Source organism: Paraflavisolibacter caeni, assembly GCF_025628885.1.
GTDB classification, from domain to species: domain Bacteria; phylum Bacteroidota; class Bacteroidia; order Chitinophagales; family Chitinophagaceae; genus Flavisolibacter; species Flavisolibacter caeni.
Genome location: NZ_JAOTIF010000037.1, coordinates 1 through 43,406 on the forward strand (window position 1 = coordinate 1; position 43,406 = coordinate 43,406).

28 protein-coding genes are annotated in these 43,406 nt (G+C 42.8%); 1 reads left to right on the forward strand and 27 read right to left on the reverse strand.

Features of this window, described 5'->3' with window-relative positions:
- The 22 genes from OCK74_RS25740 to OCK74_RS25845 all read right to left on the reverse strand — a co-directional run.
- Positions 1-221, reverse strand: a 221-nt coding sequence (locus OCK74_RS25740; RefSeq protein WP_279299989.1) for a DUF1565 domain-containing protein, incomplete at its 3' end; no start/stop codon positions are given.
- 56 nt (positions 222-277) lie between these two features.
- A complete protein-coding gene (locus tag OCK74_RS25745) occupies positions 278-721 on the reverse strand; it encodes an L-rhamnose mutarotase (RefSeq protein WP_279299990.1) in 444 nt (147 codons plus the stop codon).
- A gap of 14 nt (positions 722-735) precedes the next feature.
- The gene (locus tag OCK74_RS25750; protein ID WP_279299991.1) at positions 736-2,298 is read right to left on the reverse strand and encodes a sodium:solute symporter family transporter; all 1,563 of its coding nucleotides are present in this window, start codon (positions 2,296-2,298) and stop codon (positions 736-738) included.
- 18 nt (positions 2,299-2,316) lie between these two features.
- Positions 2,317-3,489, reverse strand: a complete 1,173-nt coding sequence (locus tag OCK74_RS25755; RefSeq protein WP_279299992.1) for a mandelate racemase/muconate lactonizing enzyme family protein — start codon at positions 3,487-3,489, stop codon at positions 2,317-2,319.
- Positions 3,490-4,404: an aldo/keto reductase gene (locus OCK74_RS25760; protein WP_279299993.1), complete on the reverse strand. Its 915-nt coding sequence runs from the start codon at positions 4,402-4,404 to the stop codon at positions 3,490-3,492. It lies immediately after the preceding gene.
- A gap of 628 nt (positions 4,405-5,032) precedes the next feature.
- Positions 5,033-6,934 (reverse strand): glycoside hydrolase family 97 protein, encoded by a 1,902-nt coding sequence (locus OCK74_RS25765; RefSeq protein ID WP_279299994.1) that lies wholly within the window; start codon positions 6,932-6,934, stop codon positions 5,033-5,035.
- A gap of 92 nt (positions 6,935-7,026) precedes the next feature.
- A complete protein-coding gene (locus tag OCK74_RS25770) occupies positions 7,027-8,304 on the reverse strand; it encodes a DUF2264 domain-containing protein (protein ID WP_279299995.1) in 1,278 nt (425 codons plus the stop codon).
- An 11-nt stretch (positions 8,305-8,315) separates the two neighbouring features.
- Complete coding sequence (locus OCK74_RS25775) at positions 8,316-9,530, reverse strand: glycoside hydrolase family 88 protein (protein ID WP_279299996.1); 1,215 nt, start codon at positions 9,528-9,530, stop codon at positions 8,316-8,318.
- A 76-nt stretch (positions 9,531-9,606) separates the two neighbouring features.
- Positions 9,607-11,742, reverse strand: a complete 2,136-nt coding sequence (locus OCK74_RS25780) for a right-handed parallel beta-helix repeat-containing protein (protein WP_279299997.1) — start codon at positions 11,740-11,742, stop codon at positions 9,607-9,609.
- A 144-nt stretch (positions 11,743-11,886) separates the two neighbouring features.
- Positions 11,887-13,605, reverse strand: coding sequence for a RagB/SusD family nutrient uptake outer membrane protein (locus tag OCK74_RS25785; RefSeq protein ID WP_279299998.1), 1,719 nt, complete (start codon positions 13,603-13,605; stop codon positions 11,887-11,889).
- A gap of 12 nt (positions 13,606-13,617) precedes the next feature.
- The gene (locus OCK74_RS25790; protein ID WP_279299999.1) at positions 13,618-16,920 is read right to left on the reverse strand and encodes a SusC/RagA family TonB-linked outer membrane protein; all 3,303 of its coding nucleotides are present in this window, start codon (positions 16,918-16,920) and stop codon (positions 13,618-13,620) included.
- Between the two features lie 217 nt (positions 16,921-17,137).
- Complete coding sequence (locus tag OCK74_RS25795) at positions 17,138-18,346, reverse strand: FecR family protein (RefSeq protein ID WP_279300000.1); 1,209 nt, start codon at positions 18,344-18,346, stop codon at positions 17,138-17,140.
- Between the two features lie 62 nt (positions 18,347-18,408).
- Positions 18,409-19,026, reverse strand: coding sequence for an RNA polymerase sigma factor (locus OCK74_RS25800; protein ID WP_279300001.1), 618 nt, complete (start codon positions 19,024-19,026; stop codon positions 18,409-18,411).
- A 230-nt stretch (positions 19,027-19,256) separates the two neighbouring features.
- Positions 19,257-21,023, reverse strand: a complete 1,767-nt coding sequence (locus OCK74_RS25805) for a hypothetical protein (RefSeq protein WP_279300002.1) — start codon at positions 21,021-21,023, stop codon at positions 19,257-19,259.
- Between the two features lie 58 nt (positions 21,024-21,081).
- On the reverse strand, positions 21,082-22,359 hold the full coding sequence (locus OCK74_RS25810; RefSeq protein WP_279300003.1) for an MFS transporter: 1,278 nt from the start codon (positions 22,357-22,359) through the stop codon (positions 21,082-21,084).
- A gap of 200 nt (positions 22,360-22,559) precedes the next feature.
- Positions 22,560-23,720: an AraC family transcriptional regulator gene (locus OCK74_RS25815; protein WP_279300004.1), complete on the reverse strand. Its 1,161-nt coding sequence runs from the start codon at positions 23,718-23,720 to the stop codon at positions 22,560-22,562.
- Between the two features lie 122 nt (positions 23,721-23,842).
- Complete coding sequence (locus OCK74_RS25820) at positions 23,843-24,817, reverse strand: phytanoyl-CoA dioxygenase family protein (protein ID WP_279300005.1); 975 nt, start codon at positions 24,815-24,817, stop codon at positions 23,843-23,845.
- 157 nt (positions 24,818-24,974) lie between these two features.
- Positions 24,975-26,144, reverse strand: coding sequence for a XylR family transcriptional regulator (locus tag OCK74_RS25825; RefSeq protein ID WP_279300006.1), 1,170 nt, complete (start codon positions 26,142-26,144; stop codon positions 24,975-24,977).
- Positions 26,145-26,325: 181 nt separating this feature from the next.
- Positions 26,326-27,684: an alpha-L-fucosidase gene (locus OCK74_RS25830; RefSeq protein WP_279300007.1), complete on the reverse strand. Its 1,359-nt coding sequence runs from the start codon at positions 27,682-27,684 to the stop codon at positions 26,326-26,328.
- An 86-nt stretch (positions 27,685-27,770) separates the two neighbouring features.
- Positions 27,771-29,699, reverse strand: coding sequence for a heparinase II/III domain-containing protein (locus tag OCK74_RS25835; RefSeq protein WP_279300008.1), 1,929 nt, complete (start codon positions 29,697-29,699; stop codon positions 27,771-27,773).
- A gap of 10 nt (positions 29,700-29,709) precedes the next feature.
- The gene (locus OCK74_RS25840) at positions 29,710-31,548 is read right to left on the reverse strand and encodes a glycoside hydrolase family 97 protein (protein WP_279300009.1); all 1,839 of its coding nucleotides are present in this window, start codon (positions 31,546-31,548) and stop codon (positions 29,710-29,712) included.
- Positions 31,549-31,557: 9 nt separating this feature from the next.
- The gene (locus OCK74_RS25845; RefSeq protein WP_279300010.1) at positions 31,558-33,804 is read right to left on the reverse strand and encodes a DUF5703 domain-containing protein; all 2,247 of its coding nucleotides are present in this window, start codon (positions 33,802-33,804) and stop codon (positions 31,558-31,560) included.
- Between the two features lie 228 nt (positions 33,805-34,032).
- Between OCK74_RS25845 and OCK74_RS25850 the strand changes: the two genes are divergently transcribed.
- The gene (locus OCK74_RS25850) at positions 34,033-34,257 is read left to right on the forward strand and encodes a hypothetical protein (RefSeq protein ID WP_279300011.1); all 225 of its coding nucleotides are present in this window, start codon (positions 34,033-34,035) and stop codon (positions 34,255-34,257) included.
- 71 nt (positions 34,258-34,328) lie between these two features.
- Here OCK74_RS25850 and nagB read toward each other — a convergent pair whose 3' ends face one another.
- The 5 genes from nagB to OCK74_RS25875 all read right to left on the reverse strand — a co-directional run.
- Complete coding sequence (gene nagB / locus OCK74_RS25855) at positions 34,329-36,251, reverse strand: glucosamine-6-phosphate deaminase (RefSeq protein ID WP_279300012.1); 1,923 nt, start codon at positions 36,249-36,251, stop codon at positions 34,329-34,331.
- 50 nt (positions 36,252-36,301) lie between these two features.
- Positions 36,302-38,602, reverse strand: coding sequence for a glycoside hydrolase family 20 protein (locus tag OCK74_RS25860; RefSeq protein ID WP_279300013.1), 2,301 nt, complete (start codon positions 38,600-38,602; stop codon positions 36,302-36,304).
- A gap of 37 nt (positions 38,603-38,639) precedes the next feature.
- On the reverse strand, positions 38,640-40,058 hold the full coding sequence (locus OCK74_RS25865) for a Gfo/Idh/MocA family protein (RefSeq protein WP_279300014.1): 1,419 nt from the start codon (positions 40,056-40,058) through the stop codon (positions 38,640-38,642).
- A 175-nt stretch (positions 40,059-40,233) separates the two neighbouring features.
- Positions 40,234-41,589 (reverse strand): DUF3472 domain-containing protein, encoded by a 1,356-nt coding sequence (locus tag OCK74_RS25870; RefSeq protein WP_279300015.1) that lies wholly within the window; start codon positions 41,587-41,589, stop codon positions 40,234-40,236.
- A partial coding sequence (locus OCK74_RS25875) for a beta-galactosidase small subunit-related protein (protein ID WP_279300016.1) occupies positions 41,586-43,406 on the reverse strand: 1,821 nt, incomplete at its 5' end. The genes OCK74_RS25875 and OCK74_RS25870, both read right to left, overlap by 4 nt.

Consider the following 43,406-nt stretch of genomic DNA (forward strand, 5'->3'; position numbering starts at 1 on the left):
TAAATACCGGCATGAACAGTAACCAGATCGCCTGGCATTGCCAGGTTTGAAGCAGCCGTAATCGTTTTCAATGGACTGGCTAAAGAGCCATCATTACTATCACTTCCATTCACCGACACATGGTATTCTTTATAGCGCAATTGTTTATTGACGGCTACATTGTTTTGTGCAAACGTGCATAAACTGCCTATCGTTAGTAATGTACTAAATAGATATTTCATGGTTGATTATCAGTTATTGTTGAAATGGATGAAGTTGAAACAGTATCGCGGATTAATTATTGGTTAGTAAATGCATAAAATGGTTTTGCCTCTACCCAGGTTTGCCCCGGACTGGTACCTTCCACCCCCACCTGGTATTGATTCATCAGTTGATTCCATTCTGCACAGCGCTTGTCGTAAGATTCTGCTACTTTTCCCATTTGGCCCAGGTCAGCTCCGGCAGGTACCACAATCGTCATAACGAGCAAATGATCATAGCGGTATAAGGTAATCTTTTTGTAGCCGGCTTTTTTAAATCCAGCTTCAACTTCGGGCCAAACGTGTTGATGATGTTCGAGGTACTCGTTTAATTTCTGCCCGTTCTTCAATATATTGACTACAAACACTTTTTCCGTAAGCTGTACATCAGCTTTCCCTGCAGATCTATTGTGGCTGCAGGAAGCAAATAAAAAACTGATCGCTGTAAAAGCGATCAGTGGATTATACCATGATAATTTCATATTGCTGTAATGTTTTAACTGAACACTAAATAAATACCGGCCATTACAAGCGCTAGCAAGCCCCAGCCCAACCAGACTTGTTTTGAGGAATGGCCAAACTTTCTGTTGGTCTCTATTAATGAGGGTAAAGACCTTTCATAATTTGGTTTGGTTAATAGTGATACGACCACCATGACCGCAGCCAACCCAAGAAAAAGATAAACCGACAATAAGAGAAAATGCGGCCAGAATTCTTTTGAAGGGTAATTGAGTACATGGCAAATGCCCACAGCCAGGCAAAGGAGTCCCCCACCATATAACACCACTTCGGCGGCAATGCTATTGGCGCGCTTCCAGGTGACGCCTGCCAGGAACACCACAGAAAGTGGAGGCGCCAGAATTGAAACCAGGCCCTGGCTTAGTTCAAAAAAGCCTTTCCCTGACTTAGAATATATAAATGCTATACCAATAGCCAGCACTGCTGCAAGCAAAGTGAGCCATTTACCCATTCTGCGTTTGGCGTTCTCATCCATTGGCATCAGCCGGGCTACTACATCCAGTGTAAATACCGTACTGAATGAATTGAGACCTGATGATACAGTGTCGATCAATGCTGCGATCAGGGCTGCAATACAAAGACCCAGCAAGCCATGCGGCATCAATTGTTTCACCAGGGTGATATAAGCATTATCGGGCTGCGCAATGTCTTTATACAACACAAAACACATGATGCCTGGAAAAATAAATATGAGCGGCATGATTATTTTTAATGCGGCAATAAACATCGCGCCGTACTGGCCTTCTTTCAGGCTCTTTGCTGCCAGTACTTTCTGCACTATGGTCTGATCTGTACACCAATAAAAAATGGCGACAACCGGGTAACCTGCTATAATAGCGATCCAGGAATATTCAGGGTCAGAAGCCGGGCGAAATAATTTCCAATAATGAGCAGGCAAAGCGTTTGCTAAATTGCTCACGCCCCCAATTTTCTGTAACGCCAGGTAGGTTAGAATAACAGAAGATAAAATAATAATCAATGACTGGAATATCCCGGTACGCACAACCGCTTTCAAACCACCGATAGCCGTAAAACTGGAAGCTATGACCCCTATTAAAACCACCGAACTCATTAAAGGCCAATCAAATATCTGCGAAATGATCAAACCGCCAGCATATAAGGCACATCCCAACCAGACCACAAGGATGGACAACAAGCTGTATATCACCAGAAAGTTATAGGAAGGCCTGCCAAAGCGCAACAACAGGAACTGCGGCATGGTAGTGACCTTTGTTGAGAGGTAGTGTGGCAAAAAAAACATGGCCAGCAATAACAGGAAAATCCATGCAAGCCATTCGAAATTACTGCCCACAACACCTTGTGAAAATCCAATGCTGGCAAAACCGATCAACATCATGGGACCAGCATTTGCACTGAACAGGGAAAACCCGATCTGCCACCATTTCAGCGATCTTCCTCCCAAAAAAATATCAGAACCAGATTGCGATTTATTCTTACTTAAAACAAACCCGATGATAAACAAGGCAACCAGGTAAATTAACAATACAAGATAATCCAGAGTAGCAAGCGATACGTTCACAATAATCAGTTTTAATAGTTACATGGAAACGGTTGGCAGGTATTTTTTCACATTCTTATTTCCCCAGGCATGCTCACGTACCACTTTGCCGGCACGTTTGCAATAATCCCAATCCACTCTAACAGGCATACCTTCCATTTCAGGCAGTATAAAAGAGCCATTTTTCCATTCGGGGCGTACACTAAAATATTCCTCCAAGCCAAACATGATAGAATGTAAATATTCTACCTGGTGATGCTCAGGTGCTGTTGCCATCAGGTAGGAAGTATATAAAGAATATCCGCCCGAAGAAAGGTCTACCTGCGATTTCACTGCGAGTTCCTTTACTTCCATCCATTCCTTTACACTGCCTAAATGTGTAGGAACAGGCTGCAAATGCTGCACGCCGATGTTCAACAGCGTAGGAAACATCCTGGACGTACGCTCAGATTCGCCAAAAGATATTTTTACAGTAGTATGACTACATAACTTCTCAATCTGTTCATATGCAGCTGAATGAACCGGCTCTTCGAACCAAGCCAGATCTGCCGATGCAGTAAGGTCTATAAAGCGCAATGCCTGGTCGCAGGTCCATATCTGGTTGGCATCCACGGCAAGCTTTACGTTGTTACCCAGCAGGCTTCGTACAAATTTCACCCGCTCCACATCTTCATTCATTTTATTACCGAAGTCCTTACCCACTTTCATCTTGTAGCAATCTACTCCTGCATTCAAAAAGCAGGACACCTCAGCCTCTAATTCATTAAAAGTATAATTGGTACCGCCTCCGCTGCCATACATTTTTACTACATTCCTTGTAGCGCCAACATAGCGGTGGAGAGGCATTTTTGCTCTCCTGGCGGCCAGATCATGCAAGGCCATATCTATCTGCCCCAGTAATCCTGAAGCAGGCCCTCTGAATCCTTCATTGCGTATGGACCAATACATGCGATGGTACAATTCGGAATAAGGAATATTGGGACTATGCAGCAATATGGGAAGCAGGCAAGCCTCCAATATATTGGTATATGTACTGTAAACAGGCGACTCGCCTACGTTACCATCTTCATCTTCAATTCTGATCAATGCCAGTCCAAAAGTAGAGAATGGCCCCATGGTGGCATCCTGAAATGGGATTACAGCTTTTACCGGCTCTAATACCCTGATCTCTACGCTGGTTATATTAAAGACTTCATTGTCAATTCTATTCATTTAATTCGTTTTACCGTTTGTGTATTTCATAATTTCTCCCACCATAAATCCTGGAAGCGGCCCGTTCTGAAATGCTTCAATTGTCGCAGCCAATTGCGTTTTGTCGGAAGCACCGATAACAATTTGAAAAGCATAGGGCAAGGATAACAGGAATCTATGCGCCAGTGCCGGCAAAGTCATTGACTGCGCATCTGCCAGCGCTTTTACAGAGACTGCCGCATCAATATAATGCTTGCCCAACCATGCCGGCGGATTGCTTACAAAAGCATCGTAACAACTTCCTAACAACCCCATGTTCAGAGGGCTGGCAGCATAATATTGGATATGGTTAGCCAGGCAAAAAGGAAGGTATTCATTTAAAGCAACTGTACTTACGGCATTCAACTTATTGAACTCCATCAGTACATCGAATATTTCAGGTTTTAGATAAGGAGCCATCCACGAAGGGGGATTTCCTCCCAAACCAATTTTTTTGGCGTAACCCTTTTCTTTAAATGATAGCATGGTTTCAATAACCTGCCCGGCATTTTCTTCCGCCATATGCAACGGATCATGTAGAAACAAAACATCCAGGGAAGAAACTCCCAGGGTTTCCAGACTTTGCTCTACACTTCTCTGCATGCCTTCAACACTGTAGTCATAACGACCTTCATCAGCAGCAAACCCTTTTAACCGCCCCACTTTTGTGCTGATCACCGGCTGGGGGCCAGACCATTGGCGAAGCGCCTTGCCAACATATTCCTCGGCATTGCCATAGGCCGGAGCGGTATCAATTGCTCCGATACCATTTTCAAGCGCAGCAATAATAGTACTGATGGATTCGTCCGGGTCGACCTTATGCCAAACCCCTCCTAGCCCAACAGTACCTAAAATGCATCTGTCCAAAAAGGCTGGTGTACTACTTTGTTTCACCATAAATCAGGTTATTCTTTCGTAGATAAAAGTATTTCACTTTATGTTCCCTGACTTATGGCATATTGATTATTTCTTGTGTTATTTTGACATTTTCATGGAAGAAATTATTAATTCCATCAAATCGGCCTGATCCATATGGCTTGTCCGCCAGTAGCCGGCAAATGAGCATCTAAGGCCAGGAACCAAATGATGAGCAAAAACGAATGGTGGTATTGCAAAGGCTACCTGCCTGATCATATTTTAAAATTAGTTTAAGGTTCGTAATTGGTAAAACGCCCCCATAGAGGGGGGCGTACGTATATATAATAAAAAGGGTAATGAGTATCCGGCTTTAATTATAGCCTTTATTCCGGATCAACTCTGCTCTTTTGTTAACCTGAATTTCAGCGTTCGGAATAAGCAGCTTGTTGATGTGATTATCGGTAATTGAAGGGCGTGTGATCCAGGTAATTCCTGGGCATACATTTTTTCTCCAGGCCTATAAAAATGCAAGTGCAATATTACTTAAATACTAAAGCAGCGCCACGTCAGATTACGAAAAAAAACATTCATTTTGCGAACGCCCAGAAGAACTGGAACTTATGAGATCAACTTAACTCTTATTCACTATTTTTCTATATTATATACATCAAATCGGCCTGATCCAGATAGCCTGTCCCCCGGAAGGAAGCAGTTTCGCATCCAATTTTGATAAGGAATTCACATTCATTTTTTTCATGGAAACACGCGTACGGACCGGAGATGCCGGATCATCATAATAAATAGTAGCCTGGTATTTTTTGCCCGGCGTTAAAAATGAACAATTAATTTTTGTATCCCGTGCGTCATTGTTGGTAATCGTGCCTACAAACCACTCTTTCCCGCTACGGCGGGCTATAGTGATGTATTTGCCGATCTCCCCATCCAACACCTTGGTATCGTCCCAAACCGTGGGCACATGATCAAAAAATTCAAGTTCGGGTTCGTCCTGCACATCTTCCGGTTTATCATACCAATACATAAATTGCAGCGGGCTGTAATACACCACAGATAAGGCCATTTGATGCATGGATGTGGTTTTCAATACCCGCGCATTTTGCGTTTCTGCCAGCCTCTTTTTTAATGAAGGGCGGTGGTAATAACAAACCGTATAATCGGCTGCGCCACACAAGAACCTTGTAAAAGGCAGCGCTGCATTATTATTGGCTTCCGGCATTTCTTCATTGCCCCTCACCCCTTCCTGTGTGAGTAAGTTGGGATAGGTGCGGCTAAAACCCGTAGGCCTGTACTCATCGTGAATATCCACCATTAAATTGTACCGGGCACATTTCTTTACGGCATCATGCAGCCAAGTTGTCCATTGTTGGGAGCCTACGTGCACAAAACCGAATTTCAAGCCAGCCACGCCCCATTTCTGGTAAAGCGGCAGCAATTGGTCTAACTGCTTAGCTAAAGCTCTTTGATTCACATAAAGGAACACACCTATGCCCCTTTGCTTTGCATACCTGATCACTTCCTGAAGATCCAGGTCATTCTTCGGGTTGCGTCTTGGATCTACGTTAACCGCACTGGCGTCTGAAGCAGTGACGTATTCATATCCATACCAGCCTGCGTCAAAATGAATATACTGCAAGTGCCTTTTCACTGCAACATCCACCAGTTCCTTTGAGCCAGCGGTAGATAAAGTAACCTCCCTCATTATTTTACCGGGCTTTATCCATCCTGTATTTTCAATTGCACAAGGCGGGTTCAGGTTCAATATGATATCATTGTTTTGCAGTAACTGTGTTGCTTTTTCGGCTACCATGATCACCCTCCATGGGGTAGCAAAAGGTGTAGTCAAATCAACGCGGTCGTACATAGCGGTGGCTATTGTATTTGCCTTTGACGGATGCAGCATAAATTTCGTCCTGCAATAATCAACAACCTGGGCTTCGGCCAAAACTGCAAATAAGCCGCTTTTCAATTGAAGCGTTAAAGGGCGCTCGGCTTCGCCTGGCCAGTTCTGCAAAGGCAATAAGGAATAAACGCCCTGGGCATGATCAGTAAACCAGGCTTTGGTTTCAGCGGGCAGTGTAAATTCAGTCAGTTCTTTTCCTATGCTCACATCCATACCGCCATCAGGATATTCCGTGAAAAAATAACGGAACCCAATGCCTTCATTGTAAGCCCGCACTTCCAGGTTCATCTGTTGTCTTTCCTGGTTATTGCGCCACAACACAAAAGTGGCCCCATTATACTTGTCATTGATGAGCGCCCGTTCACCATATACAGGTTTCCAACTGCTATCATGCCGTGATCTTTCTACTCTTTTTAATACGAAGGAGTTCTGCCATCCTTCTACACCCAGGTCAGATTTAAGTATTACAGGCTGGCCGGTATAGGATAGCTGGTAAGACAAGCCTCCTTTTTCATTGAATTGAAGCTGGAAAACAGTTTTTCCATCTGGTGATGAAACTGACAGGCTATCCTGGGCTCCGGCTTTTAAAGCCAGGAAACTGACCATAATCAAAAATGACATTTGCCGGAAGAAAAAAAGTTTTGAAATCATTAGTAACACATCAATTTTTATAATTAAAGATTTATTTCAAGCACTCATGGGTTTTCATTGTTCGCGCCTGCAGTGCCTGGCAGGAAAGACGATCAATAACCAACTTTATAATCTTTCTTAAAGGGTTGACCGCTCCATGCCTTTTTTGAAGTCCATTCAGCAGGCTGATCTGTCCAGAACCGGTCAGTAGCAGGCAGTCCCAATGACAGGAATCCCAGTGTGGCCATATACAGGCTGCCGGTGGAAGTGTAATAATCTGCCACAGAAGGCTGGGAACCGCAAAAACCCAATATCAGCCATCCACGAGCATCAAAGTTATTGCAGTGAAGAAATAGTTTCTGCAGCATGGCTGTCAACGCGCAACGCACCTGGCCAGGTGTAATCTGGTCGGGATATTGCCCCAGCAAGGCTGTTTGTGCCAGGAGCTGGAAGGCGCCTGAGCGGTAAGTAATGGAACGGCCAAATGGTGGAAAACTCCCATCAACGCCTATGATCCGTTCCTGGAATTCTGCATGCCGTACCATCCTTTTCAGCACCTGCTGGTATGCACTGTCCGTTACTTTGTTATGCTGCTTCAATACAGCGTACAGGTCAACCAGCATCGGTTGTATCACAAAGCTGTTGTAATAGTCCATACTGAATTGCGGACCATCACTGTACCAACCATCGCCAACATACCATTCGGGCATTTTTTTCAGTGCGAAGTCAATGCGGGCAGGATCTGCCTGTTCGCCAACACTGAGTAAAAAGGCTTCACTCAATGCAGCAAACAGCAGCCAGTTATTGTAGGTACCACTGCGGTTACGCAGGCTCTTGAATTCTTCTATTACTCTTTTTTTAGTAACGCTATCCAGGGGCTCCCACAATGCTTTTGGAGCTCTTAAAAACCCCTGCGCCATAAATGCAGCATCCACCAGGGGTTGTTGCTCGGTTCTGAAATTAAGGTAATCAGGACTGCCTGGATCAACCGCATTGCTAATGCCTTTGAGCAAGGCCGTACGTAATTGTTTACGTTGCCTACCCTCCTGGCTGTCATCATCCGGCAGGGCCAGCCAGGGAGCTATACCTGCCATAGTTCTCCCTACCGCTTCAAGATGAGTAACCTTTTCGGCATTAAAACTATAGCCCGGCACTTTTCCTTGTTCCACCGGCATATTTTGTTTCAAAGTGCCAGCAGCCAGGTTGAAGACAACGGGTGAAGCCATTTTATACAACATATTGCTCCAAAAAGCCCTGTCCAGCTGGCCACTGGCAGTTAGCGCTTTTTTGGCTTCTGTTGATTGATGTTTTGTTTTTTGCGCGTAAGTGCTAAATCCCAGGCATGCGGTCAATAGCAATAAGGCAATCCATTTTTTTACGGTATACATCATAATTAGCCGAATTAGCTATTATATGGAAACTTTTTATCCAAAATCCACTGTTGGTAGCGTATTAAGGCTTCGAGGAAATAATAGTCGGCATAAGTAAGTGTCGTGTCGATTTCAGAATGGAAGGGCAGGTTGCCCACATTATGCATCAAGAGGTAGCCGCCATTAGCTCCGGACTTTGCCAAATAGGTTTTCGAAGAGAGGGAACGGATGATCTTTTCTGCTGTTTTTAAGTAATAGTTGCTTTCTTCCTTGCCGACATATTGTGCCAGTTCCAATAACGCAGATGCATTAATGGCTGCGGATGAAGCATCACGGTATGCATTGGGAATGCCAGGGGCGTTGAAATCCCAGTAGGGCACCAGGTCTGCAGGCATATTGGGATGATTGAAGATGAAACCTGCAATCTTTTTTGCCTGTTCCAGGTAGCGAACATCTTTTGTAAAACGATACATCATGGTAAAGCCATACAACCCCCATGACTGGCCTCTGCTCCAGGCCGACTCGTCAGCGGTCCCCTGCCAGGTGAGTTTACGAATGAGTTGGCTGGTAGCAGGATCATAGTCCAATACATGATAAGAACTGCCGTCTGGCCTGAAATGCCTGGCCAGGGTAGAGTTCGCATGGGTAAGGGCGATTTCTTTCAGTTTGTTGTCACCACCATGCTGCGCAACCCAATAGAGCAGCTCCAGGTTCATCATATTGTCAATGATGACTGGGCATTTTAATTTATCGTTGCTGTCCCATGATTGAATGGATTGAATTGCAGGGCGGTAGCGGGTAGCTAATGACATAGCTGACGTATCAATGGTGGGTTTATAAAGGGGATTACCAGTGATGCGGTAAGCATTGCCAAAACTGCAATACATCATAAAGCCGAGGTCATGGTTGCCGGTGTAGTGCTTCTCCTTTTCCAGGATGGCCAGTCTTTGTTCGGCCTCTTTGCGAATGGCTTCGTCTTTTGTGTATTCATAAATCAGCCAGAGTGAGCCCGGGAAAAAACCACTGCACCACCATTTGGTATCACTGTTTACCCACTCCAGCTTGCGCGGATCGTAATGACGGGGCATACTGTCAGCAGGCGTCTTCGCGGCCAACAGCTTGTACTGTTTGACAGCCAGTTTCATATCCCTGGCAATCAGTTTGTCCATGCGCTGTGCCCCAGCCAGCAAGCTGGCAGTAAGGGCAATCGCACAAAAAATGAAACGAATGTTTTTTGCTGTGTTCATAAAATTTTTGATATTGATCGAAAAATTAAGTTAGCATTAAACGGAGCAATTGATATTGTTGCACCCGATCTATATTTTATTGAATTCCAATTTCATGAAAAGGTATTTTTTTAAACTCAGGCATCAGCTTAAAAATTTCAGCACCCGGCAGGAGTTCAAAATTCATTTTTTCCATATCCGCAAAACCCGGGTTGCCAAACAGGGTGAGGTTCTTGCCTACATCCGACCATTCGGCTTTGCCGTCGCTGATCATTTTTGTATTTATAAACACATTGCCCTCGATGTAATTGCGCTTGGGTAGTCCTGCTTTGTCATCGAAATAGTTGGTCAGTGATGGATAAGCCGAGGCATAAGGCGGCTGCTGATAGTTGACGGCCTGCAGTCGTTTTTCAAAGAGGTCGTTTCGATTCACAAATGATTTTGCCCAACCCTGCAAACGATTGTCCAGGTGAATTGCCTGTTGGCAATCGATGAACAGATTGTTTCTATACACGTTGTCGTTTCCACCCCCAATGAGCGAAGCCCGTGAGCCGGATTTGTAAAATACATTGCCATAGACTTCCATTCCGCAGGCTCCATCGTCGTGGTAAACGGCCACCAGGTAACCATGATCGTTGCCGAGGTGGTGAAAGAAGTTGTGACGCACCTTATTGCCAAATTCACTCGGGTCCCTGCCATAATAAACAGCGCCCATATCATCACCATCTGTCACCGCATGATGGATGTTATTTTTTTCAATCAGGTGGTCATTGCCATGCAATAAGATGGCACTGCCGGGACAATTATAAATTTCGCAATTGCGAATAATATTACCTACTCCATCGATGTTAATGCCAGCCTTGTAAGAACGTTCAATCCGGTTGAAATTATAGATCCGGCAATTGACAACCTGGTTGTTTCCTTTCTCCAATGTTAGCCTGTTGCCTCCACCCAAAATGATTCCGCCCGATCCTGCATTATAAATTTGACAGTTGCTGATCACATGTCCTGTACCAGCTTCCCTGTCGAATGTTGTATTGCTGTAAAGATGGCCGTACAAACTCCCGATCATCCGTGATGCTGGCTGGCCTGTAACTGTATGCTGCAAACCATTGGAAGTATGTATTCCTTTACCAATAGAAACAGCCACCATGCCAAGATTACTAAAGGTGCAGTGCTCCAGCTTATTTTCCTTGCCGCGTTCTATATAAACGCCCATGCCTCTTGCACATTCGAAATTGATATTATTAAAATGCACATAAGAGGTATTTTCCATTACCAGTAAAGGTGCTTCTGTAATGGATAATTCAATTGATTGCAACTCGCCTGCTGGCGGTAAGAAGTAAAGCATTCCGGCGTCCCGATCTATATAATATTCACCTTGCACGTCAATTTCTTCCAATAAATTAAATGCGTACCAACGCTGAAATATTTTTCCACCTTCAAAGCCATACATGGTTTCCTGTGCAGTAGTGAATGTTTTATTGGCAGTATCCAGCCGGGCAATCTTAACAGCATCGTCAGCATATCCATATCTAAAAAAACCTGAGATCCACACATCATTCGCCTTTGTCCACCATTCAGGTCTTTGCACATTATACGTAAACTTCCCGCCCCGCCCGGAGAAATCACCATTCCTGGGAATTGAACCCTGATCCAGCACTTTGCCAATAGGCACTAAACTGTCATTGGGCCAACGAGCTGGCTTCATTGCTTCTTTGTTGCAAAAAAGCTCCATAGCTGCATTGGTATAAGGACGGCCAAAACCTTTAGGTTTGATGCTTCCATAGTTTTTGATACCTAAGGCCTTTAGATTTACCTGTAGAACTTTTGCTCTTGCCTCCGGTAACAATCTTGATAATATGGATGCATTGGATACTGCAACAGCTTTTTGAACCGGTATGGTAACCCCGCCGGTAAAATAGACTTTTTCATCTTGATAAGCACTATATGTTACAGGTGCTTTTTCAGTACCGGAATCCAGGCTGTCCAGCTGAAAGCCGTCAGCTAAGAAGTAAGAACCTTGCCTGATGAAGATCGTAAAGGCATCATCCGGATATAATTTCTTTTGTTCTCTTACAACACTTCTTGCTTTTTGAAGTGTAGCAAAAGGTTTCTCTAGGGTACCGGGATTACTATCCTTTCCGTTTATTGAAACGAAACAGGTTCTTTGATTCTGTCCCATTACATGAAAAGGAAGAAAAAATAACAGCAGAATAAAAAGGCGGTTCATCTATTTTAAAATATTGAATGAATGGGAAAGGTCAACAGTCTAATCTTTTAATAGAATCGCATAGTAAGGGTTGGATTGTAATTGGTAAAACGCCCCCGTGAAGGGGGCGTTTTCTTAGTATAGGGAACGGAAATCTGACATTAATTAGTAACCGGGATTCTGTGTAAGTTTCGCTCCGGTATTGGCTCTAATTTCAGAATTCGGAATAGGCCATTTATTAATGTGCGCATCCAATTTCCAACCTTGTTGAATGGCGTATTTATTGTATTTCATAATGTATTCATGCAATTTGCCTAAACGCATCAGTGTACTCAATCGGAATTCTTCCTGGTACAATTCACGAGCACGTTCATCAAGGATCAGATCAATGTTTACATCGCCTGCAACTACCGGTGTTGCCTGGGCTCTGTTACGAATAGCATTGATGTCTGCAGCCGCACCTACTAAATCACCTTTATCCATTTTAGCTTCTGCTCTTAACAGATATGTTTCTGCTAAACGCATGATATACCAGTCTTTGTATGTACGACCATTGTCGTGATAATCCGGACCACGACCGGGAGCATCTGTAAATTTGTGATAGTGAACGGCAGACACCACTTTCTTGAAAGATGGCGAGCCGCGAGGTATGAACAAAGCAGGGTCGGATACGTTAGCCGCTGTCATTTTCTGACCATAAAAAACACTACTTGGGTTTGTCCAATAATATTCACGCTGAATATTGTATTGTGAGTTACGAATATCACGGTTGAAATCACCTTTGAAATTCCAGATAGTCGAGTCAGCATATTTAGTAGCTACCAACCCTGCTGCCGGGCGTCCACCAAGTGTATCTTTTATCCAATTCAGAACGTTATTCTTATCATTATTTGCCCATGCTGCACCTCCCCACCATCTTTCCATAACAAAGAAACCACCTGATACATTCACATCTGTATTATCTCCTCCTATAATGTTAGGATCCTGTTCTATGTTCCAAATGGCTTCTCTGTTACCTTCCTTATAGTTGAGATTACCATCTTGGAATAAATCAAAATATACATCACCCCAAGCAACAGCAGGCTGATTGTGTGTATAACCACCAAACTTAAACCCTGTCCATTTACCAAAACGGGTGGTCATCAGGTTATTATTGCCGCCATCAATTACGGCAGAAGCAGCAGCAATAGCCCCATCATAATCTTTCAGACAAATATTTACTTCACTCAACAAGTGATAAGCCGCTTCGCGAGGTGCACGTCCACCCTTCGCCAAAGTATTAATTTTAGGCATGTACTGTACTGCATACTCAAGATCGCTTTTACATTGTAAATAAACAGAATCCTGAGATGCGCGTACATAATCCAATTTAGGAGTAGTGGTTTCGTGCAATGCCAATGGCACTCCTCCATATATGTTGGCTAAAAAGTGATAACCAAAAGCTCTTAAGAACTTTGCCTCTGCAACAATAGCATTTTTATCGGCTTCCGATCCCCATTGAGCCTGTGGCCCATCAGCTCGATCAATAATAGTATTTGCTTCAAAAATCCACCTGTATGCATGGCTCCACAATCTGCTTGCATAGCCATTATCTGCGTTAAGTGTATTCCAACTAAATATAGGGCCTAAAGCTGCACCACCATAACCATCTGCTAAATCTGCATCAATACCCATTAGGTAATAGTTATCTCTATTATCGTTTATGGCATACAAATTATTACGTACGCGTAGGTATATATCTGCCAGAGCCGACTCAAACTGACCTTTAGTAACAAAAGAGTTTTCTGGGCTGTAGAAGTCCTTTGGAACTTCATCCAGCGTTTTATTACAGGACACGAAAGCAAGCCCTGCAAAAATTGTTAATATAAGCAATATCTTTTTCATATACGGAATTGTTTAAAAATTGAATGACAACACCAATGAGTAGTTGCGAATAGATGGAATAGAGTTAACTGAAATGCCTGCACCCACTTCAGGATCTAATCCAATCCAATAAGGAGCATAAGTAAACAGGTTGTCTGCACTTAAAGAAGCACGCATAGATTTTATACCATATTTACTTATCAAACTGCTCATATCATAAGTAAGTGCAACTTTTTGCAACCTGATGAAGCTGCGGTCGATATATTTAGTAGCAGTTGCAGCTGCATTTTTAGAAGAAATATCAGGTCTTGGAAAAGCCGCACCGGTATTAGTAGGTGTCCAATAGTCATATACAGGTCTGTTATGAGCTTCATCGGCCACATAAGGGTCAAAATAAGGTGTGTTGCCGCCAAGGAAGTAACCATGGCCACCCCAAATTGAATTAAGAAACGCCATTAAACTCCAGTTTTTGTACGCAACTGTGTTGGTCAAACCCCATCTGAAATTTTCACGACCGGTTCCCAAAAACTGTCTGTCTTTATCAGAAGTGATATTTCCATCACCACTTACGTCTTCAATATTGTATGTACCAGGATTAAAGCCCTTCATAATAGTGCCCTTGTCTTTATCTGCCTGTTGCCACATACCTATGATTTTGTAATCATAAATAGCATTCCTATCCTTTCCTATATATAAGCCACGGCTTAAATCATCATCTTCTTTTCCATCACCATTATTATCCTTTCCATAAATAGAAATCACTTTATTGCGGTTAAGCGTGAAAGCGAAATCCGTAGTCCATGTGAAGTCATGTTTTTGTATGTTCACAGTAGTCAATCCCAATTCAATACCTTTGTTACCAATTTTACCTACATTGACCACCGAGGAGCCAATGCCCCCTATAGCCGGTAACGTTTGTGGATTAATTAAATTTTCTGTGTATTTTGAATACAAATCCAACGAACCTGTGATTCTATTTTTCAACAATGAAAAATCTAAACCCGTATTCCAACCAACAATAGACTCCCATACCAAATAAGGGCTTGCCATAGTGCTAATGGATTGTGTGTAGGTATAAGAATTGTCAGGATAAAAGATGTAACGGCCTCCGCCCATACTTGCCAATGTCTGGTAAAGGGCGATAGAGCGAGTACCATTGCTACCATAAGAAACACGAAGAGCAAGGTTATCTACAGCCTTAACATCTTCCATGAATTTTTCTTTAGAAATATTCCAGTTAACACCAACACCAGGGAATGAAGCCCATTTATTGTCTTTACCGAAAGCAGAGTAACCATCTCTACGATAAGTTCCGGTCAATGCATACTTATTATTGAAGGTATAAGTAAGACGTCCCATGTGACCTTTACCAACTGATTCGGTACCTCCGGATGATGATGTCTGTACTGCAGCAGCCCCAATTCCATAATCCCCCAACGCTAGATTATCGAACCCTGAGCCTGACGCTGCCATTCTTTCAGAATTAGCGTTTTCGTAAGAGTTCAATAAAGTCAGGTCAACATTGTGCACACCGGCAAAGGAGCGATTGTACTTGAGGATATTGTCCACCAATCTGCTTGTACTGCGGCTGTAACCACGATTAGCTACACCATTTTTTGTCGATCCAGACATTGTTTGCAAATTATAAAAAGAACCAGACTCATTCCAATTCTGAGTTATACCTGCATTTAGTGTATAAGAAAGGCCTTGTACCCAAGGTACTTTTACCACCGCTGTTCCTATACCATTAAGACTGTTTTGACGATTATCCGCTGTAGTAGCTAGTTGCCAGAATGGGCTAACAAACGAAGTTGAGGTTTGAGGGAATTTTGCATAAGTTCCATCAGGATTAGTAACAGATGCATAAGGACTAAAGTTGTATATGCTATTACCATCGCCTAAACCGGAATATATACGATCATCAGGATAGTTGCGATAGCTATAGCTGGTTTTTACTCCTACAGTAAGCCATTTTGCCAAATCCGTTTCCACATTTACCCTGCCGGTATAACGAGTAAATTCATCATTCAGAATTACACCACGTTGGTTGGTAAGGTTAGCCGACATGTAATAACGTGTTTTTTCAGTACGGTTAGAAACGCTTATAGTAGCATTCATCAACTTTCCTTTCTGACGGAACAAACTGAATGGGTCGGTAACTGTTGGGGTATGATCAGCAGTAGCCTTATAATTTTTCAACTCTTCAGGCTGCAAATAAAATTCAATCCTGTTAGGATCAGATTCTACACCTCTGTCTGCCCTTAAATCCAACAAACGTTTAATATAGCCTTGTGCATCATACACTTCCAATGGTTTCATTTGTGTACTGATACCAGAGTTAAGAACTACATCAAACTGAGGTTTACCTAAAACTTTACCTTTTTTTGTTTCAATCAAGATTACACCATTACCGGAACGAGATCCATATACTGCAGTAGCACTTGCATCTTTTAATACGGTAAAGCTTTCAATATCCCCAGGGGCTATATCAGCCAGGTTGCCGGCAAAGATCACCCCATCGACAACTACAAGCGGGTTACTGCCGGTAGAATTTACTGAGTTGGTGCCACGAATGCTAAAGGATGGAACTTCACCGGCTTTTTGGGTACCTGATATGTTTAAACCGGGAACAGCTCCTTTTAGTGATTCAAAAACGTTGGTCGTAGGCACTCTTTCATAAGTACTCAGTTTTGCAGTGGCCACAGCACCAGTAACGGCCTGTTTCTTTTGCGTACCATAACCAACTACCACTACATCCTGAAATAGACCCGCAGCTACATGCAGGGTAATATTCAGGTTTAATTTCCCATTAATATTCACTTCGGCATTTTCCATTCCAACATATGAAACCACTAAAGCCGTTGCATTATTCGGAACAGTGATGATAAACTCTCCATTGGTAGTTGTTACAGTTCCTATTTTAGAACCTTTCAACATCACACTCGCGCCTACCAGCGGTTTACCATCTTCATCCTTTACCACTCCCTTTATTTCAATTTCATTGGGGGGCAGAGGAGCATCTTCAGTACGGGAAATGGTGATGGGTTTTGACTTTACCACCACGGTTTTTTCCATTATAGCATATCCTAAAGGCTGGCCTTTAAAACAAGCGTTTAATGCATCTGGCAAATCAACATCCTTTAGTTCAATGGAAATACGCCCGGCATGTTGCATCATTTCATCCGTGTACAAAAATTCAAAACCGGTTTGCCTTTTGATTTCGTTAAACACTTTTTCCAGGCGGGCATTTTTTTCTGAAAGAGTTACCTTCTGTGAATATCCTGTAGCCCCTGCCGTGAGACAGGCGGAAAGTAATAGGACAGCAATCATTTTCATAATACGTAATGTTTTGTTCAAATACCTCCTTTCTAAATCAGGAGGAGCACATGCAATCGTTAAATGCATAACTTTGTAGTGTGTCCCGATTACCCCGGGACGGGTTTGGTTAAATAAAAAGCAATCTTTAGCGAGATTTGTATGATAAAAAAATCCAAACTTTTTAAAGGAATCCCGCCCCCACGGGGTTCCTTTTTCGTTTGGAAAAACTTAATTTCTAGGGCGTAACTGTTATTCGCTTTCCTTCAATTTTAAAATGAATGACACCGGTAGCCTCCAGCATTTTAAACAACTCCGAAACTTCTTCTTCCCTTTGAATGCTTCCACGAAAATGCTGATCCATTGGTTTACCTTCATAAATAACCTCGACATCGTACCACCTGCTCACCTGTCGCATAATTTCTTCAATACCAACTCCCCCAAATTGAAATCGGCCATTCTTCCATGCCATTATTTCTTCCAGGTCAACATCCTTGACAATTTTTATATTTGAGGAAACCTGTGCCTGTTCCCCAGGACTTAACAGTTCACTTGCATTATTTTTATTGATGCGTACAGCCCCTTCCAGCAGCGTAACCTTTACATCCGGCTCATCCGCATAGCTGTTCACATTAAAATGCGTTCCCAATACTTCCGTAACCACGCCATTGGCCTCCACCTTAAAAGGACGCTTTTGGCCTCCCGATTGCGAGGAAAAAGAGGTGGTCACTTCAAAATAAGCTTCCCCGGTTATAGACACTTTTCGCTCGTTGCTAGTAAAGGCCACGGGATAAGTAAGCGCAGAACCGGCATTGAGCCAAACACGGGTGCCATCAGAAAGACTTATCGTTGCAACCTGGCTTCCTCTTGGATTGAACAAGGTATTGTATTGAATTTCCTTAATCGTTTCCCCACTTTCAGTTTTGTAAACGATTTCACCCGAGGCCAGCTTCACCAGTTTTACATGATCCTGCACAACTAAATGCCCACTGTTGATACTATCGAGATATACCGTGTTACCGTCAGCCAGGGTAATCATGGCCCGATTCGATACCGGGGCCTTTACATCTGTGGCTGAGGGCTGGTTACGGCTGATTGCTGGTTCATCCTTTCGATTCGGGATCATAGTGTAGATAAGGCCGAGGGTAACAACCATGACGGCTACAGCAGCAACACGCCACCACTTGTTGGCAGGCATCAACGGTACAACGGGTGCTTCTTCCGTTTTCATCCCGGTCTTATGATGAATTTGCTGCAATAAAGCCTGCGCCATTTGATTATTGCCTGCGTGCCCTTTTGAAAGATTGGCTAAATAATCTCCCGCAAAATATTGTTGGAGCTCGGCTGGCGATTTTGTCTGAAGCAACTCAAGAAACCACTCGTGTTCTTCGGATGTCCATTCTTTTTTGCTGAATAAATGTGCCAGCCTGGTTTCTATATTTTCCAAAGCGCTGTTTTTACTAAAAACACCGGGCCTAGAAAAAAGGGTGGTTCTTCAGCCAACTTTTTTTAAAAAAAATGGTCGCCCAAAATAATAACCAGCAGTAAGGCAATCTTTTTTTGCATTCCTTGAGTATGGAACTGCATGTAAGAATGGATCGTTTCCCTGGCCCGGGCAAGATGGTCTTTGACCGTATTTTTGGAAATTGCGAGTTCGGTTGCGGTCTCATCATAACTCTTGCCCTGGAAGCGGCAAAGCTCAAACACCCTGCGGCGATGAGGCGGCAATTGGGCTATGGCCTCTTCCAGCAGCCTCAACTGCATTTCCTGGTAGGCATCTTCCAGGGGCCAGTGCGTCATTTCATCCACCTTCGCCAAAGTCTTTTGCCGCAGGCGCTCTACCGACAGGTTGCGCAAATAATTCAGGGCACAATTATGACTGGTTACAAAAAGCCAACCGCTGATCTTTTCATACGAAGCAAATTTTTCTCTTTTCTCCCACAAACAGATGAAAACCTCCTGCAAAATATCATCGGTCACGGCATCATCCCTTGTAATTTTCAGGATATTCAACCGAACCGGTTCATAATACCGGTAATACAACTCGTCGAAAGCTGCTGCTGACCCCTGCGAAAGTTGCCGCAGAAGTAGTGACTCTGTATGATAGTTTTCGAGGGTCAAATCCATTTGAAAAGTCTTTTGAAAAGCAGCGAAACAGGATAGTGCATTGAATTATTAAACTTAAATACGACTTAGACCGTTGGTTAATGGAGAGTAAGTCAAAAATACTTGAATACTAAAGCTCAGCTATGGCAGATTGCGAAAAAAAAACATGCATTTTGCGAACACCCAATTGGAGATCAGCGGTCATTTTCTGCCATTTTCTGCCAAAACGGCCACAGGGGGTGGGGAATAACTTAGCTCTTATTCACTATATTTCTATACTTGTCTACCGAAGCTCCCATACCTTTTGTCTTATAATATTTAGGACCAATAAACACAAAAGCATAAGGCTTATACAGTGTAGCGCAGGATGGATTTTGCTTTTTAAGGTCTTCATATAGCTTCCAGTAGCGATCGTAGTTTGCAATAGCCACTTTTATTTTTTCTTTATTGTAAACACCGGTTTTATCTCCTTCAAAACCCATTGCCATAATATTCCACCCTTCGGCAATGATCTGATGCAATAACAAACCATAATGTGAAGACACCTTCACGTATGTCTGATCCTCTTTATTGGTCATAGATACATTCCGGCTTAAAGCTACTATCTTCTTCCACATCTCTACTGCTTCAAACTTCTCATCAACGGCCTTCTGCAATAATCCCTTTTGATAATAGTTTGAAAATGCCCCGTACAGCACTCCTTCAGAAGGAGCAGGGCCCTCCCCCTCGGGATCTATACCGGCAAGGAACTCATCTCTCATCCACCACGTCCAGCCCTTTGTAGAAGGCAGAACTGCACTAAAATGCCCCCTCAACACAGCTTGTGCAGACAGCAGGCACAATTCCCGGAATGCTTTGCGAGACTTTCCTTTGATACCTTGTTCATCCATAAAATGGTTGAACACCTCTTCTTCAGTTTGGTTTGTATTGGCTCCCCAATGACTAATTACATAAGCATTGAGCTTACACCAAAATTCATTGGTAATATATGGCCCTACCCAACCGCCACCACGACTCCAGCTCCAAACACCTTTGAAGTTGGGACTATTTTTGATATCATTGAGTGATTGATACCCTTTTTGTGGCGTATTTGTATGATATTCTTCAAAGCCATTGATCACTCCATTCATCACATAATTGGGATATGCCTCCTTTCCTTCATACTCCCGCTGGCATTGCACTTCTACAATCTGAGGATGGTTACCGAGTGTTAAGGTTGGATTGAAATCAAAGGTTCTGAGATAATCACCCTTGGTGTGTTTGATCGAGAAAATCAATTGGGGGTGTGGAGCGATTTGATTGACGACATTCAAATAATAATCAGGATTTTCATGCATGCCACCAAAAGACCATGTTCGATAAAAGATGGTCTTGTTTCTCTTCACACAAACTTCCTCTCTTAATAAATTCAGGAGTTTGATATGACTTTGCTCCTTGTTTGTAATGGGATTATTTCCTGTATGATAGGGTACGTTGTTTAAATAAGTTTCCCCTGTGCGTATTACTAATCCATCCAGTTCAGGAAAGGTTTCAAACAATTCATCCAGCATTATTTTATGTACTTCTAGTGTTTTGGGGCGCTCAAACGATATGCGACCTTGATTATCGCAAATTTCATCACGATACAATTCCACCAGCTTTTTAGGCAACACAATGATATCTGTAAAATAATATACCTTGATGCCGGCTTTATGGGCGGCCTTGATGTTTTGACGTACCCGCTCTGCCGCATCCATCACCCACTTCCATTCTGCAGAACCTTCGGGGAAGATATCCGGATTCAGCTTTTTAAAGGTAACGGCAGCATGAGCAAAAGTAAAATCATTGATAACCTGGCCTGTATAGCCACCTGCGGCTAACATTCCCGGATCATTAAAAACGGATTTTGTTAATGGCTCACCCGGGTTATTGTGAACCATATCTAAAATATAAGGTCCATTTTTCTCCTGTGAAATAGCTTTCAGGATTAAAGAACTCACCAGAATAGTGAACAATAATTTCAATAAATGAGCATTCATATTGATAGTAATCCCCGGTACTCTTAAAGTTTTAACTAATTGAAAGAATGTGGCTGTTCTATTGTACTACTGCCATCTTTTTGTTCTTCATGAAAAAAAATAATCCTGTAAATGCAACGATCAGAGCAAGGGGTATTACTAAAGTAGCATTCAGGATTTCAGGTCCGGCAGCTTTGTTTGCCGCAGCTAAAGCAGTTTTCATTTCCAGCGTAGCTTCCATTGAATTATATAATTTCAAATCGGCACCTGCAGGAAGATTTTTTGCAATGAGTTGATCATAGAAGCTTCCCATGAACATCATGTATAATGAAACAGCAAACATACCGGCTCCGCCAATAAGATTTAATCCTACGGCTCCCGTCTTCGGTAAATATTCTGACACAAAACCTAACATGGTTGGCCAGAAATAACAAACGCCCATACCAAAGATGATGGCTCCGAAAAATATCATATTGCCTGATGTATTACCAAGCAGGTACAATCCAAATGCAGAAAGAATAGCAGACATCAATAACACACCATGAGGTGCCAGTTTATGCACAATTGGTCCTGCAAAAGCTCGTCCCAATGCCATTACACCTGTTGACACGGTAAGAATCAGAATTGCATTACCCGAAACATTTCTTAACAAGACATCGATCCATTGCCCGGTAAATAATTCTGTAATAGCAGTGCCAAACATGCAAATAATCATAAAAATGAATAAAGGGTTGGCCAATGAACGGTACATTTCAGACGTGGAGATGCCACTGGCAACTCTTTCAGTAACAGGAAATTTTTGTTTGGCAAATAATACTCCATAGAGTAAGGCAGGAATGAGCATCATTGCCACCTGCATTTGCCAGCTGATAGCAGCTTGATTAAAGAAATAGACAATCAGTGTTCCAATCACGATCCCTCCCGGAAACCATAAATGAAAATGATTGAGTTTGGTTGTTTTATTGTCGGGATATAATGCAGTAACTAATGGGTTGCAGGCAGCCTCCACCGTACCATTAGCGATCCCTATCAGCAGGGTGGAAATAAATAATGCCCAATACGGGCTACTGAATTTGTCTGCAGCATAAGTAAGGAGTATACCAGCCATGTGAAAAACAAATGCAAGTATTAGTAGACGTTTCATGCCAATCACATCTACGATCATCCCGCCAATAATTACGGCCAGAGGAAATCCCCAGAATGCCGAGGCAGTTATAGAGCTCAATTCTGCTTTATCCAGGTTAAATTCAATACCCAACCGGCTGAGAATACCGGCGCGAATACCAAAGGAGAGCGATGTTACCAGTAGAGCCAGGCAACTGGCAATAAAAAGTTGATTTCGGTTTAAAGCTTGCATATCGTTGTATTAGTGGCTAAATATAAACATCCTATCAGAATTATTTTTTGGCAGCAGAAATATTTTCTTTTCTTTCCCTGATTGCTTTCAACCATAATTGAGCGAAAGCCTTCATTCCATACTCAGAAAAATGCACACTATCATAACGGTGGATAGCATAATACTAATAATTTGCGCATGAAATTGTTTTTTCTCATTAACTATGCTTTCCTGAATTGTCTACGGTATTCCAGGGGCTTCCAACCAGTATATTGCTTAAAATACCTGGTGATGTTATCAAAACTTTTGAAGTTCAGTTCAGAGGCGATCTGCTGCAGACTCAATTCAGAATGGGTCAGCAGGTACTTGATCCGCTCAATCCTTACCTTCCTGATTTCATCCAGTATCGAGCTTCTGACCAGCAATTGAAACCTCTTCTCCAAAATACGGCGCGATAAGGAAGTAGCCCTTACCACATCAACCACAGATATATCTTGTGAAGGTGCGGTAGTGGCAATGTAATGCAAGGCTGTGCGCACCTGCTCATCATCAATAGCCAGTGCATTGGTGGAATTCCTGGCAATAATTGTTAAAGGCTTTACTACAATGTCGCCAGCGGGCTTTTCGCCGGTTTCTATCCACTGGCCCAAAGCCGATGCAGCCAGGAAACCAGCGTGCCGGGCATTGTGATCGATACTGGATAAGGTGGGCGTAGTCATTTCACATACCATCGTATCATTATCCACTCCGATTATGGAAAAGTCATCCGGCACCCTGGCGGCACATTGTTTGGCCGCTTCCAGTAGAGGAATATTCAATTCATCGGTCGCTGTGAAAATGGCGCAGGGCCTTTGGAGCGTAGACAGCCATTTGGTGAGCCTTTCGGACAGGTGTTCCCACAACAATGTGGTATGATCATACAGAAAAGCATTTACGCTACAGCCGGCTTGTTTCGCTGCTTCCATGTAGCCTTGCTGCCTCTCCAATGACCACTGAAAATCTTTAAATCCCAAAAAGGCAAAATGCTTATATCCTTTTGAAATGAAATGCCCAGCCGCCATTTCACCAATGGCCATATTGTCGCCCCATACATTGATGTGGTCTTTGTACAGGTTGGTATGCGGAAAGATAATGAGGGGGATGCCCAGGTGGAGCAGGCTTTCAAAGCCTTCAACCTCCCTGGTAAGAATACCATCAGGCTGCCAGGCTTTGAGGCGCTCCACTAGCATCTTTTGACTTTGCTTATCTACATATTTAGGGGTATAGAAGAAGAACTGGAACTTATCATAAATCCTGTTGAAACTGGTAATGCCTGTCAGTACATCCCTGTCATAAGTTCGTGAAACATCTACCAGGACCGCTATTTTCAGATCATTCTTCACTTTGTAAATTATTTATGCATTATCTGCTAAAAACCCTCTCTAATTGCTAGCAACCAGAAAGGGCTTTACCTATTTTGAGAAAACGATACAGGATTTACCTGGTAAGTTTTACAGATAAGGATCTATCGAACCTCGTATAACATTTTTGCATTTACCTTAGGCACATGGTTGATCATGGATTCCAACTCCTTATCTCCATCAAATAAAAGAGGGAAGAAATTACTGTCCAGGATCTGGTCTTGTGGCATCGCAGGAAAACTGTGTAATGCATCCATCCTTTCATAACCTTCCGTATTGCCCAATGTACCATCCGCCATTGCATTCAACACAACCGCTCTCCTGGGCCTTTCTGAATAATTGGCATAAGAGCCATGCATCATCAAGGGGTGATGGAAACTTGCATAGCCTTTTGGCAACTCATTTGCTACTTTTTTATCAAAGATTGTTACCTGCTCTTCACTTAACACTGTCCTTACCGATTCCATGTCACCTGTCAATCCTGTAATGGGCAGCAGACCCCAGTTATGGCTACCGGGCACATAATAAAGACAGCCATTCTCTGTTGTGGCATCGTCCAGGCCGATCCAGCAGGTCAGGTGATGCATGGGTTTGGTAAAGGTCCAATAAGAATAATCCTGGTGCCAGGCCACCACGCCCCCATGTTTGGCTGGTTTACAAAATAACTGGTCATGAAAAAGCCTGAAGGATTGCCCCAGTAGTTGATAGGCAGCCATTCGATAGGCAGGTGACCAAATCAGGTCGTGAAATCCTGGAGTTACCCGCCAGGCACCTATGGCATGAAACAGCACCTTGTTGGGATCTTCAGATTCGTTGCTTTCATAATGGTAAAATAATTTTTTTTCCCTGGCGTCTATAGCCTGTAATCTTTCCAATTCTTCATTCAGCACATCCACCTGCTCATCAGTCAGTATCTGAATGCCTGAGATAAAGCCGTTTTCCTGGAAGAAAGCGACCTGCTCTTCACTCAGCATATATTGTTCCCACTCCTTTGCATTGGTTGGCTGTTCAAAAAGGTTGGCAATAGGGCTGCTATAATTTGCCAGATCAAAAGATAACTTTGGTTCTAATACATTCATGATCGTTGATTTATAAGTTCAAGAGCAAATTAGTGGTATGCTCTGGCAGTACATAGACAGATTGCGAAAAAAAACAGTCATTTTGCGAACAATCAAGATACTTTAACGCGTGCTTCACTACCTGGATAAACATCATTCATGGATAAATTTGAGATGTTCAGCTTGATTCAGCCTGTCTGAATTGACTGCGGTATTCCAGGGGCTTGATACCGGTATACTGTCTGAAATACCTGGTAATGTTTTCAAAACTCCTGAAGTTCAGTTCAGAGGCGATCTTTTGAACTGAAAGTTCAGAATGGGTCAGCAGGTACTTGATCCGCTCAATCCTTACCTTCCTGATTTCATCCAGTATCGAGCTTCTGACCAGCAATTGAAACCTCTTCTCCAAAATACGGCGCGATAAGGAAGTAGCCCTTACCACATCTTCAACACCAATATCTTCTGAAGGCGCAGTAGAGGCGATGTAGTGTAAAGCAATTCTTACCTGCTCGTCATCTACACTCCATGCCATTGTCGAATTCCTGGCAATAATTTTTAAAGGCTTTACTACAATGTCGCCAGATGGCTTTTCGCCGGTTTCTATCCACTGGCAAATAGTCAATGCCGCCTGGAAGCCAGCCTGGCGGACTTCAGGCTCTATGCTAGACAATGTTGGACTGGTCATTTCACATACCATCGTATCGTTATCCACTCCGATAATGGAAAAGTCATCCGGCACCCTGGCGTCACATTGTTTGGCCGCTTCCAGCAGAGGAATATTCAATTCATCATTAGCCGAGAAAATGGCACAGGGCCTTTGCAGCGCAGACAGCCATTCGACGAGCCTTTCGGACAGGTGCTCCCACAACAATGTGGTATTATCATACAGAAAAGCATTTACGCTACAGCCGGCTTGCTTCACTGTTTCCATGTAGCCTTGCAGCCTTTCCTGAGACCACTGAAAGTCCTTGAATCCCAAAAAAGCAAAATGCTTATATCCTTTTGAAATGAAGTGGCCAGCCGCCATCTCACCGATGGCCTTATTATCCGGCCATACATTGATATGGTCTTTGTACAAGTTGGTCTGAGGAAACATGATGAGCGGAATATTCAACTTCAGGAGACTTTCAAACCCCTTTATTTCTCTTGTTAAAATACCATCGGGCTGCCAGGATTTGATCCGGCTCACTATCTTTTTTTGATTTTGCTCATCTACATATTTAGGAGTATAGAAGAAGAACTGGAACTTATCATAAATCCTGTTGAAACGAGTAATGCCCGCCAGTACATCCCTGTCAAAGCCTCTGGAGATGTCAACCAGGACCACAATTTTCAGCTTCTTTTTCACTTCACAACAAATATATTTTTATATCAAAAAAACTTCCATTGAATAAACAATGACAAAGATTAATTATCCGCTGATGACAGTACTGTCAAAGTTAATAATTCATAATACACTGAATAGTACATAAAAAAGCAAAGAATGAACTTTGCTTTTTTATGTACTATTCTTATAAAAACGTTTGCTACTACTTCAATTGAAGCTCAACGATTGTGTCGACGTCGTTCAGTGCAATTCCCGTCAGATAGATAAAAGTACCTTCAGGCAACTGTTTGAACTTGACCTCGTGTTTGCCGTCAAACAAAATAGCTTTTTGTATTTTCTGCTTCAATTCAGGAATAAAAATGAAATCATTCTGGTCCGGTTTATTGAATATATGCATATAAAGTTTGCTTCCTTTCTGCGTAAATCCTCCCCAATTTTTAGGAGTCGTTACAGCGCCTCTGCTACCATAAATGGTTTCACCATATTTGTTCATCCAGGCTCCCATTTTAGCCAGGGTATCCGTAAATTCTGATTGCACGGATCCGTCAGGCATAGGTCCGATATTCAACAAAAAGTTAGCATTGTAACAAGCGGCCTTTACTAGGTATTGAATCAGGTTTTTACTTGATTTGAAATTCCGGTCGGTAATACTATATCCCCAGCTGTCATTCATTGTTTCGCAGGTTTCAAGCGGTAGTGCTGACACAGATTGACCACCAAAGCCTGTCGTATTATGGCCCGGCAAATCTTTTTCAAATGCCTGGAAATCTTCACCCGGAATAGGTGCCAAATGATGGTTATTACTGATCAGGCATTGTGGTTGCAATTTGTGGATCAGTTCATAAATTTCATTATAATGCCAGTCCACTTTTGATTTTAAAGTTTTGTCCACATCATTTGCCAACTGATCCCAATGACCATCGAACCAGATTCCTGAAATCTCACCGTAATTGGTCAGTAATTCGGTTAACTGTGCTTTCATAAACCGAATGTAACTTTCCCAGTTGCTTTTTTCTGTACGGCCTGTCCCCTTTCCTGTTTTACCGGTTTCATACTGATAGTCGCTCCTGTACCAATCGAGCAATGAATAATAACAATACAACTTGATCCCTTGCTTGTGACATTCATCCGCCAATTGCTTCAATACATCCTTTCCATATTTTGTATTGGTTATTTTCCAATCACTTTGCTTGGTATCCCAGTTGCTAAAGCTATCGTGGTGCCTTGTTATAAACGTGATATACTTCATGCCCGCGGCTTTTGCTGTTGCCACCCATTTAGCAGCATCGAAGTTTTGAGGATTGAAATAGTCGATCAGGTGTTTGTACTCCTGTACCCTGATGTTTCTGTTGTTCATCACCCACTCACCATTGCCTAAGACACTGGAAGCGCCCCAATGTATAAACATGCCGAACTTATCGTCCTGGAAAGAGGACCTTGCCGCAAGATTGGCAGCCGATGGTTGATAGGTTGCTTGTATAGATTGACTGTTTTGCGCCGAAAGAAACAATGAAGTGGATAGCGCAGGTAAAGCAAGCATGCTTTTAAAAAAACGGTTCATAATGACAAATAAAATGCTTATTAAAATGATGAATATAAATGTTATTGATGAAAATGAAGACGACCTTTCCTTTCATTAATCCACAATCACTCTACTTTCTGAATTCTATAAGTTGAAGTTCCTTTTTTCACCGGCTTTTTAGAGTTCAAAGATATGCGTATAATGGTCTGACCTTCCCATGCCTTCCGGATATCTTCATCTTCAGGTTCTTTTAACACTACGGCCTGCTTTTCAATATTCCAGGTTGCTGCATCATACAGCAAGCGGGCTTTGGTTTTGTCTGGCATAGTAAACACGATTATCCCGGGACGGCTGATATCTGCATCGCATACCGTCATCAGGTGCTGGCTCACAGGTGCTGGTGTTTTCAACGCATATGCATCACTTATTTCCACCCATCCTTTCTTATACAGGGCCACTGTACGTTTCCATATTTCTATGCCTGCCTCTGAAGGATAAGCACCAGCGATATCCATAGAAAGTGATGTACGATTGTTATTGGTCACATATTGAACCGCCTTTGCTGCATATTGTTCTCCATCCTTTTGCTGGATTCCGTTGACCTCAGGCAAATTGTGATAGCCAGAAGTATTGAACCAAAGTGTATAACGTTCATCAGAGAAGGTGCGCCCGGAATAGGTTCCCCTGCCTGCATCCAGTAACAGGGGCTTGCCATTGAGGTACACGTTGAAATCGCCCACATCATTGTGGTTATGGCTTTCTGCATTATGGCCACCATGCGATGATACAAAGAATCCATTGTCCGAACGGGAACACATCATTTGAATATCGGCCATCCAGGCGTCTTTCAAGGCAGTATATTTCCGTTCGTATTTTACGCAGGAATCCATTGCTACAAGGTTAAAAAAGCGTCTTGGGAACAAGCGGTCAATTGGCTTGTTGGAGATAGTAGAAACATTTTTTGCTGCCTGGCTTCCGAATGCCATAAGACTGGGATCATTGATGGCCTTGCCAAACCGGTAGAGCGAAACACCGTCTACATCCATTTTTACAGTAGCATCGCCTATGTTCACAAAATATTTATCGGCAATGTGCATCTTGTAGATGTAGGAAACTGTGTTTTTCAAAAATGGTACATCGTAAATACTGATCTTATCTGCTGAAGCATTGTGTAATATGGATAGTGCATCAAAGACGCAACCCACGGATGCAAACCAATAAATGGGGCCTTCGTTGATGGCGCCATCATTGCCCAGCCCATTTAAATATTGGTCAATGGTATTCAGAGCCCGCTTCACAGCAGCAGCCCTTTTTGCTTCGTCCTTTTCCAGGAGCAGGGCTGTAGTAATATAATTTGACATGATCCATGGGGCCCAGTTGTTGAGACGTTTGTTTGGATCGCCGCCGCCCATCCAGAACCAGGAGGCGGTAAGCATGGGATTGAATATCCTACGCGTTACTTCACTAACGATCCTCGGTTTTAGCTGCCTGGAAACCTGGTCCAGATTGTCGCCCAAAAAATAATAGATCCATGCCAACTGCGAGGCCGTTTCTGCAGCAAACAAATCTACATAGGGATGGTCCACATCGGCCAGTCCCTGGATATGAGCAGGTAGCCCCCAAAAGCTTTCTTCACAAATGGCCCAGACTTCATTTGCAATCTTATCGTTGAAGCGGCCTTTACCTTCCATTAACTCAGCCATCATCAGGTTGAATAACTGATACCGCCTGGCCGAATAAATACTTTCGTATTGGGAACGATTCTTATTGCGCGTAAACTGCAGGAAACTTACAGCCGTAAGGTCAGGAAACTCTTCCTGCATTGTTTTTTCACCATTTACAATATACTGCCTGATGACACTGTCGGGCAGGATCTTCTGCCACTCTTTGGCAGTTGTTGGAAATGGATGCCACTTTCCGGGTGTAGGCAGGGACTGCCTGATGTTATCCACAGTAAATGACTGAAACAAATTCCGTTGGGCCAACTGTGCATTTACATGGGTTGAACCGCTCAAAAGCAGGATCAGGATGAACGTTTTTGCAATGGTTTTCATTTATTTGTTATCATTTTTTTTGTAACAAGATGCAAGCCCCACCTCCTGGCGCGAGTTGCACTTCAATAAACTGGCGATTGGTGACTTTTTGTGTTGCCGTAACATAAGTTTCCTTATTGGTCCTAAAATCGGCATCTTTACCATCCTGGATCACCAGCGCTTCGTATTTTCCTTTTTCAAGTATCGAAAGCGGAATGCGGATGGTCCGGGCGTTTTCGTTGGTTGCAGCAGCGATCAGCCAGTTGCCATCTGCCGCCTTGCGGGCCATCACTATATATTCTCCAATTACTCCGCTTAATGTTTTACTCTCCTGCCATGGCATTTTTTGCGCACTGATAAATTGCAGTAGCTGTGGATGTTTATTGTAGTTCTCAGGAATATCGGGTATAATAGTCGCACCGGAAAATGTAATGAGGGTACGCGCCACTTCTGCTGTAATGGTCGATGGCACCGGCATTGGATTGTCTATCCTTCCCTGCTGCAGCATATCCAAGGTACCATTATTCATATCTATGGGGCCTGCCAGCATATTTACAAAAACAGAGGTAACAAAGGTCTTGGGCTGAAATACCCTGCGCGCATCCAATTGTGCATGACAAAATTCACGGGTCACCGCATTGGGCCAGGTACGCATCTGCCCGTAAGGGTGCACAGGGCCGTCATGAAAGTCCACCATCAAGTGGTTTTGTGCACATAGTTCAGTAATGCGCTGTGTACGCCTGTTTTTTTCTTCAAAGCTTCCTTTCATAAAGCCATACTTCACCCCAGCAGCACCCCAGTTTCCATATTGTTGTAAAGTTTCCTCCAAAGGATAAGCATTGCCACCAACATCATTCAGATACAACCAAACACCTACACCTTTTTCCTTTCCATAAGCAATGATCTGATGCACCTGGTCAACTTTACCTCCTTTTACAGGATCGGATTCTTTTTTAAATTCAGGACCATACCAATCAGCATCCAATACCAGGGAATGCATACCATTCGCAGATGCAAAATCAATCATGCGCTTCCAGGATGGCAGAGACATGTCGTATCTAAACCCATTGGCAACAGCTCCATTAATACGCCAATCCCAGACAGCTATGCCCGGTTTTACCCATGAAAAATCTGAACCTGCAGCAGGTTCCGGGTTCAGCAATTCAATTAAATGGGAGTCTACCAGTTCTCCAGGCGTTCTGCCATACATAACCACGCGCCATGCATTTGCATGCCTGGATGGTACACTCATTAAGGTAGTTCCTTTTTGGGGTTGCAAAAGCAAAGGCTCACCGCTTTTCAAATCGGCCTCGTGGACTGCCATATAACTGTTCTCTCCTGCCTTGATGGTCATAACAGGCTTGCGGATGGCGTCTGCTTCCTGCAATTTCTCGGGACCGAGGTTATGGTTTTCACCATTGTAATACCAGGCTGTGTAATTACCTGCAAAGTTGAATTGTGTCAGCTCTTTTTCTGTTGATGTCCCCTCATACCTGAAGGCCATGCCGTTATTGTATACCCTTACATTTAATTTATAGGCAGCAAGGTGGATGATTGCTTCATTGTACACATCAGGTACTTCTTTTCTTTTGCCCCAAACTGGTTTCCATGTTTTTTTAACAGATGCATGAGTGACATTTTTCCAGATCAAATTTCCAATTGTATCCAATCCCAATTTTGATTGGGCAATGAGTAATTGACCATCAGCACGAAATGAATAAACAATGTTGCCTTCATTGTTCTCATCAATCATCACCTCCAACTTTTTATCAGGAGACGACAATTGAATATGGTGCTTCATTGACTGGGCAATGGTAATCATGGGTATTACTCCTAACAATACAATCAATAACTTTAGCTGTAATCGCATATCATTTGTTTATTGGCAGTTTCTTATTTCAACATCTTTCTTTCTATCTAACGGATAAATATCCCATTGAGTTAATTTTTGATCCTGGACAAAACCACTGATCACTGTTCCAGATGGTGCATTCAATTTAAAATGTACATTCCAATCAGCCGGCCATGCAGGCATCAGAACGATCTTATTATTTTCACATTGCATGATCATCCTCTGTAATGCAATCATAAGGCTTGTAGGATGATCCTGGTCTGGTGTCCAATCATAATTAGGACCAAAGAAACCAGGGAAACGATAACCGGCAGCTTGCCTGTTTGCTCTGCCGATAATCATTTTTTTTGATTCACCGGCTAACCCCAATAAAGCAGCCTGGAAACAGTTTTGCTGCCAGCCATAATCTTCTTTATGATTCCGCCTTTTCCAAGTAGCCAAACCTGTCTGCCAATCCTTATCTTTTGATAAAGCTGTAAACAACCTGTAAGGAAAAACTGCATAGAGTTCGCAGTTCTCAATATTGCTCTTTTTGCTGTATACCTGTGCCGGCAGTAAATAGGTTTCATTATTTTGCTGAGCGACCGGTATGTGAGGCAAGCTATTAAATAAATGTTGCCAGTCTTTTTGATCAACAGGCGATAGATTTAATTGCATTAAACGTGTAAGAAGGTAGTTAAGCCCGGCAATTTCCGGGATAGGATTGACAGCACTATGCCAGGTCTCTAGAGATTGAGCTGGTGAAAAAACAATGACACCGGAATCATTGCGCTGCCAGTGCTGATTATAAAATGCAATTATTTTCCTTGCAAAAGGAAGGAGGGTGTCTTTAGCAAATTTTTTGCTTTGCGTAGCTTCATAATAGTCGAGCATCATAGTGGTTAATTCAATGCCACTTTGCCAATATCGCCTTATATAAGTATTCTCAGTCATGCCGTCTTCCAGGCTGTCCCGGTTCAGGCCATAATTGACATCGTTATAATTACCCCAGAAGTTCATTGTTTCCGGAAAGAATGCTCCTGTATGACCATAATATTTTTGTGTTGCAGCAGTGCGTAAAGGCAATGCCTTCATATACATCTGAAACAAAGGTTTCATTAAATCATAATCGCCACTGTATAACATACTCCAATATGGCAGCCTGGTATTTTGCCACCAATAACATCCTCCCCACATTCTGAAGTCCGCATCATAACCCTCATTTACAGTGAAGATCGACCCATTAAATTTAATTGGCAACGCACCCCGGCCGGCACAAGCATTCACGTAACGTTGCAAGGCATATACTTGTGAAACTTTCCATGCAGCAGTATCAAACTGATCCCTACCTGTCACTTCAATCCAGCTCCTGTTCCAAAATTGCTGCCACCATTTTTTATGTGCAGCGAAACGTTGGGCATCATTGTATACGGTCAGTTGATCCTTTGTCTTAGTTATTTTATTCAGCCAATCAGAACAAGATGGTGCCAATTGCGTCAGTGCAAAAACTTTTAATGAGGTTTTTCTTAAGGATACACCGGAAATTAATGTAGTATCATTTACAGCTTGCCAACCCGGTGCTGTAACCATTACACCAAAGCTTCGGTTTAATAGAGGATCGGACGATTTTTGAATCTCGGGCTGCAAACCGGTAAGCTTTAAATTCTCCTGCCAAACAGAAGATATATTTCTATGACAAGAGGCAATATAATCTACGCCATGTCTTACTATAGAATCTGCATTCACCCGTTTGTCTGCATCCCGGTTACCATATGCAGCATTGCCTTCCTTTACCCCAAGCATCCGGCTTTCCTTTCGCCAATTCTCCATCCAAGCTTCTACCTGCACAGGCTTTTCAGATTGTATATCTACTTGCAAAACAGGATGATGTGCATCCACCCAAATTTTCAGTTCCGCTAAGCTTGTTTTAATATGAATACAGCCATTTTGTAATTGAAGCAGTTGAACAAAACTGTTGTCATTTGGTATTAAAGCAGGTTTTGTTCGGATATGGAGGACACCTAATTTCAACAACCGGTTAAACTCATCAAATGCGTCCGTTTTACTGATCAATACATTCAGATCTCCACCAGGTTCTACCCACACATTGGCGCCTATATCACCATTGCCAACAGGCATTGAACCTTTTGCATGATTGCTTGGTGTTTGCCATGAAACATTATAAACAGCAGGGTTAAAAGTATCATTAGTATTTAATCGATGAGCTAATTCCTGGCCAAAACCTAATACTGATATGAATAGGTATATTAAAGAGAGCAAAAGTTTTGGCCTCATGAATTGTTAGCTTTTTATTAATAAAATATTAAAAGTAAAATTCACCAAATAGCAATTCCTGAAAAATGGAGCAACCGCCTATTTTAATGGATTAAACTATGATTATCCTATATCAACTGGTGTAGCGTGATTTATATTAAGGAGCTATTTGTCCGAAATCATTTTACCTATTCACCTCTAATGACTCAAATCAATATCCGCAGCATTCTGTTATTCTACCTTTATATCATGCTAATATCTAAAGGAAAAATACTACTCAAGGTGCATAATGCAGGTCCCAAAGTGAGCATTGCTCCCGTATTTGGCGAGTTTGACAACAGAGAACTGCTGTCTGTTTTCGCGCGCAGTGAAGAGGTATTAACCCAACTGTATTATCTAGCCAATCAGATCAGTGAATCACATATACAACTGGCTGATTACTTCAAACAAAGAGGGTGGCATGTAGAGCATTGATATAAAAAGAAATACCGGACAATACTATGATTGCCGGTATTTTTTGTTTGGTTGCTTGCTTTCCTGCTTATTTAAAACCGCCACCTTACAAAAGCTTCCATAGCCTCATACTCTGCCAATCCTAATTTATTGTACATTTCGGCTGTTGCCCTGTTCCTGTCTTCTGCCCTCTGCCAGAATTCACGGTTATCGCTGCCCTGGAAGACCACGCCATCTTTTTGAGACTGGTGTTTGAAGATGCCATATCGTTTTTGTAACACTTGGTCAGGACTCATCGGCACTGCCATTTCAATCAGGTCGATATCCCACTCTGCCCATGCACCTTTATACAGCCATAGCCAGCAATCAGCCATATATTCTCTTTCCTTTAACTGTTTTACGGCTTCAAATATGCCATCCAAACACACCCGGTGGGTACCATGAGGATCGGCCAAATCACCAGCAGCATAGATCTGATGGGGCTGAATGGTATCTATCAGATCAGCTATAATGGCTATGTCTTCGCTTCCTATAGGTTTTTTATCAATAGTCCCGGTTTCATAGAAAGGCAGGTTGAGGAAATGAACTCTTTCCATAGGAACACCTACAAAACGGCAGGTGTTCTTTGCCTCACCTCTCCTGATCAACCCTTTTACATAACGAAGTGCCATCGTATCTGATTCCCCATCTTTTTTCACCTTTAAAAAAGTCTGGGCCAAATCATAAATAGCATCTGCTTTGGGGCTGTCAATACCGAACTGTCCGTTAAAATCTTTTATAAACTCAATAAAACGGAAAGCCTCATCATCAGCTACAGCTATATTGCCAGAAGTCTGGTAAGCAATATGCACTTCATGTCCCTGGTCCACCAACCGTTGAAAAGTACCTCCCATTGAAATAATATCATCGTCAGGATGGGGAGAAAAGATCAATACCCTTTTCTTTGCAGGTTCTGCTCTTTCCGGGCGGTTGCTGTCATCTGCATTAGGTTTGCCGCCGGGCCAACCAGTAATGGTGTGCTGCAACCAGTTAAACACTTCGATGTTAATGTCATAGGCCTTTCCATATAAAGCTAACAGATTACTTAGACCATTTTCATTGTAGTCATTGTTGGTCAGCTTTAATATAGGTTTACCCAATGAAAGGGCAAGATAGGTCACTGCTTTTTTGATCATGCTGTTGTTCCATACAACTTCATCTGTCAGCCATGGAGCTTTCCTGCGGGTGAGTTCTGCTGCAGCAGCTTCATCCAAAACGATCACCGCATTTTGATGCCCCTGCAGGTAAGAAGCAGGCACAAACTCTGTTACCGGTCCTTCTACAGCTTGTTTAATGATACCAGCTTTTCTCTCTCCCCATGCCAGCAATACTATGCGTCTTGCTTTCATGATCGTGCCAACACCCATAGTGATCGCCTTGCGAGGCACCTGTGCTATGCCTGAAAAATCATTAACTGCATCCAGTCTTGTGGTTTGGTCCAACGTAATCAGGCGCGTGGCAGAACTGATGTGTGAGCCTGGCTCATTGAATCCTATGTGGCCATTACGGCCAATACCCAACAACTGGATATCAATACCGCCAAATGCTTCTATCTTTTTTTCATATTCTTCACAGTACATTTTCAGTAGCTCCTGTGGCGTATCACCCTGGGGGATAAAACAGTTCTTTTTATCAATATCAATATGATCGAACAGGTTTTCATCCATGAAACGTTTGTAACTCTGGAGCGCATCGGGCTGCAATGGATAATATTCATCCAAATTGAAGGCCACTACATTGTTGAAACTAAGCCCTTCATTGCGATGCAAACGAATCAATTCCTGATAAACTTTTTTTGGCGTTGATCCGGTCGCCAACCCCAAAACAGCATATTCTCCTTTGTTTTGCTTTAACCTGATCACATCAGCGATCTCTTTGGAAACAGCTGTACATGCATCTGCCGCAGACTCATAAATTGTAGCAGGAATTTTTTCATAAGATACCAATCTATGAGGCACTAAAACTTCAGTAAGCATAACTTCTATTTAAATATTTATAAGTTTTACCTGATAAAATATTGACAGATTTATTGAATGACAATTTCATCAGCAAACAACCAGGCTGGTTTTCCGTCCCCGCTATGGCCCTTTGGACATGCATCCAGGATCTTCGCGGTTACACGGATGAACTTCGCTTTTTGCTCAGGAAATACAGCTACAAAATCTTTGATCGTTGCCGCCTGCTCATTCACAGGAATGGTATTGTTGACAGTAGCCACCTCTGTATAAGATTTGCCATCTGATGAGACCTCAAACTTTACATACTGTGGCATGAATATCCAGTCACGGTAATTCTGCAAACAGCCCAGGGAAATACGATAGATTGATTGTTCACTGCCCAGATCGATGTTCGCCAACAGATCAGTGCCATTAAAGCCATGCCAGTACTTGCCGACAGCCAGGGTGCCCCTGATGCCATCGGTTAACGAGTTAGGACCATCTGCCATGTAATACCTGCTCATCTTACTGGCATAGGTTACATCCCTGCCATTTGCCTTATGCACCACAAAAGACTGCTGTGAGGGCTTTACTCCCATTACTTTTCCATCTTTTACGGTTACAGCTTTCAAAATCATGGAAGCATTGATCTGTACAGGTCCTTCATACTTAGTGCTTTGCTTTGTAGGTTCGCTGCCATTGGTAGTGTAATAGATATCGCTGTTCAAAGCTTCCGTGGACATTGTAGCCATCAGTTTGCCATTTTGGGAAAAAGGCTTAATGGTTACTTTATAATCACCTTTGCTGTAATGCAATCCCTTTTGATCAAAGGCCCTGAAGTGAGATTGAAGGCGTTCATTAAAGCCCATCCAATCTTTAGCGCTTTTGGGACTCCATACCACCTCTGCCAGTGCCAGCATGCGCGGCAGTATCATGTATTCTACATGCTCGGCTGTTGTTACATATTCTGTCCATAAATTAGCCTGTGCGCCCAGCACATAACGAGCTTGTTGCTCATTCAATTCTGCAGGTATGGGCTCATAATCATACACTCTTTTTAATGTATTCATGCCACCAATAGCCATGGGCTCCCCTTCCGGGCCAGCTTGGTAGTGATCAAAATAACAGGGAGAACCTGGTGTCATCACCACATCATGATCCATCTTTGCAGCTTGAATGCCACCGGCTTCGCCACGCCAACTCATGACTGTTGCTTCCGGTGCCAAACCTCCTTCCAGTATTTCATCCCAACCGATCATCTTCCTGTTTTTGCTGATCAGGAATTTCTCCATGCGCTTGATGAAATAGCTTTGCAACTCTTCTTCATTTTTCAATCCTTCAGCCTTTATTCTTGCCTGGCAACGATCGCATTTCTTCCATGGGGTTTTGTCCACTTCATCGCCACCAATGTGAATGTATTTAGAAGGAAACAGGTTGATCACCTCTGTAAGTACGTCCTGAAGAAAAGTAAACACCTGGTCATTCCCTGCACAGTAATTGGATGACATGTTGGTATAGTTGCCACCTGTTAACGGCAGTTGCGACTGTTGTGTACAGCATAATTCAGGATAAGAAGCTATGGCAGAAGCCACGTGTCCCGGCATTTCGATCTCCGGTACAATGGTGATATTCCTCTGTGCAGCATATGCTATAATATCCCTGATTTGGTCCTGCGTATAGAAGCCACCGTAGGTGGCAGTTTCGCCAGCTTTGGCCTGTGGTCTATCTCCCCATACCTTGTCCAGTTTATCTACACGCCAGGCGCCTACCTCCGTCAGTTTAGGATACTTCTTGATTTCGATGCGCCAGCCCTGGTCATCCACCAGGTGCCAGTGAAAAGTGTTCATCTTATAGGATGACATCAAATCAATATATTCCTTGATCAATTCAGGAGCAAAGAAGTGACGGCTTACATCCAGGTGCATGCCCCTCCACTTGAAACGAGGATAGTCCTCTATATTCATACAAGGCACCTGCAATTCAAAGTTCGTGCGGACTGCTGGCAGTGTCTGAAAAAGGGATTGCATCCCATAAACAATACCAGCTTTAGAATTCGCTGTGATCACAATAGAAGCAGGCGTTACCTGCAGCAGGTATCCTTCCTGCCCTATGCCATCAGTCTTTGCAATCTTTAATTCAATCGCTTTACTCTTAGCTCCGTTAACCGGTAAGATTTTTCCTGAAATATTTTTGATATAGGAAGTAAAAAAAACTGCAGCTGCCTGCAGTTCTTTATTACCGGTTTTTACTTTGAGTGTAGTGTTGTTATCAATAACAAAACTGCCTGTTGCCATTTTGATGCTTACAGGTTGCGGTATAATGTTCGCCTGTTGTGCCCTTGAAATAAAAGGGAGCATGATCGCAATCAGCAGTATCAGTTTATTAACCATGAAGCTTTTTTATATCTTTTGAATGCTTTTATATCCATTAAATTTTTCTCACGCCGGTATTGCCACCGCCTTCCAATGTCAGGTTTACAGGCTTGTTGCTCTTCCATGCTCCCCTGGTAAAATCAGGCACATCAACAGTACGTGACCGTTTAGCAACGGATCTTTCACTTAAAGGCGCGATCGAGCTCCAAAGTGCGCCATCATATACATCCTGGTCTAAAGGCAAACCATTGCGTAAACAATCAATCAACCGCCAGTCCATGATAAAGTCCATTCCACCATGACCTCCTACCTTTTTAGCGATCTCTCCTACATGCTTCACAATGGGAGGAGTATACTGATCGTATAATGCCTTCATTTCCTCTTCTTTCAGCCACTCATGTCCAAAAGCGATGCGTTCAGGTGTTGGATATTTACTGGCCACACCTTTGGTACCGCTGATCAGATGGATCCGCGAGTACGGACGTGGAGTGGTCACATCATGTTGCACCATAATGGTTTTTCCTTTTTCGGTATGGATCAGCGTAGTGTTCATATCGCCGCGGAACTGCTTACCAGCAAACTCATTATAGAAAGGATCGGTTGCAGCTTTTTCATTTGCAATCTGTCCCATCATGAAATCATTTGTAGACATCGAAACCAGGTGCTCCATTTTATCGCCCCTGTTGATGTTGAGGCACTGAGCTATAGGGCCAAGACCATGAGTAGGATACAGGTTGCCATTACGGTAGTTCTCTTTCAGCCGCCACATGTCTGCATAGCCATCCTTGCTGAAGTTCAGACTGCGCAGGTCATGGATGTATGCCCCTTCAGCATGCACCAGTTCTCCAAACAGGCCATTGCGGGCCATGTTGAGGGTCAGCAGTTCAAAAAAATCGTAGCAGCAGTTTTCCAGCATCATACAATGTTTGCGGGTCTTCTCTGAAGTTTCCACCAGTTCCCAGCATTCATCAAGTGTTTTGGCAATGGGCACTTCGCAGGCTGCGTGCTTGCCATGATTCATGGCATAAACCGCCATGGGCGTATGCAGGCTCCAGGGCGTACAGATGTAAACAAGATCCAGGTCTTCATTTTCGATCATGGCTTTCCAACCATCATTACCAGAATACTCCTTTGGCTTTTGAAAACCTCTTTTCTCCAGTCCAGCCTGTGCTTTGGTCACCCGGTCGGGGTATTTGTCGCAGAGCGCTTTAATCTCCAGGCCATCGATATAGGCAAGTCGTTGTACCGCATCTCCTCCGCGCTGGCCCAGGCCAATGATACCCACTCGAACTTTATCAATTTTAGGAGCAGCGTAGCCGCTCATATTGAAGCGTTGATTTGCAGAGGCCTTTTCATAAGCCCTTTGAAGAGCTCCATCTTCCTTATTTTCAGCAGCAATTGAAGGCAAACCAACTGCCAATGCTCCTGTTCCAAGTGTCAGGTTTCTGAGGAAATTTCTACGGTTCGAACTCATTATAATTAGTATTTAGAAGTCAATCGTGTTTGTTGTGTGCGGTAATAGTAAAGCCAAGGCATTCAGGCCAGCTTATATAAGCGCCCTTAAAATTAGAGAACACAGCCCGTTTACCACTGCACAATCGTATGCGCAAAATTTAATTCATTGTCCTATTTGTAACAGCACTATTTAGCTACGGCAGTTTTTCAAAAGTAATAACCGGTTGCTTTCCGGAATGAGGTCGCTCAAACCGGGTATCCAAAGGTGTATTCGTATTGAAAAAACCGCAATTACGGAGGTAAAAAGTATCTCCTTCCAATCCTCCTGCATAATCTTTCCGGTAACCAATGCGGGCAGTGTTATCACCAGTAAAGCGGGCTTTCGTTAATTCAAACCAATTTCCTTTTGCATCTCTTACCCATTGATTAGCAAATAATACTTTTCTGTTTATATTTCCCTGTTCAGGGATAAAGTTTTCCAAAAATGAATGCAAACGTTTTAAGTAAGTTGCGGCCTTAGGTCGACGGAAACTGGCAATTAGCATCCAACCTGCTTTTTCAGGATCAAAGAAGTAAGCCGTATAAATAGTATGGTCACTTCCATCAGGAACACCATGTAACAGAAAGCCATATGTAACACCTGCCTTCCAGTTAAAACGGAGATAACTTTGCCCACCTGATCCTTCATTACCAAATTCACCTGCATGTACTCCTTCCCCCTTTTTCAAGAGTTGTATTCTCTGATCCTCAGGAATTTGTTTCGGGTCGTTGGTACTATAAGGACTCCAAACAGAAAACAGAATTCTGCGTTCTGAGAGAGAATTCACCTGTATGCCAAAATATCCTTCCCCAAAGCCATTGGCCATATAATAAGATCCTATAACATCATTGTCTTTAGGAACGGTAACCTCATTATAAAACCACTCCACATCTGCATTTTCCGGAACAGTATAACTTAGGTGAACCGAAGGCCCCCTTCTTCCCCAATAATAAAAGTTTCCTTCATTATTCTTAACAAAACCCGTTTGCTCATTAATGGATGTACCGGAAAGTTTCAAGCTGAAAAGATCAGCAAAACGATCTCCTGTCCTGGTATTTCCCTTTAACGTAAACACAACATAACCTGTATCATTTATTGTCCATTCTCCTACATAAAAATCCTTTGGCTCTGAGCCTTGCAATTGAACATTTTTTGTTTGTCCCAAAGCCATGACAGAGATCTCACTTTTACCATCCGGCACGTTTCCGTTCAGCCAAAGCTTTACTTTACCTCGTTGGGTCACGCGCACATACGTGTTGAATTCCACCGCAGCATTTGTCCAATTGATAATACCATCGTTGCTAATGCTTCCACCCGCTTTTCCTGAAGATGAACACCATGTATTCCCTCCAAATGGTACAATAATTGAATTTTCTACTGGAATGCATCCAATACTTTGCTCCTTTATCAAGGAGCTATTTTGAGCACCAATAGTATGCAGCCAAAAGAAAAACAAAAGAGACAGCAAACTTTTTACTATCATTTGGCGGGCATCATTTTTCAATTTCATTTGACAGGTATTATCCAATAACTATATTGATGATTTTTAAATGGAATCCTGTATTCTTTCAATGGCCAGGCACCCCAACTATCCATACCCTGTAAACCAAGTTGCTGCAGATCCACATGCATATATATTGCATCCCTTTTAACCAATTCACCAGAATGGTACTGCTTTTTGTCGGCCTCAGGATCCAAATCATCCAAACTATAGGGCAAAGCAGAAAAGTTCAACAGGCTATCTGCATAAACGATCTTGATGCCCTTCCCTTTTTTGTTAGTAAGGCTCACCCAGCGCACATCACTTTTGTTACCACTTTCCTGTGGCCTTGCATAAGGAAAATACTGCTCATCCAGTTGTTGCTTGTAAACGCCTACCATTGATGCAGACTTGCGGTCCCAGTAGTTTTCCCAGGGACCTCGTCCATACCATTGTATCTGGTCCAATTGCTTATTCAATTGTAAATCATTCCCTATACGCATCAACAAAGGATACTTGCCATTTAAAACACTGAAATCGCAAGAGACTTTGATAGATCCGTCGCCACATACAGTATATTTCTGCTCCACTATAGCATCTCCATCCACTAAACTTTTTTTGAAAACAACATCATAGGAGCCATCGTCGTTTTGAACCGCTTTAGCATCCAGGATCTTACCTTGTTCATATGCATTGCGCCACATGCGGAGTGATTTGTTAAATCTCGCGCCAATATCGTTATCTGTAGGAGCTCTCCAAAAAGATGGCTGAGGTCCCTGCTCGATCAACTGCTGCCCGTTTATTGTATAAGCAGTCATTATTCCCTTTATGGTGTCGAAGGAGATGGCAAAATTTTGCCCCTGCAATTTGTATTGATTAGCTGCTTGTGTCAATTGCAGCTTTCCTTTTCCTACTGTCCTTTGATTTTGCAACGGCTTTGCTGTAATCGAGAATTGATCATATGCGATTTCATATCCTTTTTCTAAAAAAGGTTCAGCTTCTTTCAATTGATAACGAATAGTAACGAAATACTCCTTGCCTTCTTTTTGTCTTGTCTTTATTGGTAAATTGAGCGAAACACTCTGGCCAGGAGCAACATTGATGTTTTGTACAACACCCCTCTCTACTATTTTTCCATCTTCCAGCAGTTCCCAATTCAGCTGAATATTATCAAGGCTTCTAAAGAAATAACCGTTGGTAACAGTCAGTTGGTTTTCACCAATCAGATGCGATTTTATATGTTGATATACTTTTTTGATTTCAATAGCCATTGGCGTTAGCTCACGATGAGCTGTCACAACGCCTTTCACGCAAAAGTTGTTGTCACTGAAGTTATTGGGCACAGGACCTTCTAATGGGAAATCACCGCCATAAGCCAGGATACGCTTCCCATTTTTTACTGTATCAATTGCCTGGTCAATCCACTCCCATATAAAGCCGCCCTGAAGGTTTGGATGGTTTTCAATAGCATCCCAGTATTCTTTGAAATTACCAAGGCTATTACCCATTATATGAGCATACTCACTCATGATTAACAACCGGTTAGGCTTGCCGGCAGCATACTGCACCAATCCATCAGGGCTGGGATATTGCGGTACAATCATATCGGTGTTGTAATCACTTTCAGCTCTTTCATATTGAACAGGACGACTGTCGGCCTTCTTTAAACATTCATAGGCTTCATAAAAGTTCACACCATTACCAGCCTCATTGCCCAATGACCAGGTGACTACAGCGGGGTGATTCTTGTCCCGTTCGTACATGCGGGTGATCCTTTCCAGGTGCGCATTACGCCATTGCTTATCATTACCCAGTGTATAATTCAGATCATAATAGCGACCATGCGA

What these genes read in the sequence shown, in the direction of transcription:
- OCK74_RS25745 (WP_279299990.1), bottom strand. Translation starts at nt 721, where the DNA reads ATGAAATTATCATGGTATAATCCACTGATCGCTTTTACAGCGATCAGT.
- OCK74_RS25755 (WP_279299992.1), bottom strand. Translation starts at nt 3,489, where the DNA reads ATGAATAGAATTGACAATGAAGTCTTTAATATAACCAGCGTAGAGATC.
- OCK74_RS25760 (WP_279299993.1), bottom strand. Translation starts at nt 4,404, where the DNA reads ATGGTGAAACAAAGTAGTACACCAGCCTTTTTGGACAGATGCATTTTA.
- OCK74_RS25765 (WP_279299994.1), bottom strand. Translation starts at nt 6,934, where the DNA reads ATGATTTCAAAACTTTTTTTCTTCCGGCAAATGTCATTTTTGATTATG.
- OCK74_RS25770 (WP_279299995.1), bottom strand. Translation starts at nt 8,304, where the DNA reads ATGATGTATACCGTAAAAAAATGGATTGCCTTATTGCTATTGACCGCA.
- OCK74_RS25775 (WP_279299996.1), bottom strand. Translation starts at nt 9,530, where the DNA reads ATGAACACAGCAAAAAACATTCGTTTCATTTTTTGTGCGATTGCCCTT.
- OCK74_RS25780 (WP_279299997.1), bottom strand. Translation starts at nt 11,742, where the DNA reads ATGAACCGCCTTTTTATTCTGCTGTTATTTTTTCTTCCTTTTCATGTA.
- OCK74_RS25785 (WP_279299998.1), bottom strand. Translation starts at nt 13,605, where the DNA reads ATGAAAAAGATATTGCTTATATTAACAATTTTTGCAGGGCTTGCTTTC.
- OCK74_RS25790 (WP_279299999.1), bottom strand. Translation starts at nt 16,920, where the DNA reads ATGAAAATGATTGCTGTCCTATTACTTTCCGCCTGTCTCACGGCAGGG.
- OCK74_RS25800 (WP_279300001.1), bottom strand. Translation starts at nt 19,026, where the DNA reads ATGGATTTGACCCTCGAAAACTATCATACAGAGTCACTACTTCTGCGG.
- OCK74_RS25805 (WP_279300002.1), bottom strand. Translation starts at nt 21,023, where the DNA reads ATGAATGCTCATTTATTGAAATTATTGTTCACTATTCTGGTGAGTTCT.
- OCK74_RS25810 (WP_279300003.1), bottom strand. Translation starts at nt 22,359, where the DNA reads ATGCAAGCTTTAAACCGAAATCAACTTTTTATTGCCAGTTGCCTGGCT.
- OCK74_RS25820 (WP_279300005.1), bottom strand. Translation starts at nt 24,817, where the DNA reads ATGAATGTATTAGAACCAAAGTTATCTTTTGATCTGGCAAATTATAGC.
- OCK74_RS25830 (WP_279300007.1), bottom strand. Translation starts at nt 27,684, where the DNA reads ATGAACCGTTTTTTTAAAAGCATGCTTGCTTTACCTGCGCTATCCACT.
- OCK74_RS25835 (WP_279300008.1), bottom strand. Translation starts at nt 29,699, where the DNA reads ATGAAAACCATTGCAAAAACGTTCATCCTGATCCTGCTTTTGAGCGGT.
- OCK74_RS25840 (WP_279300009.1), bottom strand. Translation starts at nt 31,548, where the DNA reads ATGCGATTACAGCTAAAGTTATTGATTGTATTGTTAGGAGTAATACCC.
- OCK74_RS25845 (WP_279300010.1), bottom strand. Translation starts at nt 33,804, where the DNA reads ATGAGGCCAAAACTTTTGCTCTCTTTAATATACCTATTCATATCAGTA.
- OCK74_RS25850 (WP_279300011.1), top strand. Translation starts at nt 34,033, where the DNA reads ATGCTAATATCTAAAGGAAAAATACTACTCAAGGTGCATAATGCAGGT.
- nagB (WP_279300012.1), bottom strand. Translation starts at nt 36,251, where the DNA reads ATGCTTACTGAAGTTTTAGTGCCTCATAGATTGGTATCTTATGAAAAA.
- OCK74_RS25860 (WP_279300013.1), bottom strand. Translation starts at nt 38,602, where the DNA reads ATGGTTAATAAACTGATACTGCTGATTGCGATCATGCTCCCTTTTATT.
- OCK74_RS25865 (WP_279300014.1), bottom strand. Translation starts at nt 40,058, where the DNA reads ATGAGTTCGAACCGTAGAAATTTCCTCAGAAACCTGACACTTGGAACA.
- OCK74_RS25870 (WP_279300015.1), bottom strand. Translation starts at nt 41,589, where the DNA reads ATGAAATTGAAAAATGATGCCCGCCAAATGATAGTAAAAAGTTTGCTG.